General features: G+C 70.2%; 52 protein-coding genes and 1 riboswitch (1 of these 53 only partly in view). Of the genes, 21 read left to right on the top strand and 31 right to left on the bottom strand.

Features of this window, described 5'->3' with window-relative positions:
- Position 1 precedes the first annotated feature (1 nt).
- Complete coding sequence (locus Ssi02_RS19375) at positions 2–763, bottom strand: cytochrome d ubiquinol oxidase subunit II (protein ID WP_204027357.1); 762 nt, start codon at positions 761–763, stop codon at positions 2–4.
- A 20-nt stretch (positions 764–783) separates the two neighbouring features.
- A complete protein-coding gene (locus tag Ssi02_RS19380) occupies positions 784–1,995 on the bottom strand; it encodes a cytochrome ubiquinol oxidase subunit I (protein WP_204027358.1) in 1,212 nt (403 codons plus the stop codon).
- Between the two features lie 83 nt (positions 1,996–2,078).
- On the opposite strand from Ssi02_RS19380, the gene Ssi02_RS19385 reads away from it, so the two are divergent.
- The gene (locus Ssi02_RS19385) at positions 2,079–2,396 is read left to right on the top strand and encodes a PadR family transcriptional regulator (RefSeq protein WP_239129093.1); all 318 of its coding nucleotides are present in this window, start codon (positions 2,079–2,081) and stop codon (positions 2,394–2,396) included.
- 13 nt (positions 2,397–2,409) lie between these two features.
- Here the strand turns inward: Ssi02_RS19385 and Ssi02_RS19390 are convergent, their stop codons facing one another.
- Together Ssi02_RS19390 and Ssi02_RS19395 are read right to left on the bottom strand one after the other, a co-directional pair.
- Positions 2,410–3,123, bottom strand: coding sequence for a permease prefix domain 1-containing protein (locus tag Ssi02_RS19390; RefSeq protein WP_204027360.1), 714 nt, complete (start codon positions 3,121–3,123; stop codon positions 2,410–2,412).
- Between the two features lie 167 nt (positions 3,124–3,290).
- Positions 3,291–4,682, bottom strand: a complete 1,392-nt coding sequence (locus Ssi02_RS19395; RefSeq protein WP_204027362.1) for a pentapeptide repeat-containing protein — start codon at positions 4,680–4,682, stop codon at positions 3,291–3,293.
- A 299-nt stretch (positions 4,683–4,981) separates the two neighbouring features.
- Between Ssi02_RS19395 and Ssi02_RS19400 the strand changes: the two genes are divergently transcribed.
- The gene (locus Ssi02_RS19400) at positions 4,982–6,715 is read left to right on the top strand and encodes an ExeM/NucH family extracellular endonuclease (protein WP_204027364.1); all 1,734 of its coding nucleotides are present in this window, start codon (positions 4,982–4,984) and stop codon (positions 6,713–6,715) included.
- A gap of 339 nt (positions 6,716–7,054) precedes the next feature.
- Here Ssi02_RS19400 and Ssi02_RS19405 read toward each other — a convergent pair whose 3' ends face one another.
- The 3 genes from Ssi02_RS19405 to Ssi02_RS19415 are packed head-to-tail and all read right to left on the bottom strand — an operon-like array spanning position 7,055 to position 9,810.
- A complete protein-coding gene (locus Ssi02_RS19405; RefSeq protein WP_204027366.1) occupies positions 7,055–7,648 on the bottom strand; it encodes a GNAT family N-acetyltransferase in 594 nt (197 codons plus the stop codon).
- Entirely contained in the window at positions 7,645–9,114 is a 1,470-nt protein-coding gene (locus tag Ssi02_RS19410) for an APC family permease (protein WP_204027368.1), read from the bottom strand. Before Ssi02_RS19410 ends, Ssi02_RS19405 begins: the two co-directional genes overlap by 4 nt.
- Before the next feature lie 27 nt (positions 9,115–9,141).
- Complete coding sequence (locus tag Ssi02_RS19415) at positions 9,142–9,810, bottom strand: GOLPH3/VPS74 family protein (protein ID WP_307825718.1); 669 nt, start codon at positions 9,808–9,810, stop codon at positions 9,142–9,144.
- Between the two features lie 287 nt (positions 9,811–10,097).
- Between Ssi02_RS19415 and trxA the strand changes: the two genes are divergently transcribed.
- Positions 10,098–10,478: a thioredoxin gene (gene trxA / locus Ssi02_RS19420; RefSeq protein WP_239129096.1), complete on the top strand. Its 381-nt coding sequence runs from the start codon at positions 10,098–10,100 to the stop codon at positions 10,476–10,478.
- 556 nt (positions 10,479–11,034) lie between these two features.
- On the opposite strand, the gene Ssi02_RS19425 is transcribed toward trxA, so the two are convergent.
- The 3 genes from Ssi02_RS19425 to Ssi02_RS19435 all read right to left on the bottom strand — a co-directional run bounded on the left by Ssi02_RS19425 (position 11,035) and on the right by Ssi02_RS19435 (position 15,633).
- Positions 11,035–12,375: a class II 3-deoxy-7-phosphoheptulonate synthase gene (locus Ssi02_RS19425; protein ID WP_204027372.1), complete on the bottom strand. Its 1,341-nt coding sequence runs from the start codon at positions 12,373–12,375 to the stop codon at positions 11,035–11,037.
- A gap of 216 nt (positions 12,376–12,591) precedes the next feature.
- Positions 12,592–13,836 carry an FAD-dependent oxidoreductase gene (locus Ssi02_RS19430; RefSeq protein WP_204027374.1) on the bottom strand — a complete coding sequence of 415 codons (1,245 nt, stop codon included), beginning with the start codon at positions 13,834–13,836 and terminating at the stop codon, positions 12,592–12,594.
- A 777-nt stretch (positions 13,837–14,613) separates the two neighbouring features.
- A complete protein-coding gene (locus Ssi02_RS19435) occupies positions 14,614–15,633 on the bottom strand; it encodes a LacI family DNA-binding transcriptional regulator (protein ID WP_204027377.1) in 1,020 nt (339 codons plus the stop codon).
- An 835-nt stretch (positions 15,634–16,468) separates the two neighbouring features.
- On the opposite strand from Ssi02_RS19435, the gene Ssi02_RS19440 reads away from it, so the two are divergent.
- Positions 16,469–16,705 (top strand): hypothetical protein, encoded by a 237-nt coding sequence (locus Ssi02_RS19440; RefSeq protein WP_204027379.1) that lies wholly within the window; start codon positions 16,469–16,471, stop codon positions 16,703–16,705.
- 36 nt (positions 16,706–16,741) lie between these two features.
- Here Ssi02_RS19440 and Ssi02_RS19445 read toward each other — a convergent pair whose 3' ends face one another.
- Positions 16,742–17,413 (bottom strand): CHAP domain-containing protein, encoded by a 672-nt coding sequence (locus Ssi02_RS19445; protein ID WP_204027381.1) that lies wholly within the window; start codon positions 17,411–17,413, stop codon positions 16,742–16,744.
- Positions 17,414–17,426: 13 nt separating this feature from the next.
- Positions 17,427–17,616: riboswitch (cyclic di-AMP (ydaO/yuaA leader) on the bottom strand.
- Between the two features lie 496 nt (positions 17,617–18,112).
- Entirely contained in the window at positions 18,113–18,940 is an 828-nt protein-coding gene (locus Ssi02_RS19450) for an aldo/keto reductase (RefSeq protein WP_275410715.1), read from the bottom strand.
- A 273-nt stretch (positions 18,941–19,213) separates the two neighbouring features.
- On the opposite strand from Ssi02_RS19450, the gene Ssi02_RS19455 reads away from it, so the two are divergent.
- Positions 19,214–19,885, top strand: a complete 672-nt coding sequence (locus tag Ssi02_RS19455; protein WP_204027384.1) for an ACT domain-containing protein — start codon at positions 19,214–19,216, stop codon at positions 19,883–19,885.
- Between the two features lie 12 nt (positions 19,886–19,897).
- On the opposite strand, the gene Ssi02_RS19460 is transcribed toward Ssi02_RS19455, so the two are convergent.
- The 5 genes from Ssi02_RS19460 to zwf all read right to left on the bottom strand — a co-directional run bounded on the left by Ssi02_RS19460 (position 19,898) and on the right by zwf (position 26,521).
- The gene (locus tag Ssi02_RS19460; protein WP_204027386.1) at positions 19,898–21,190 is read right to left on the bottom strand and encodes an ABC transporter ATP-binding protein; all 1,293 of its coding nucleotides are present in this window, start codon (positions 21,188–21,190) and stop codon (positions 19,898–19,900) included.
- Between the two features lie 382 nt (positions 21,191–21,572).
- Positions 21,573–22,187: a bifunctional 4-hydroxy-2-oxoglutarate aldolase/2-dehydro-3-deoxy-phosphogluconate aldolase gene (gene eda / locus Ssi02_RS19465; RefSeq protein ID WP_204027388.1), complete on the bottom strand. Its 615-nt coding sequence runs from the start codon at positions 22,185–22,187 to the stop codon at positions 21,573–21,575.
- A 25-nt stretch (positions 22,188–22,212) separates the two neighbouring features.
- A complete protein-coding gene (glk, locus tag Ssi02_RS19470; protein ID WP_204027390.1) occupies positions 22,213–23,190 on the bottom strand; it encodes a glucokinase in 978 nt (325 codons plus the stop codon).
- Entirely contained in the window at positions 23,187–25,031 is a 1,845-nt protein-coding gene (edd, locus tag Ssi02_RS19475; protein ID WP_373870175.1) for a phosphogluconate dehydratase, read from the bottom strand. Before edd ends, glk begins: the two co-directional genes overlap by 4 nt.
- Positions 25,028–26,521 (bottom strand): glucose-6-phosphate dehydrogenase, encoded by a 1,494-nt coding sequence (gene zwf / locus Ssi02_RS19480; protein ID WP_204027392.1) that lies wholly within the window; start codon positions 26,519–26,521, stop codon positions 25,028–25,030. The genes edd and zwf overlap by 4 nt, the downstream gene beginning before the upstream one ends.
- Positions 26,522–26,698: 177 nt before the next feature.
- On the opposite strand from zwf, the gene Ssi02_RS19485 reads away from it, so the two are divergent.
- On the top strand, positions 26,699–27,883 hold the full coding sequence (locus tag Ssi02_RS19485; RefSeq protein ID WP_204027394.1) for an ROK family transcriptional regulator: 1,185 nt from the start codon (positions 26,699–26,701) through the stop codon (positions 27,881–27,883).
- A gap of 720 nt (positions 27,884–28,603) precedes the next feature.
- Here the strand turns inward: Ssi02_RS19485 and Ssi02_RS19490 are convergent.
- Positions 28,604–29,338 carry a DUF2470 domain-containing protein gene (locus Ssi02_RS19490; RefSeq protein WP_204027396.1) on the bottom strand — a complete coding sequence of 245 codons (735 nt, stop codon included), beginning with the start codon at positions 29,336–29,338 and terminating at the stop codon, positions 28,604–28,606.
- A gap of 79 nt (positions 29,339–29,417) precedes the next feature.
- Between Ssi02_RS19490 and rpsD the strand changes: the two genes are divergently transcribed.
- Positions 29,418–30,032, top strand: a complete 615-nt coding sequence (gene rpsD / locus Ssi02_RS19495) for a 30S ribosomal protein S4 (protein ID WP_204027498.1) — start codon at positions 29,418–29,420, stop codon at positions 30,030–30,032.
- A 66-nt stretch (positions 30,033–30,098) separates the two neighbouring features.
- Here the strand turns inward: rpsD and Ssi02_RS19500 are convergent, their stop codons facing one another.
- A complete protein-coding gene (locus tag Ssi02_RS19500; protein ID WP_204027398.1) occupies positions 30,099–30,347 on the bottom strand; it encodes a nitroreductase family deazaflavin-dependent oxidoreductase in 249 nt (82 codons plus the stop codon).
- A gap of 185 nt (positions 30,348–30,532) precedes the next feature.
- Positions 30,533–30,763, bottom strand: coding sequence for a hypothetical protein (locus tag Ssi02_RS19505; RefSeq protein WP_204027400.1), 231 nt, complete (start codon positions 30,761–30,763; stop codon positions 30,533–30,535).
- On the opposite strand from Ssi02_RS19505, the gene Ssi02_RS19510 reads away from it, so the two are divergent.
- Positions 30,747–30,992 (top strand): ArsR/SmtB family transcription factor, encoded by a 246-nt coding sequence (locus tag Ssi02_RS19510; RefSeq protein ID WP_204027402.1) that lies wholly within the window; start codon positions 30,747–30,749, stop codon positions 30,990–30,992. The genes Ssi02_RS19505 and Ssi02_RS19510 overlap by 17 nt on opposite strands.
- Entirely contained in the window at positions 30,989–31,417 is a 429-nt protein-coding gene (locus Ssi02_RS19515) for an SRPBCC family protein (protein ID WP_204027404.1), read from the top strand. Before Ssi02_RS19510 ends, Ssi02_RS19515 begins: the two co-directional genes overlap by 4 nt.
- 108 nt (positions 31,418–31,525) lie before the next feature.
- On the opposite strand, the gene Ssi02_RS19520 is transcribed toward Ssi02_RS19515, so the two are convergent.
- Positions 31,526–32,152 (bottom strand): TetR/AcrR family transcriptional regulator, encoded by a 627-nt coding sequence (locus Ssi02_RS19520; RefSeq protein WP_204027407.1) that lies wholly within the window; start codon positions 32,150–32,152, stop codon positions 31,526–31,528.
- Between the two features lie 64 nt (positions 32,153–32,216).
- Here Ssi02_RS19520 and Ssi02_RS19525 point away from each other — a divergent pair, with 64 nt between their 5' ends.
- Positions 32,217–32,993 carry an ABC transporter ATP-binding protein gene (locus Ssi02_RS19525; RefSeq protein WP_204027409.1) on the top strand — a complete coding sequence of 259 codons (777 nt, stop codon included), beginning with the start codon at positions 32,217–32,219 and terminating at the stop codon, positions 32,991–32,993.
- A gap of 70 nt (positions 32,994–33,063) precedes the next feature.
- Positions 33,064–33,828 (top strand): ABC transporter permease, encoded by a 765-nt coding sequence (locus Ssi02_RS19530; RefSeq protein ID WP_204027411.1) that lies wholly within the window; start codon positions 33,064–33,066, stop codon positions 33,826–33,828.
- A gap of 4 nt (positions 33,829–33,832) precedes the next feature.
- On the opposite strand, the gene Ssi02_RS19535 is transcribed toward Ssi02_RS19530, so the two are convergent.
- From Ssi02_RS19535 to Ssi02_RS19545, 3 genes are all read right to left on the bottom strand, one after another.
- Positions 33,833–34,063 (bottom strand): hypothetical protein, encoded by a 231-nt coding sequence (locus Ssi02_RS19535; RefSeq protein WP_204027413.1) that lies wholly within the window; start codon positions 34,061–34,063, stop codon positions 33,833–33,835.
- Positions 34,064–34,073: 10 nt separating this feature from the next.
- Positions 34,074–35,423, bottom strand: coding sequence for a S8 family peptidase (locus tag Ssi02_RS19540; protein ID WP_204027415.1), 1,350 nt, complete (start codon positions 35,421–35,423; stop codon positions 34,074–34,076).
- Positions 35,424–35,743: 320 nt separating this feature from the next.
- Positions 35,744–37,636, bottom strand: coding sequence for an LCP family protein (locus Ssi02_RS19545; protein WP_204027417.1), 1,893 nt, complete (start codon positions 37,634–37,636; stop codon positions 35,744–35,746).
- A 517-nt stretch (positions 37,637–38,153) separates the two neighbouring features.
- On the opposite strand from Ssi02_RS19545, the gene Ssi02_RS19550 reads away from it, so the two are divergent.
- From Ssi02_RS19550 to Ssi02_RS19560, 3 genes are all read left to right on the top strand, one after another.
- On the top strand, positions 38,154–39,023 hold the full coding sequence (locus tag Ssi02_RS19550) for a LysR family transcriptional regulator (RefSeq protein ID WP_204027419.1): 870 nt from the start codon (positions 38,154–38,156) through the stop codon (positions 39,021–39,023).
- A gap of 150 nt (positions 39,024–39,173) precedes the next feature.
- Positions 39,174–40,019 (top strand): dihydropteroate synthase, encoded by an 846-nt coding sequence (folP, locus tag Ssi02_RS19555; RefSeq protein ID WP_204027421.1) that lies wholly within the window; start codon positions 39,174–39,176, stop codon positions 40,017–40,019.
- A gap of 61 nt (positions 40,020–40,080) precedes the next feature.
- On the top strand, positions 40,081–40,875 hold the full coding sequence (locus tag Ssi02_RS19560; RefSeq protein WP_307825719.1) for an inositol monophosphatase family protein: 795 nt from the start codon (positions 40,081–40,083) through the stop codon (positions 40,873–40,875).
- A gap of 110 nt (positions 40,876–40,985) precedes the next feature.
- Here Ssi02_RS19560 and Ssi02_RS19565 read toward each other — a convergent pair whose 3' ends face one another.
- Together Ssi02_RS19565 and Ssi02_RS19570 are read right to left on the bottom strand one after the other, a co-directional pair.
- Positions 40,986–42,503, bottom strand: a complete 1,518-nt coding sequence (locus tag Ssi02_RS19565; protein ID WP_204027423.1) for a sensor histidine kinase — start codon at positions 42,501–42,503, stop codon at positions 40,986–40,988.
- A gap of 142 nt (positions 42,504–42,645) precedes the next feature.
- Positions 42,646–43,320, bottom strand: coding sequence for a response regulator transcription factor (locus Ssi02_RS19570; RefSeq protein WP_204027425.1), 675 nt, complete (start codon positions 43,318–43,320; stop codon positions 42,646–42,648).
- Positions 43,321–43,531: 211 nt separating this feature from the next.
- Between Ssi02_RS19570 and Ssi02_RS19575 the strand changes: the two genes are divergently transcribed.
- The 4 genes from Ssi02_RS19575 to Ssi02_RS19590 all read left to right on the top strand — a co-directional run bounded on the left by Ssi02_RS19575 (position 43,532) and on the right by Ssi02_RS19590 (position 47,257).
- Entirely contained in the window at positions 43,532–44,791 is a 1,260-nt protein-coding gene (locus tag Ssi02_RS19575; RefSeq protein ID WP_204027428.1) for a LolA family protein, read from the top strand.
- Positions 44,788–45,801 (top strand): ABC transporter ATP-binding protein, encoded by a 1,014-nt coding sequence (locus Ssi02_RS19580; protein ID WP_204027430.1) that lies wholly within the window; start codon positions 44,788–44,790, stop codon positions 45,799–45,801. The genes Ssi02_RS19575 and Ssi02_RS19580 overlap by 4 nt, the downstream gene beginning before the upstream one ends.
- On the top strand, positions 45,788–46,660 hold the full coding sequence (locus tag Ssi02_RS19585) for an ABC transporter permease (RefSeq protein ID WP_204027432.1): 873 nt from the start codon (positions 45,788–45,790) through the stop codon (positions 46,658–46,660). The genes Ssi02_RS19580 and Ssi02_RS19585 overlap by 14 nt, the downstream gene beginning before the upstream one ends.
- Positions 46,661–46,786: 126 nt before the next feature.
- Positions 46,787–47,257 carry a hypothetical protein gene (locus Ssi02_RS19590; protein ID WP_204027434.1) on the top strand — a complete coding sequence of 157 codons (471 nt, stop codon included), beginning with the start codon at positions 46,787–46,789 and terminating at the stop codon, positions 47,255–47,257.
- Here the strand turns inward: Ssi02_RS19590 and Ssi02_RS19595 are convergent.
- From Ssi02_RS19595 to aceA, 4 genes are all read right to left on the bottom strand, one after another.
- Positions 47,254–48,024, bottom strand: coding sequence for an ABC transporter ATP-binding protein (locus Ssi02_RS19595; RefSeq protein ID WP_204027436.1), 771 nt, complete (start codon positions 48,022–48,024; stop codon positions 47,254–47,256). The two genes, Ssi02_RS19590 and Ssi02_RS19595, sit on opposite strands and share 4 nt — an antisense overlap.
- A gap of 1 nt (position 48,025) precedes the next feature.
- The gene (locus Ssi02_RS19600; RefSeq protein WP_239129102.1) at positions 48,026–48,814 is read right to left on the bottom strand and encodes an ABC transporter permease; all 789 of its coding nucleotides are present in this window, start codon (positions 48,812–48,814) and stop codon (positions 48,026–48,028) included.
- On the bottom strand, positions 48,807–49,613 hold the full coding sequence (locus Ssi02_RS19605) for an ABC transporter permease (protein ID WP_239129116.1): 807 nt from the start codon (positions 49,611–49,613) through the stop codon (positions 48,807–48,809). Before Ssi02_RS19605 ends, Ssi02_RS19600 begins: the two co-directional genes overlap by 8 nt.
- A gap of 217 nt (positions 49,614–49,830) precedes the next feature.
- Positions 49,831–51,120, bottom strand: coding sequence for an isocitrate lyase (aceA, locus tag Ssi02_RS19610; RefSeq protein WP_204027441.1), 1,290 nt, complete (start codon positions 51,118–51,120; stop codon positions 49,831–49,833).
- Positions 51,121–51,389: 269 nt separating this feature from the next.
- Between aceA and Ssi02_RS19615 the strand changes: the two genes are divergently transcribed.
- The 3 genes from Ssi02_RS19615 (at position 51,390) to Ssi02_RS19625 (ending at position 55,027) form a co-directional block, all read left to right on the top strand.
- Positions 51,390–52,859 carry a helix-turn-helix transcriptional regulator gene (locus Ssi02_RS19615; RefSeq protein ID WP_239129118.1) on the top strand — a complete coding sequence of 490 codons (1,470 nt, stop codon included), beginning with the start codon at positions 51,390–51,392 and terminating at the stop codon, positions 52,857–52,859.
- A 61-nt stretch (positions 52,860–52,920) separates the two neighbouring features.
- On the top strand, positions 52,921–53,886 hold the full coding sequence (locus tag Ssi02_RS19620) for a glucosyl-3-phosphoglycerate synthase (protein ID WP_204027443.1): 966 nt from the start codon (positions 52,921–52,923) through the stop codon (positions 53,884–53,886).
- A gap of 7 nt (positions 53,887–53,893) precedes the next feature.
- Positions 53,894–55,027, top strand: a complete 1,134-nt coding sequence (locus tag Ssi02_RS19625) for a methyltransferase (protein ID WP_204027445.1) — start codon at positions 53,894–53,896, stop codon at positions 55,025–55,027.
- Positions 55,028–55,057: 30 nt separating this feature from the next.
- Here the strand turns inward: Ssi02_RS19625 and Ssi02_RS19630 are convergent, their stop codons facing one another.
- Positions 55,058–55,889, bottom strand: partial view of a LysR family transcriptional regulator gene (locus tag Ssi02_RS19630; RefSeq protein WP_204027447.1) — the 3' portion only. 47 nt of this gene lie beyond the right edge of the window; the window shows 832 of its 879 coding nt (coding positions 48–879); its start codon lies off the right edge, out of view; the stop codon is at positions 55,058–55,060.

The raw sequence follows: 55,889 nt of genomic DNA on the forward strand, positions 1-55,889 counted from the left end.
ATTAGAAGAACGACGGGTGGGGTGCACGCTCCGGGCGGAATGTGCGCCACACCCATACTTGCGCGCCGATCATCAGGGGCGTGAAGGGCACGACCATGAGACCGAGCACATTCAGTGTTTCATCCGGGGCGGCCAGTCCCACGATCGACGGGGCCATGAACGCCAGCGGCACCGCGATCGGCAGCGCGGCCAGTGCGCCCGTCGCCATGAGGGCGAGGCCGGTACGGCGGGAGCCGGTCATCTGGCCGGGCATCCGCCAGGACGCGAACGTCCAGCCGTGCAGGGCGAACAGCGCGGCCACGAGGGCGCCGAGCAGCAGGCCGCGCGGGTCGGCGAGGTCGTCGGGGAAGCCGCGGGCCATGCCGGCGATGGCGAGCCCCCAGGTGAACGATAGGCCGAGGGAGGCGACCGCGATGACCGTGTCCCAGAATCCCCGCCATCGCCGCCCGTCGAGGCGCCGCCTGAACCACAGGCCGGCGTCCCGCAGGATCCACGTGACCAGCAGCGACACGATCAGCGGGTAGAGGCCGGAGAGCGCCTTGCCCTCCAGTTGCGGGAACGCTCCGAACAGCACGCCGACCGCGGCGACGAGCCAGACCTCGTTGGCGAGCACGAAGGGCGCCATGCCGGCCACGATGCGGTCGCGCTCCTCCTGGGTGCGGCCGAGGATCGGCAGCAGCATGCCGAGGCCGAGGTCGAACCCCTCGAGGGCGAAGTAGCCGACAAGCAGGAACGCCAGGGCGCAGAACCAGATGATGTCCATGGTGTCTCCGGATGGGCGGGTCAGAGATTGCCGGCGTGGGCGCGGTGCGGCGGGAGCGGGCCGGCCGCGACCTCGTCGCCGGTGTCCGGGGGACGGCCGAGGCCCACCTCGCCGGGCTCACGCCGTATGGCCTTGAGGATCAGCAGGTAGTCGACGGCGGCCAGGAGGAGGAGCAGGCCGGGGAAGGCGACGAGCGAGGCGATGATCGTCCCGGACGACAGGCCCGGGGTGATTGCGTCGGCCGTGGTGAGCTTGCCGTAGACGGCCCAGGGCTGGCGGCCGATTTCGCGGGCCAGCCATCCGAGGATCGCGATGAGGAAGGGCACGGGCGCCATCAGCATGATCAGCGGGTGCGTCCACCGCAGGCGGTGGACCCGGGCGACGACGATCACCATGACGAGGATCAGGAGTGCGAGCATCTCGGCCAGCAAGATCATGAAGCCGAAGCCGACGGTGGCCGCCAGGTTGCCCTCGCCGTCGAACTTGCCCGGCTGGACGCCCATGACGAGGGGGATCTGCGCATATCCGCTGCCGATGGAGAGTAGCGCGCCGACGCCCGCCCAGGTCAGCCCGGTGCGCAGGGACCTCTTGAAGAGTTCCTCGTCGGCGGGACGCCGGAACAGGCGGTAGGCGCTGGCACCGGCCACCACGCACCCGCCGGTGAGCACGCCCGCTCCGATGACGTGGGGGAGCGCGGCCACGAACGTGGGGTTGGTGAGCAGCGCCGGGAAGTCGGTGAGGACCAGGCGGCCGTCGCGCAGTTCGGAGCCCACGGGGTTCTGCAGGTAGGAGTTGGCCACCATGATCCAGAAGGCCGAGAGGTAGGCCGTGAAGGCCACCATCCAGATGCAGGCCAGGTGGAGTCTGGGCGGCAGCTTGTGCCATCCGAAGATCCACAGTCCGAGGAAGGTGGATTCGAGGAAGAACGCGACCAGCGTCTCGATGGCGAGCGGTCCGCCGAACACGTCGCCCGCGAAGTGCGACAGGCCGCTCCAGTTCATGCCGAACTGAAACTCCATCACCAGGCCGGTCATGATGCCGAGGGCGTAGTTGATCACATAGATCTGGCCCCAGAAGCGCGTCATGCCCTCGTACACCGGTTTGCCGGTGACGAGGTGCTTGGTCTGCATGACCGCCACCATCGGGGCCATGCCCAGGGTCAGCACGACGAACAGGAAGTGCACGCTTCCCGTCATCGCGAACTGCAACCGGGCCAGGTCGAGCACTTCCATGGTCGTCAGCTCCTGCGGGGGTGGATGTTGTTGCGAGCCTACATGTAGCCTGTCTACATGAAGCACCCTAGCGAATCCCGGCCGTGAACGTGGACACGGAGGACGGGCGCCTGGACGAGGCACTCCTGGTGGTGCTGCGCGGCGGCCCCATGCACGGCCACGCGATCGTCGAGGCGCTTCGCGAGCGGAACGGCGGAGCCCTCGGAACGCCGATAGGGGCGGTCTACCCGGCGCTACGCAGGCTTGAGCGCGCCGGCGCCGTCGTCGGGGCGTGGGGGACGGCGGGCGGTCGCCGGCGGCGCTTCTACCGGCTGGCGAGCGGCGGGGCGGCGTCGGGCAGCCCCCGCAGGGCCGCGCCCGGCGGAGTGTGGGGCGGGGAGGCGTTCGGCCCCGCCTGCTGACGCGGCGGCCGGATCAGACGCGGACCGGCTCGCCGGCCTCGACCGGCGGATTGGCCAGCGCCCGGGTGGTGGTCAGGCACCGCGTCGCGCTGGACACCTGGCAGATGAAGAACACCAGGCTGACCCCGAAGGCGATCACCGTCGGCGTGAAGTCGATCAGCGTGCCGAGAGGCCTGCCCGACGCCGACAGCAGCACATAACACAGGGCCAGGAGCACGGGCAGCTTGGCCAGCACCACGACCCCCAGCGCCCTGGTCAGCCACGGCGAACTCCGCCTGCCGACGTGCCTGCGTGCCCCCCACCCGAGGACCACCAGCACGCCCGCGGCGCCGAGGGCGGTCAGGACCTGCATGCCGTCCACCGCGCCGGCGACCAGCCCGTACCACTCGGGCAGGGCCGAGGCACCCGCCGGCGGCCAGGGGAACAGCCACCACGTCAGGGTCCACAGCAGCACGGTCGGCGGCATCGTGAGGAAGAGCAGCGCCGCCGTCCTGCGTCCCTGCCCGGCCACCAGCTCCCGCTGGTAGGCCGGGGCGATCTCGCGGACCGGGCCGAACTCCTCGACCGCCCGCCGCTCCGCCTCCACGGGACTCAACCCGCGCGCCACATGGCCCTCGGCGGTGTCGTGCAGGCTGTCACGGGCCTCGGCGAGCATGTCGCGACGCACGGAACGGGGGCCGCGCAGCGCGCGGCCGAGCGTTGCCACATAGTCGTCGATGACGGTCACCGCGCGCCCTGGCCTCCCCATCCGGTCGATCAACGCATCCGCGGCCGGCGCCGGCCGCGGATCGTCTCCGTTGAACGATGTGCGGTCCCAAGGCTATGGGGGACGGGGGCACGGGGGTAATCGGGGATCTCCCTGACCCGGCGGTAGGGGACGGTCAGTGTGGATGGTCAGTCGTGGCCGTCCTGCTGCACGGCGGGTGAGGGCGCCCAGCTGTGCGGGGGCGTCGTCGTCGTCAGGTGGTGCGCCGTCACCCACAGCACGGCCCCGGCCGCCACCACCGCGAACAGCGCCAGCCAGGCGAACACCCGGCCCATGCGCATGCCGTACCCGCAGGCCAGCCAGTAGAGGGACAGCAGCCAGCGGCCGAGCGCCCGGCTCGTGTATCTGCGCATCTCCATCGCCGCGAACGCGAAGTCGGTGGCGGTGCGCCTGTCCTCCGTGGCGGCTCCGAGCTGTTTGTAGAGCGCCGCCAGGCGGGCGGGTGTGGCGGGCTCGCCCGGTTGCGGAGGCTGCGACCAGCCGCGCCAGGCCGCCTCGTCGGCCAGCGCCGCCCGCGTCGACCACCAGCGCAGCGGCGGCCACGCCAGGCCGACCCGCACCCCGCGCGGCGGCGCGGCGAAGTGGCAGCCGGTGAACCGCACGCCCTCGGGGTGCCGCAGGCCGTCGAACCGGCACGAAGACAGGTCGACATCCGACAGCGTCAGCCGCTCGGCCTGCACACCGCGCAGCGACGTCAGGCGCGACCCCCTGCCGGTGACCGTCGCCGGCCCGCGCAGCACCGCCGCCTCCAGGTCCGCCTCGGCCTCGGCGAGGCGCAGGCGGCTCGATCCGAGTACGGCGACGCGCCGCAGGTCGACCGAGCACCCGGTGGCGGCGAGCTCCAGGGTCTTGTCGGCGTGCGCGTCGGTCAGCGTGAGACTTCTGCCGACCGACGCGGGCGACAGGTAGGCGGCGGCGGCGAAGCGCACCGAGTCGAACCCGGCCGACCGCGCGAACTCCGACCGGCGGAACGAGACAGCGCGGCCGAACCTGCTGCCGCGGAAGCTGGCCTGCCCGCCGAACCAGGCGTCGTCGAAGGCGGCGAAGCCTTCGAATCTGGTGCTTTCGCACGACAGAGCCTGTTCAAACCTTGTCCGCCCGAACAAGGCGTCACTGCCGACGATGACGCCGTCGAACGAAGCGTGCCCTGTGACCTGCGCTTCGTGGAACGAAAGCTCACGTGTGAAATGGGCGTTACGGAAGGAGACATTCCGCTTAAATCGCGCGCCGAAGAAGGATGCGAGTTGATCGAAACGCGCATGGTCGAATGACACGTCCCCCGCGAACACCACGTCCAGGAAACGCGCGTCACCGGTGAACCTCGCACGGTCGAACCGGGCCCGGCCCAAGAGCGGGGTGCGGCCGTCGTGCGCGGCGGCGAGGAGGCGTTCGATCAGTTCGCCGCTGAGCGTGGTGCCGCGCGCGTCAAGCGCGTGGCCGGGGGCGAATCCGGCCAGCACATCGGCGAGTTCGTCCTGATCGAGGTGGGCGAGGCAGCGGCCGTGGGGCCGATGTGCCACGCCACTGCAGTGGGGCGTCACGGCACAGGTGGTCCAACCTGAGCTGAGCAGGGGGGAACGTGCGGGGGCCATATTCATCCCATACCCGGAAATCGATGTAATCGTTACGGAGATCGGGGGCCGTGCTCACATCTGTATCGGTTTGGTAGTGCCTGCGGTGGAGTGTAGCGAGATCTACAGCGATAGATTACAGAGTGTGCGGGCGGCTATTGATGATATGTGTCAATGCTTACGAATATCACTTCGTATCTGGGGATAATCTGGCAATTGCCGCATAATACGACCGTATGCTTCGCAACATGCGCGCTCCTTCCCGGGCGTTCAGCGCCCTCGCCGTCGCCGCGCTGGCGACCCTCGCCACCCTCCCTCACCCCGCCGCCGCCCTGTCCCCCGTGCCGTCCGACGCCTGCGCCACACCCGCCACGCACCAGATCGCCGACGTGCAGGGCACGGGCGACGTCAGCCCGCTCGCCGGTCAGACCGTCCGTGTCGAAGGCGTGGTGACCGGCGATTACCAGGAATCAGGCCAGTTACGTGGCTTTTTCCTGCAGGACCCCACACCCGACGACGACCCCGCCACCTCCGACGGCCTGTTCGCCTTCGCCGGGACCGGATTGCGGGACGTCGCTCCAGGTGACAAGGTGCTTGTCACCGGCCGCGTGATCGAATTCAACGGCTGGACCGAGTTGTCCCCCGTGACCGCCGTCGACGTGTGCGGCACCGGCGCCGTGACGGCTGCGCCGTACCGCCTGCCGAGGCCCTCGGGGGCGACCTTCGAGCCGCTGGAGAGCATGCTCGTGAGCTTCCGGGGGCCGCTGACCGTGTCCGAGCATTACAACCTCGGCCGCTTCGGCGAGGTCACCGTCTCCTCCGGCGGGCGCCTCTACCAGCCCACCGACAGGCCCGGCGTCGACCCCGACCTCAACGTGCGGCGCTCGCTGCTCGTCGACGACGGCTCGAACACCCAGAACCCGCCCGTCGTCCCCTACACCAGCCCGCGCGTGGTGCGCCTCGGCGACACCGCGCTCGGCGTGACCGGAGTGCTCGGCTACGGGTTCGGGCAGTATCGCCTGCACCCCACCAAACCCATCGAGTTCCTGCGCACTAACCCGCGCCTGCCCCGGCCGCTCCCCGTCGGCGGCAACGTCAAGGTCGCGAGCCTCAACACGCTCAACTGGTTCACCACACTCGGCAGCCGCGGCGCCACCACCGCCGCCGAGCGCGACCGGCAGCTCGCCAAGCTCGTCGCCACCCTCAAGGGCCTCAACGCCGACGTCGTCGGCCTCATGGAGGTCGAGAACAACGGGCAGACCGCCCTCGACGCCCTGGTGACCGCGCTCAACGCCGAGGTCGGCGCCGGCACCTACGCCGCGCTCACCCACCCCGCGCCCGGCACCGACGCCATCCAGGTGGGCGTCATCTACAAGCCGGCCCGCGTCACCCCCGCGGGCGCCGCCCGATCGTCCGCCGACCCCGTCTTCCGCCGCCCGCCCCTCATCCAGACCTTCACCCGCACCGGCGGCGGCACACCCTTCACCATGCTCGTCAACCACTTCAAGTCCAAGGGCTGCGACGGCGCCACCGGCCCCGACACCGACCAGGGCGACGGCCAGAGCTGCTTCAACGCCGAGCGGGTACGGCAGGCGCAGGCGACCCTTGGCCTCATCGGCGACCTGGACCTCGTCAACCCGGTCGTGCTCGGCGACCTGAACGCCTACGGCGAGGAGGACCCGCTCGACACCCTTGAGGCCGGCGGGCTCAGCAGCGTCACCAAACGCCACGTCCCCGCCCTGCTGCGGTACAGCTACGTCTTCAACGGCCTGTCGGGCGAACTCGACCACGCCTACGTGGGCCGCGACCTGCTCAAGCGGGTGACCGGCGCCACCATCTGGCACACCAACGCCGACGAGTCCCGCATCCTCGACTACAACACCGAGTACAACCCGCCGGCTCTGTACAAGCCCGACGCGTTCAAGGCCTCGGACCACGACCCGGTCCTCCTCGGGCTGAACCTCCCGGGCGGACGCCGGTAGACACCCCACCACCTCGCTCCGCCGTGCGACGGCGGAGCGAGGACACCGCGGGGCACGCCTTCGTGTTATGCCGACTCGGGCAATGTAGGAAGCCCCTCGCCGCCGGCGTGCGCACATCGCCAATCAGATGGACCGAGTCCGTAAGGCGTGCGGTGCCGTACCGCTGTAAGCCGTGAGATCGGGCCCGGCCGCATAGAGACTCCAAGGAAGCCGGGCCGTGCGTTTCGAACCGGCGCGGCGGGTTGCCGGGCCGTTGACGCGAGCAGGCCCCCTCCGAGGTCGGAGGGGGCCTGCCCGGCGGGCTTCCCGGGCCGGGTGGGCGGGGAGAACCCGGTCAGGTCAGGCGGCGGGTGGGCGCCACATGGGATACATGAGGGGCCCGTCCTCGGGGAGGACGATGGGGTCGCCGTGGTCGTGGTAGCCGAGGCGGAGGTAGAAGTCGCGGCTGCGCAGGCCGCTGGCCTCCAGGTAGGCGGGCACGCCCTCCGCGTCGATGACCGCGTGATGCTTGGCCATCAGAGCGGCGCCGATGTTCCGGCCCTGGAGCTCGGGCAGGACGGCGAGGAAGTTCAGGTAGTGATGGGGTTCGTGCGGGTGGCCGGCGGCGAGCGTCTCACCGATGGCGATGAGGCGCCTCGCGTGCGGGCCCGCGAAGGCCCTGATGCGGTTGTCGTAATCCGGCACATCCGGCATCGGCTTGATGTTCGGGAACCACACCGCCACCGCGGTCATGTCGGCCGTGGCGTAGACGTCACCGTGGATAAGCGCGTGCTCGACGAGGATCGCGAAATGGGGCGGCAGGAGCCGCTCGCGTTCCTCGGGATCGGGGACACACCACACGTTGACATCCCCCGGGTGGAACGCGGTCGCGATCACCGAGCCGAGGGTGTCGGCGACGCCCGGTGCGGCGTCAACGCGGATGATTTCGGTCACTTAATCCCCTTGACGGCGGCCTGCGCGCCCATGCCGATCGTCGCGTAGACGTCCGGCTTCCGCGCCCGCAGGACCGCGCCCCACGCCAGGCCGAACCCGATGGCGACCACGAAGATCGCGGGCAGGATCCACCGCAGCACCGAGTCCGGCGGGACGCCGAGCACGGTGTCGAAGTTGACCATGACCAGGGCGATGACGACAAGCAGCAGCACGAAGGCGAGCCCCGGAGCGATCTTGGTGCGCCAGACGTTCTCGTTGTTGGGGGTCTTGATGAAGTAGGCGATGACGGCGGCGGAGGTGGCGGCCAGCATCAACAGCACGCCGAGCCCGCCGAAGGAGCCGAAGACGAAGAAGAGCTGGAGGAACGGGTCGAGGTCGTAGATCGCGTAGATGATGATGACGATGACGCCGATGACGGTCTGCGTCAGCGACCCGACGATCGGGGCGCCGGTCGCCGACGTGTGACCGAACGCCGCGGGCAGCACCCGCTCACGGCCGAGAGCGAAGATGTAGCGGGAGATCGTGTTGTGGAACGCGATCAGCGCGGCCACGATGCTCGTGACGAACAGCACCGAGGCGATGGTCGCGATCGTCTCCCCGAGGTGCTCCTTGGGGGCGGCGAAGTAGAGGTTGGGTCCCAGCTCCTTGGCCGTCTGGATGATCTTGTCCGAGCCGATCGGCACGGTCATGGCCCACGCGGAGAACGCGTAGAGGATGGAGATCACCGCGAGCGAGATGTAGGTCGCCATCGGCACGGTGCGCCGGGGGTCCTTGGTTTCCTCGGCGAACACCACCGAGGATTCGAAGCCGGAGAAGGAGGCGACACACGTCGCGATCACCGCGCCGAGGCCGCCGACGAACAGCTCGCCCGGGTTGAACACGTTAAGGCTGAAGCCGACGCTCGCGGGGTTCAGCAGACCGACGAAGTCGAACACGAGCACGACCGCGATCTCGGTTATCAGCAGGAAGGCGAGGATCTTGCCGTTCACGTCGACCCGCATGAGCCCGAGCACGCCGGTGATGGCCCAGAAGACGAGGCCGATCACCCACCAGGGCGGGGAGGAGCCGAACCAGGCCTTGATCAGCGGCTCCGCCGCGAATCCGACCGCGCCGTAAAGGCCGATCTGCAAAGCGTTGTATGCGAGCAGTGCCACCCAGGCGGTCGCGACGCCCACCGGCCGCCCGAGGCCCTTGGCGGTATAGGCGTAGAACGCGCCGGCGTTGACGACGTGACGTGCCATCGTCACATAGCCGACGGCGAAGATCGCGAGGATGGCACCGATCAGTAGAAAGCCCAGCGGCACACCGACGACATCGGTCGCGGCGTAGGCGGTGCTGACGCTGCCGGCGACCACGGTCAGAGGCGCTGCCGCCGAGATGACGAAGAACACGACCGACGGGATGCCGAGACGGTCCTTGGCCAGAGCTGAGGAGACGGCGCTGGGTCTTTCTTGTTTGACGGACATGGGGTACTCCGTGGAAAAGGGGGTGGTTCAACGACGGCTGATGACGGCGTCGCCGACAGCAGCCTCGGTTTGTGCGACAAGCTCTCGCAGATGCACTGGGAGAGCGGCGGTTGCGTGGGCTAAGTAGTCCGGATCCTGGTCCCAGAGGACGACCCGGGCACCTCCTGCCGCACTAACCAGTCCGAGCAGGACGTTGTCCTGCTCGTTGAGGGGTTCGCGGCGCTCTACGGCGAGGTTGAGCCGCCCGATGGGCCACATGGCGGTGTTGGGGTCCACCGGAGTGGGGGGCGGCGCGGCCCGCAACCACGAGCGCCGGGCCGGCGGATGGAGTAGCCCGGCCTGGATCATGCGGCTGCCTACATCGGCCGGTGCTGATTGGCCGAGGAACTGCAGCCATGTGCGGAATGAGTGTGATGGTTCGGCGATGATGTGATCTAGCGCCTTTTGTGTGACGGGGTCTCCCGTCGGATGAGTGTTGACGAGGGCGAGCCTTACCTCACCGGCGGCGATACCTGCGGTTATGTGTCCGGCCAGCATGAGTTCCCCCAGAACGGCGCCGGCCAGTCCAAGGCCGGTCACCCGGGGGTGCAGTCGCATCCGACCGGTTCTGTCGTTGTGCAGTACGAAGTACAGGTCGTTAGCCAGCAAGGAACCCGAAAGATGATCTTTGGCCACGAGGGGTGATGCTATATCCACAAACTTCGGGTTTATCCCGATATGAATAACGTTCCAGTTTCAAATGGTTTTACCTGCGAGATTTGATAAAGGGGTATCCGGAAAGGGGTTATGGGCGGGCCGATATTGTCCTCTACCATGTTGGAATCCGATTCGGGCTCATCTTCGCTGTCTCGGGGGTTGTGGCGCCCGCGTGAGCGGGGCGGTACGGCGCGGCCGAGGAGAGCCCGGTGCAGGACGTGGAATGCTGAAGGTGGGGGGATGGTTGTCCCACCTGGACATCGAACGCCGAGACAGAGGAGTCACTGGTGGCGACTATCGAGATCACCGAGCAGAACTTCAACGAGGTCGCGGACCAGGGGATCGTGCTGCTGGACTTCTGGGCGGCCTGGTGCGGCCCGTGCCGCACGTTCGGTCCCATCTTCGAGAAGGCGTCTGAGGCGCACGGCGACATCGTGTTCGGCAAGATCGACACTGAAGCCCAGCCGGCCCTGTCCGAGGGATTCGAGATCCGCTCGATCCCGACGGTGATGGCGATCCGCGACGGCATCGTCGTCTTCCAGCAGGCCGGCGTGCTGCCCGCGCGCGCCCTTGAAGACCTGATCGGCCAGGTCCGGGCGCTCGACATGGACGCCATCCGCACGGAGATCGCCGCCGACATGAAGGAAGCCGGGGTTAAGGACAGCTGACCCTGCCCCGATCCGGGCCCCAATCCGGCGAGACCCGGCCGAGGTGCGGCCTTCGGCGTGAGGTGGCTGGCCAAAATACCGACCGAAATACGCTGAGTAGCGAAACGACGTCGACCAGTGTGTGGTGGCCTGGCCCTCTGAGCAGGGCTGGGCCGCTTTTCCTGGTTTCGGGCACATGACGGGTTTTCGGTCGGGCGGTACGGTTTGTCCTGAATTGCACGATTTCGGGCAGGCGGCCGGGTGTCAGGGGAGCCGGAGGGGCTCCCCAGTTCCGGACGGGCCATATAGATCATCGCAAAGTGCCCGTCTCCGGGTGTGCGCGGCACCGATTGAGCCGCACGGTACCCAGCGAATCGTGCTCTTCCCGGTGTGCCGCACGGGTACGGGCAAACTGCACAGCTTCCATATGAAGCGCGTAGTTCCGGGTGAATGGCCCGGCTCCGTGCAGGCCGTGGCAGTTCGCCGTGCTGTGCCGTACGCAGCGAGTCGTGCGGCTCGGCTCAAGACCTGAGCCGAGCCGCACAGAGCCACGCGTTCCCCTCAAACGGGGGGCGGCTCACGTGGAGCGGTAGAGCTCCGACACGCGGAAGGCGAGGTCGAGCGACTGGCTCCGGTTGAGCCTCGGGTCGCACGCCGTCTCGTAGCGCAGCGAGAGGTCGCCTTCGCCGATCGGCTGCCCGCCGCCGACGCATTCGGTGACGTCGTCGCCGGTGAACTCGATGTGGATGCCGCCGGGGTGGGTGCCGAGCGCCCGGTGCACCTCGAAGAACCCGGCCACCTCGTCCAGCACGTCGTCGAGGCGGCGGGTCTTGTGCCCGCTCGGCGCCTCGAAGGTGTTGCCGTGCATGGGGTCGCAGATCCAGGCGACCTGCGCGCCGCCGGCCGTGACCTTCTCGACGAGGTCGGGAAGCACGTCGCGGATCTTGCTCGCCCCCATGCGGGTGATGAAGGTCAGGCGGCCCGGCTCGTTGTCGGGGTTGAGCTTGCGCACCAGCGCCAGCGCGTCGTCGGCCGAGGTCGTCGGGCCCAGCTTCACGCCGATCGGGTTGCGGATCTTGCTGAAGAAATCGACGTGGGCGCCGTCGAGCTGGCGGGTGCGCTCGCCGATCCACACCATGTGAGCGGACACGTCGTACGGCAGGCCCGTGCGCGAGTCGATGCGGGTGAGCGCGCGGTCGTAGTCGAGGATCAGCGCCTCGTGCGAGGAGTAGAACTCCACACTGTGGAATTCGGAGGGGTTGGCACCGCAGGCGTGCATGAACGCCAGGGCCTGGTCGATCTCCCGGGCCAGCTGCTCGTAACGCCTGCCCGCGGGGGACTCGGCGACGAAGTCGCGGTTCCAGGTGTGCACCTGGCGGAGATCGGCGTAACCACCCTTGGTAAAGGCTCGGGCAAGGTTAAGCGTGACCGCCGCCGAGTGGTAGGCGCGCAGCAGCCGCTCGGGGTCCGGCCGCCTGGCCTCGGGCGTGAACTCGAAGCCGTTGACCATGTCGCCCCGGTAGGCGGGAAGCGCCACGCCGTCGCGGGTCTCGGTGGAGCTGGAACGGGGCTTGGCGAACTGCCCGGCCATCCGGCCGATCTTGACCACCGGCACGCTGCCCGCGTAGGTGAGCACGATGGCCATCTGGAGCAGGGTCTTGATCTTGTTGCGCACGGCGTCGGCGTCGGCGCCGGAGAACGTCTCCGCGCAGTCGCCGCCCTGAAGCACGAATGCCTCTCCTCGGACGACGGCCGCGAGTTCACTCTTGAGCTGGTCGCATTCGCCTGCGAACACCAGGGGAGGAGCCGCGGCGAGTTTGCCGACGACCCTCTTCAACTCGTCACGGTCAGGCCACTCGGGCTGCTGAGCGGCGGTGAGATCCCGCCAGGAATCAAGATTGATCGGTTCAGCGCTCACGACACATCAGGCTATTGCACTTATGGGCTTGCACCATGGTCAGTCCACTCTCTGAGAATCGGTGCGCCGGGAAACGAAGACATCGCCCCCAGAGTGGCACGGCCGAGCACCGCACCTCCCTCATGCTAACTCGCCCCCACATCGATCAACGTCGCCCGTCACCTGCCGTATTGCCGTACGGCGATGCCGATTTCGCGGTCCAAGGCCGTGATGCCGTCAGCCGTCGTCGCCCGCTGTGACGTCACGTGGCCGGACGACGGGCGCCAGCCGTACATGCTCCGGGCGTATGCCGAAGCCGATGAAGCGGGGGGCCAGCAGCCTGGCGACCGGCGTTGTGGTCACCAGGCGGGGGAGCGGCCGCCTTCCCTGCCCGCCCTTCAGAGCCGGGCGGATCAAGCGCCTCTGCGCCACCCGCTGGGCGAACTGCGTGACCCTTGTGGGGAACTCACGGCGCTTTTGCACCAGAGCGAGGGTGGAGTCGGGGATGTCGGCCCCCGACCTCAGCGAGCCCGCGAGCAGGTTGGCCGCCGCCACGGCGTCTTGAATGGCGAGATTGATACCGACCCCGAAGACCGGCGACATGGCGTGCGCGGCGTCGCCGATGAACAGCAGACCGGGCAGATGCCAGCGCTTCAGCCGGTTGAGCGCCACCACGAGCACACTCACATCCCCGAAATCCCGGATCTCGGACATGCGCTCGGCAACCATGGGCAGCAACCTGGCCACATTCGCCCGGAAATGCTCGATGCCCGAGGCTTTGAACCGCTCGAAACCCCCCTTTTCAATCAAGTAGGCGAGCTGCCAGTGGCTCTCACGCCGGATGCACGCCATGAAGTGCCCGGCAGCGGCCCGCAGGAACGACTCCTCCGGATCACCCTCACGCAGCGGCAGCCTGAACCAGACCACGTCCATCGGCGCACCGAACTCATGCGGGATCAACCCCACCGCACGCCGCACATCGGACCCACGGCCGTCGGCGCCGACCGTGAGTTTCGCCCTGATCTCGTGCTCCCGGCCGCCGGCATCGCGGTAACGCACCCCGCGCACCACTCCGCCCTCACGGATCACATCGGTCACCTCGGCCCGCATTATCAGGCGAAAGGACGGATAACGCTTGGCCGCCGTGGTGATCAGATCGAGGAACTCCCACTGGGGGACGAAGGCGATGTAGTGATATTTGCCCGGCAACCGCCGCAGGTCCGCGATCGGAATGCCACCCTCGTCGGTCTGGAAGCTCATCGAGTGGGTCTTGTGGTGGGGAAGCCGGTGGAACTCCTCGGCCAGGCCCAGCTCGTCGAGCACCTGGAGGGTGGAGGGGTGGATCGTGTCCCCCCGGAAATCCCGCAGAAAATCGGCATGCTTCTCCAGCAGCGTCACCTCGACCCCCGAACGGGCCAACAGGAGCGCCAAGACAGCACCGGCGGGCCCACCGCCCGCGATCACACAGGTCGTGTCGTCCATAATTCATCACCCGTTGAGATCATTCCACGCGAGCCGCCCCCGGGGCAACATGACACGCACGCCACCATCCCCTGCCCCGAGAACCGCACCTGACCAACCCATACCCACGTACGGCTCCCGCCGTGAAAACAGAGCCCCACCAAGACCAGGCCCACGTACGGCTCCCGCCCTGAAAACCCGGCCCCACCAAGACCAGGCCCACGTACGGCTCACGCCCTGAAAGCCCGGCTCCACCAAGGCGACGCACATCCCAGCAGGCAGGCGGGCGCCGGCGAAGCCCACCCCAGCGGGCAGGCGGCGCAGCTGCGCCCGCGGGCACCGGCCCTGGTTCCGCGCGGTGCGGGCTACACGGCGCACACGGAGCGAGCGGGAGCCGTGCTTGAGCGGCGCAGCCCCGGGCACGCGAACCTGGGGCGACTGACGACTGACGACTGACGACTGACGACTGACAACTGGCGACTGGCGGCGCATGCGGAGCGGGCGGGAGGCGTGCTTGAGCGGCGCAGCCCCGGGCACGCGAACCTGGGGCGGGCGGCTGGCGGCTGGCGGCGCACTCGGAGTGAGCGGGAGCCGGGCTTGAGCGGCGCAGCCCCGGGCACCCAAGGCGCGGGTGCATCTATGGGCCGTGTGGCGCCGTCTAGGTCGCGGAGCCACGAGATATGCGACGACGCCGAGGTCGCGGAGGGTATGGCACACACGGCGGCGCCCAAGGGGCATGACACGTGCGGCGCCGGCCCGGGTGGGGGGCGGCGCCGCGGAGTGGTGGTGTGGGGGCGGTCAGGTTGACGCGCGGGTCACGAGGTGGGGTGGGAGGATCACCACCGGTTGGGCCGGGGTCTCCCCGTTGATGCGGGCGATCAGCATGTGCGCCATGCGCCTGCCCATCGCGTCGGTGGGCTGGTGCACGGTGGTGAGCGGCGGGTCGGTGTGGGCGGCGGCGTGCGAGTCGTCGAAGCCCGCGACGGCTATGTCGCGGGGCACCTCCAGCCCACGCTCCCGCAGTGCGCGCATCGCGCCGATCGCCATCGTGTCCGACGCCGCGAACACCGCGTCGATCTCCGGGTCGAGCTCCATTAGCTCTCGCATGGCCATCATGCCGCTGCCCTCGCTGAAGTCGCCGTAGGCGACCGGCCCGGCGGCAGCGCCGCCGCCCACGGCGTCGTGGAAGCCGGCCAGCCGGTCGGCGCCCGCGCCCATGTCCTGGGCGCCCGCGATCGTGGCGATCCTGCGGCGGCCTCGCATGATGAGGTGCTCGACCGCCTGGCGCGCCCCGGCGCGGTTGTCGACGTCGACGTAACACACCGGGCTGAGCCCGACGGGTTTGCCGCCGACGACCGTCGGCACCCCCATGGCCTCCAGGTGGCCGGGCAGGGGGTCGGCCCCGTGTAGCGAGAGCAGCAGCACGCCGTCCACATGCTGGCAGGTTAAGTAGCGCGCGAGTCGCTGATGCTCCTCGGGCGACTGCGCCATCGCGAGGATCAGTTGGAGCCCGGTCTCCGAGAGCGCCGAGCCGATGCCGCGGATGATGCCGGCGAAGAACGGCTCATCGAAGATCCGCTGCCGACACTCCGAGACCACCAGGGCCACGGTGTCGGTGCGTCGCGTGACGAGGCTGCGGGCCGCCCGGTTGGGGACGTATCCGAGCTCGTCGATTGCTTGGAGTACGGCATGGCGCGCACGGTCGCTCACCTTCGGCGATCCGTTGACGACGCGCGACACTGTGCCGCGTCCGACTCCCGCTTTGGCGGCGACCGCCTCCAGGGTCGGACGGGCCGTCGCGCGGTGGATCCCAGTCATGAACCAGCCCCCTACAGGTGGTGGTCAGTGAACTTTCTCCTGCCATCGCGCGGGCCGCCGGTAAGGGACAGCCGGAGGAGTACATGGGTCCGGCCCAGACGCGTGTCCTATTGTTCCCGAGACTTTGCTGTTTCGCTGCCGAATGTGAGAGATAATCTCGTTTCTTTAGGGCAGCTGTTCGGCGCTTTCCTATTGGGGCGCGGCTCCATCGGGTGGGGGGCCATTGTCGTATCTTCCCGGCCGGGCCCATTTCGAAAAGGTCGCGCCCCGGTTTCACGGGGGTGGAGCCGCACACTGGGCAGTGCGGGGTCGTGCCTCACCGCACTTCACACCCTCTCGACATCCACCGTCTCGGGGAGGGACACCGTGGCCAGGGAATTTGGCGTGCCGGGATTTCCGAAATGCTTCCAGTGTGAGCCTTTTACACCCTTGTGGGTGATTGTGCATACGGAGGTCGTGCCGGTGCCGGCTCCTTTCCCGCTGAACACGCCGAGCACGGTCCCGGCGGAGGCAAGCCCACTTCAACAGGGTCGAGCAGGGTGAATGAGGCCGAACACAATCCACCATGGCTGCGCGGATGTGCGAGGGCCTGTCCCTGTATGCTCCCGCCAAGGCCCCGGTGGAAGAATTCGCCTGGGGAGACGCGTCCGCCGGAGACGAACACGGGCCCACCGGAGGGAAAGCATCCGGCATCCGCGAACCGCGTTCCTTTCAGTGGACCTTTCCCTGTCCGTGGGCGTTGGTTCTTCCCAGCCGTTCTCGACATCCCCGAGACAGGGTCTGAACGGCGAGGTCGCGTGTGATTTCACGAGCGATCTGGACAAGAGGAGATGCCGTGCGACACGCACGGCTCGGCCGTACGGCACTGCGGGTGAGTCGCCTGTGCCTCGGCACGCTTGACTTCGGGGTGCGCACCACCAGGCCCGGCAGTTTCCGGCCGATGGGCGAGGCACTGAACGAAGAGATCAATTTCTTTGACACCGCCGACGAATATGGCCGGCAAGCGCGCAGGTGGCCGTGGTGGGGTGGCCGCATCAAGTTTCACGGGCACGGCGAAGGGGCCGTGCACTGACTACCGCGCACGGCCCCTTCGCTGCTCTTGGTGCGTTTACACCTTCGCGTAAACGGGGTAGCCGTAACCGACGACGTCGGTCTTGTTACGGGTCCGGATCTCCACCGCGCCGTTGCCGGTGTTGCCCTCGACCGTGGTGATGGTGCTGCCGCCGTTGTCCTTCACGACGAAGCCCACGTGCTCGATGTCGCTGGTGCCGCCGCCGCCCCAGGCGAAGAAGACGACTGCGCCGGGCTGGGCCGCGGTGCCCCAGCGGGCGTTCTCCTGGAACCACTTGGCGTGAGCGACGGTGTAGGCGTCCCAGCCGAGGGTGGGACGAATGCCGAGCTGGTCGCCGACCCAGGAGACGAACATATTGCACCAGGGGGCGTTGGCGTAGACAGAGGCGGTTCCGCCGCCGTCGCGGGCGAGGGTCTCCCGGGCACGCTCGGTGCCCATGTACCACTGGTGGAACTTCGTGCCGCCGCCGCTGGCGTTCTCCTTGATGCCGACCTGAGCGGTGGCGAGGTCCAGGAGCTGCTTGGCGCTCACCTGGGGAAGGGACGCGGCCTTGATTTCCATCGGGCTCTGCGCGGGCTGCGGGGGCTGCGGGTTGATGTGGGTGTCGGCCATGGCGACACCGGAGACGCTTCCCGTGGCGATCGCGGCGCCGATCAGGCCGGCGGCGAGACGCTTGACGCACTTCGAGGTATGGGGGAACTTCAGCATGTGCGGGTGTACTCCCTCGCTTCCATGCCGCCTACCGGGTTAGCTGACGGGTTCGGGCGTGGAAGTGCCCTACAGCGTTGGCTACGGGGGGCGTAGCCATTGCTGATTCACCCCGGTTGGGGGATGGGCTTCGCCGTCCGGTTGACGAACGAGGCCCAGTGGGTCCCCGGCTCCGCATCTTGCGGATTCGGCGGCCGTGATCCCCGGCGGACGGATGTCCATCGTGATCACGGTCCGGGCAATGTATCGGCAACGGGTGCACGTGTGGGATCACGTGCTTCGTATGCCGCGAGTTCCATCAAGGTAATACACCGGACAACTGAACACAAACACCTCAAACCAGATATTTCTTGATCTATGGGACCTTGGTCCCGAAACCCCCTTATCTCACGGCGATAACGCGGCCTCACTCGCCAGGTAAAGGTTCACGGGCAGCCCATGGAACGGCCATGCGAACCCTCCGGATCGCCCCCTCCGGCGGGCCGCCCAGCGGGTGGCCGGAGAGGTGTCCCGTGCCCCCTGCCTGCGGACTCGCCGGCCGCGGCGAGACGCCCTCCCGGCAGCGGAACGCACGGCGAAACGGATCGGCGCGCATCGATGATCCGGCTACCGGAAAACCGAACACGCGGCCCGCCAAAACCCTCTAAGGACCCGCCCAGGCCGCTTCCGCCGTACGGCGAAGCCCGCGTGGCCGACGGGTCAATCCCCGTAGACGTCGGGATCGGGGCCGACGCGGCGGCCGTTGTCGAGTGTGCCGATCGCCGCCATGTCCTCGTCGTCGAGTTCAAAGGTAAAGATGTCGAGGTTCTCCGCGATCCTCGCCGGATTCGTGGATTTCGGAATGGCGATGTTCCCGAGACGCATGTGCCAATTGAGCACTACCTGGGCTGGTGTGCGCAGATGTTTCGCCGCCACGTTCCTCACCACCGGCTCCTGAAGCAGCCCGTGACCGCGCCCGAGCGGGCTCCACGCCTCGGTGGCGATGCCGTGCTCGGCGTGGAACCGGCGGAGCTCCCGCTGGGGGAGCCAGGGGTGGAGCTCGACCTGGTTGACCGCGGGCACGAGCCCGGAGTCCTCGATCACGCGGGTGAGGTGCGCCGTGGTGAAATTCGACACGCCGACGGCGCGTGCCCGGCCCTCTGCGTAGATCCGCGCCAGCGCCCGCCACGTGTCCGGGTAGGCGCCGCGGGCGGGCACGGGCCAGTGGATCAGGTAGAGGTCGACCTGATCCGTCCCGAGCCGCTCCAGGCTCCTGTCGAAGGCCGCCAGGGCCCGGTCGTAGCCGTGGTCGTCGTTCCACAGCTTGGTGGTGACGAACACCTCCTCACGCGGCAGCCCGGAGGCGCGCAGCGCCCGGCCCACGCCCTCCTCGTTGCCGTAGAGCGTCGCGGTGTCCAGGCTGCGGTAACCGGTGCCGAGGGCGGTCCGCACGGCGGTCTCCGCCTCGGTGTCCGACACGAGATAGAGGCCGAAGCCGAGCTGCGGCATATGCACGCCGTTGTTGAGGGTGATCTCAGTCGTGCTCATGGGCAGATCATGGCACTTCGACGACGGAAGCCGTGCTGTCGCCATACCGAAGGTGGTGAGAAGAATTTGCTGAAGTTTCATGCAAGCGAGTTGGAAATCCACGTCAAGGCCGGTGAGAGCCCGCGAACTCCGGCACACTGAAAATCAAGCCATATTGCCGACATAAACCTGGAACACCCTGGAAACACTGGTCGGCCATCGTGGCCGCACATGGTGAGGACGCACGCTGAAACACAGGCGCGCCTTGACATGTGGGGAAAGAGGTGATGTGTGATGTGGTTGAGGTTGAGGGTCTCACTCCCGGACCGGCCGGGAGCGCTAGGCCAGGTGGCCCGTGTACTCGGCGCACTGGGGGTGGACATCCTCCAGCTCACGGTGCTTGAACGTGAGACAGGCAGGGCGGTGGACGACATCACGGTCGCCTGGCCGGGCACGCCCTCGGGGGAGCAGATCGCCGACCGGCTCGCCGCGGTGCCCGGCGTGCGGGTGGAGGGGGCCTGGCCGACCCGTGAGGTGCCCGGTGCGGCGCCCGACTACGACCTGCTGCGCCACGTGGCCACCGACCCGGCCCGCGCGTGCCTCACCTTGGTGGACGCCGTGCCCGCCCTCGTCGGCGGCGACTGGGCGATCACCCTGTCCTGTCCCGACGGGGAGGTGGTGCACCGCAGCATGCACACTCCCGACCCGCTGACGCCGGTGGACCTCACGACCGCCCTCGGCGTGCCCCGCCCCTTGGTCTTCACCTGGCAGGGCCTGCCGATGATGGGCATCCCGCTGGGGGAGGAGGCCCTTCACCTGGTGGTGGCCCGCACCGAGGGTCCGCCGTTCCATCGGGCCGAGCTGGACCGGGCCGCCCGCGTCGTCGAGATCGTCGCCCTGGTGATGACCCTCGGCGCCAAGAGTGTGCTGGCCGGAAGCGTGCCCGCGCCGGCCGAGGGCGGGTGAGCGCCCCGGAGGTCAGCGCTGCGGCGGGTCGACGCGCGAACCGTCCAGCTTGAAGGCCATGATGCGGCTGATGTCCACCGCGATCTTGCCGGTGTCGCCCGCGCGCCAGGCCGGGCGGGCGCCCAGCCGTACGATGAGGTCGGCGCGCCGGTGGCTGCCCGAGCCGCCGCTGCTGCCGTTGGCGTGACCGGGGATGTCGTTCTCGGGCGGCCCCGAGATCAGCCGGCGCACCATGCTCTTGAAACGCCCCTGCGATCCGTTGCCGTTCGCCAGTTGCGCCGCCCGGCCGTGCGGGTCCGGGGGCTCGGGCACCGCGACGGAGGGGAGCCCGGCCTCCAGGTAGGCGAGCCACTCGTGCCCGTGATATTCGAGGGTGCGCACCCGCCCGGTGAAGGAGGGGCCGTCATAGCTCTCGGGCACGGGGGACAGGGCGTCGGGCCGGATGCCGATGATGATCTGACTGCCGGTGAACTGCGAGATGGCATAGGCCCGGGGGTCGCTCCACGGGATCGTGAGCTGGTGCGGGCCGAAGTCGAGCATGATGAACTGGTTCTGCGGCGTGCGCACCGTGCAGGCCACCAGGTTGAGCTGCTGGGAGCTGAGGAAGGCGGCGACGAAGGCGGTCGCGGGGTCGTTGTAGATCTGCCCCGGCGTGCCGACGTCCTGCAGCACGCCCCGGTTCATGATCGCGATCCGGTCGGCCAGGGTGAGGGCCTCGACCTGGTCGTGTGTGACATAGATGGTCGTGACGCCCAGAGCGCGCACGAGCGCGGAGATCTCCATGCGCAGCTCGGTGCGCATGCCCGCGTCCAGGTTGGAGAGCGGCTCGTCCATCAGGAAGAGGGACGGCTGGCGCACGATCGCCCGGCCCATCGCCACCCGCTGGCGCTGGCCGCCGGACAGGGTGCCGGGTTTGCGGTCCAGGGTCTCGACGATGTGCAGCGCCCTGGAGAGCTCGGTGACGCGGTCGCGGACCATGCCCGGGTCCGCCTTGGCGATCTCCAGCGGGAACGCGAGATTGCCGCGGACCGTCCGGTGGGGATAGAGCGCGCCGTTCTGGAAGACCATCGCGACGTCCCGGTCGCGGGGCGGGAGGTCGTTGGCGATCTGGCCGCCGAGCCACAGGTCGCCCGAGGTGATCTCCTCAAGCCCTGCGATCATGCGCAGCAGCGTCGACTTCCCGCATCCTGACGGGCCGAGTAGAACCAGTAGCTCCCCGTCATTGGCGCGCAGATTCATCCCGTCCACCGCGAGGACGCCCCCGGGGTAAACCTTGGACACATTGTCGACGACGACGGTACTCATGCTCGGCTCGTTCCCCCCGGGCCCTGCGGTGCCCGGATCCAGCAAATGTGCGTGTGTGATTGATGAGGTAGTACACCGCGTCAAGACCTGTCATGTCCATAGCCATCTCCATAGATGTAGTCATAAATCGTGCGTCACGGTGAACACACGTTGAGCCGATCAAGCGGCGGTCCAGGATTGTCCCAGCGCTTTTCCCGGACCGTGCCGGGACGGCGGCAGGACTAACGCCTGGGTGACCGCATGATGGCGCCCGGACGACCGCCGGACCGCGCCGGAACGAACGCCGGCCGGCGCTGAAACGAAGCCGGAAGGAATGCCGGGCCAAGCCGGCGTAACGGCCGGACCCACGCCGGTACGGCTTCCGCCGTACCGGCAGGGTTTGTCAGGCGAGCTTGGCGGCCTCCGCCGCGAGCCCCTCGATGCGGGCATAGTCGCCGGAGGCGATCGCGTCGGCGGGGGTCAGCCAGGTGCCGCCCACGCAGCCGACGTTGGGCAGCGCCAGATAGGCGGCCGCCGTCTCGGGCTTGACGCCGCCGGTGGGGCAGAAACGCACGTCGGGCAGCGGGCCGGCCAACGACTTCAGATAGGCCACGCCGCCCGCCGCCTCGGCGGGGAAGAACTTCATGTCGGTGATCCCGCGCTCGGCCAGCGCCATCGCCTCAGAGGCGGTGGCCGCCCCGGGCAGGAACGGCACGCCGCTCACGATCAGGGCGGTGGCCAGTTCGGGCGTGGTGCCGGGCGACACCAGGAAGCGTGCGCCCGCCGCGGTGGCCGCCGTGATGTCGGCGGAGGTGCGCACCGTGCCCGCGCCGATCATGGCGTAGGGCACTTCCTCGCTGATGCGCTTGATCGCCTCAAGAGCCGCCTCGGTCCGCAGAGTGACCTCGATGACCGGCAGACCTCCCGCCACGAGCGCGCGGGCCAAGGGCACGGCGGTGGCCGCGTCCTCGATCACGACCACGGGCACCACGGGGGACAGGTCCAGCAGGCTGCTCATCGAATCTCCTTAAGCATTGGCGGTGTCAAGTGTTCCATCCGCGTTCGCGCGAGCGCTGGGCAAGCCATACCGCGGCCCCGGTGAGCGCCGGCTGCGGGGCGACGATCACGTTCGTCCCGATCGCCGCCAGGTACCCGCCGAGGGTCGGTGTAGCCGAAAACCGTGCCCGAAACTCACTCTTTTCCACCATTTCCACGATTCGCGGGAGTACACCTCCTCCGATATACACCCCACCCCGGGCCCCCAGGGTGAGCGCCACGTTCGCCGCGAAGCTTCCCAGCAACCCGCAGAACACCTCGATCGCCTCGGAACATAGCGGATCGGTTGTCCGTGTCACTATCTCCGCCGCCTTCAACTCCGGCGCGTCCACCCCGTGCACCAAGGCCAGCCCCCGGTGCAACCGGGTCAGCCCCGGCCCCGACAGCAGGTGCTCGGCCACCACATGGGGCAGGCCGTCGGCGCGCAGCGCGCGCACCACCTCGTGCTCCCGGTCGTCGACCACCGGAACCGCCACGTGCCCGCCCTCCCCCGGAACAGGCACCCACCCCGTCGACGTCGGCACAAGGCCGGCCACGCCGAGCCCGGTACCCGGGCCCAGCACGGCCTTCACACCGTCCCCCGGAGGGGGACCTCCCAGCGAGACAAGATCGTTCTCGGTGAGGTATGGCAAGGACAGCGCGAGCGCCTCAAAGTCGTTGAGCAGCTCGACTTCGGGCAGGCCGAGATCGTAGACCGACCCCGACCATCCCGCGTTGGTGAGCTCGTACCTGTCCCCTTTGACCGGGCCCGCCACGGCCAGGCAGGCCGCTCCCGGCCGCACTCCGCCCCCATGCTCAGCGAGATAGGCGGCTACGGCTCCGGGAAGCCCGCTGTAATCGGCCCCGGTCAGTACGGCTGTCGCCTCCGGTCGTCCGCCGGCCGAGGTGACCAACCCGAATCGCGCGTTGGTCCCCCCGACGTCGGCCACGAGCCACGGCAGCGGCAGCGAGGAAGGAGCCCTCATCCGGCGAGCCCGCCGAACACCGAGGCCCCACGCTCGGCCGGTCCCACGCCCGGCCGGAACACTCCGAACAACTCACGACCCGTCCCCGACCACGCCTCGTCGCTCAGCGGCGCGCCCGAGGGCGTGCGGGCCGACAACTCGCCGGCCGGCACCAGCAGGTCGAGCGTGCCGGCCTTCGCGTCGAGTCTGATCGGGTCGCCGTCTCTGACCAGAGCCAGAGCGCCGCCCCGCGCGGCCTCGGGGGACAGGTGAATGGCCGAGGGCACCTTGCCCGAGGCCCCCGACATACGGCCGTCGGTGACGATCGCGACCCGCTGCCCCCGGTCGAGCAGCACCGCCAGCGGCGGCGTCAGCTTGTGCAACTCGGGCATGCCGTTCGCGCTCGGACCCTGGTAGCGGATGACCGCCACGAAGTCCTGCCCGTCGAGCTCGCCCGCCTCGAACGCGGCCAGCAGTTCCGTCTGGTCGTCGAACACCCGCGCCGGCGCCTCTACCACCAGGTGCTCCGGCTTGACCGCCGACACCTTGGTCACGGCCCGCCCGAGGTTGCCCGACAACATGTGGATGCCGCCGTCGGCGGAGAACGGCTGGGCCACGCCGCGCAGCACCTCGGTGTCGGCACTCGGCTCGACCCGCTCGCGCCACACCAGCTCGCCCTCCTTGAGCTCCGGCGCCGAACGGTAGTGCCCGAGCCCTTGGCCGGCGACCGTGAGCACGTCCTCGTGGAGCAGGCCCGCGTCCAGCAGCTCGCCGATGAGCACCTGCATGCCACCGGCCGCCTGGAAGTGGTTCACGTCGGCCTGCCCGTTGGGGTACATCCGCGTCAGCAGCGGCACCACCTCCGACAGGGCGGCGAAGTCGTCCCAGGTCAGCTCGATGCCCGCGGCGGCGGCGATCGCGATCAGGTGCAGCGTGTGGTTGGTCGACCCGCCCGTGGCGAGCAGCGCCACGACCGCGTTCACCATCGCCCGCTCGTCCACCAGCCGGCCGACCGGCGTGTAGGCGGCGCCGTGCGCGGTCAGCTCCGTGACGCGCCGGGCCGCCGCCGCGGTCAGCGCCGTGCGCAGCTCGCTGTGCGGGTTGACGAACGTCGCCCCCGGCAGGTGCAGGCCCATGACCTCCATCAGCACCTGGTTGGAGTTGGCTGTGCCGTAGAAGGTGCACGTGCCGGGCGAGTGGTAGGACTGCGCCTCCGCGTCGAGCATCTCCGCCCGGCCGATCCGGCCCTCGGCGAACAGCTGCCGCGAGCGCGCCTTCACCTTGTTGGGCAGGCCCGACGTCATCGGCCCCGCAGGCACGAACAGCGCCGGCAGGTGCCCGAAGCGCAGGGCGCCGATCAGCAGGCCCGGCACGATCTTGTCGCACACCCCGAGCAGCAGCGCCGCGTCGAACATGTCGTGCGACAGGGCGATGGCGGTCGACATCGCGATCACGTCACGGCTGTACAGGGACAGCTCCATCCCGGCGCGGCCCTGCGTGATCCCGTCGCACATCGCCGGCACGCCCCCGGCGACCTGGGCCACCGCTCCAGCCTCGCGGGCCGCGGCCTTCAGCGCCGCCGGATAGGTCTCGTACGGCTGATGCGCCGAGAGCATGTCGTTGTAGCTCGTGACGATGGCGATGCCCGGCTTCGCCGTACCCCGCAGGTCGAGCTTGTCGGCCGGGCCGCACGCGGCGAACCCGTGCGCGAGGTTGGCGCAGCCGAGGCCCGTGCGGGCGGGGCCGCGCGCGGCGGCGTCGTCGGCGTCCCTGGCGAGCCGGTCGAGGTAGGCGGCCCGCCTGGCCGCGCCGCGCTCCCGGACCCGGCCGGTGACCTCGGCGACCTTGCTGACCACGCTCACAGCGCTACCTCTTCCTCGAGTTCCTCGTGCCAGGTCCGCCCGCTGCGGCCGAGCAGTTCACGCGCGCCGGGCGGTCCGGCGACACCCGCCGGGTAAGGCTCGGGCGGGGTGCCCGTCGCCTCCCAGGTGGCGAGAATCGGGTCGATCCACCGCCAGGCGGCCTCCACCTCGTCGCGGCGCATGAACAACGTGGGGTTGCCCGCGAGCACGTCCATGAGCAGCCGCTCGTAGGCGTCGGGCACCCGCCCGCCGAACGCCTTGCCGAAGCTCAGCTCCAGCGGCACCGGACGCAGCGCCACCTCTCCCGCACCCGGCTCCTTGGCCATGATGTGCATCTGGATGCCCTCGCTGGGCTGGAGCCGCAGCACCAGCTTGTTGGGGGAGCCGCCGGGGAAGATGGAGTGCGGCACGTCCTTGAACTGCACCACGATCTCCGAGCAGCGCGTCGGCATACGCTTGCCCGTGCGCAGATAGAAGGGCACACCCGCCCAGCGCCAGTTCTTCACCTCGGCGCGGATCGCCGCGAAGGTCTCCACCTGGCGGCTGGCCCGCGTCGGCGGCGTGCTGCCGGGCTCGTCGAGGTAGCCCGGCACCCTCCTGTCGCCGGCGATGCCCTCGGTGTACTGCCCCCGCACGGTGAACCGGTCGGCCTCGGTGCCGGAGATGGGCCGCAGCGACTCCAGCACCTTGACCTTCTCGTCGCGGATCGCCTCACGGTCGTTGCGGGACGGCGGCTCCATCGCGACCAGGCACAGCAGCTGCAGGAGGTGGTTCTGCACCATGTCCCGCATCGCGCCCGCGTGGTCGTAGTAGCCGCGCCGCCCCGGGGTGCCCACGGTCTCGGCCACGGTGATCTGCACGTGGTCGATCCACAGGGAGTTCCAGATCGGCTCAAGGAAGGCGTTGGCGAACCGCAGCACCAGCAGGTTCTGCACCGTCTCCTTGCCGAGGTAGTGGTCGATGCGGAAGGTCTGCGACTCGGAGAAGATCTCGCCGACCTCGTCGTTGATGCGCCGGGCGCTTTCGAGGTTCCGGCCGAGCGGCTTCTCCAGCACCACCCGGGACGAGGGGGTGACGAGCCCGGCGAGGCGCAGCTCACGGCAGAACGGGCCGAAGGTCATCGGCGGGCTGGCGAGGTAGAACACCCGGTCGCGCTGCTCGTGCCCGGCGAGCAGCCCGCGGACCCTGGCCCACCCGCGGGCGTCGCCGCCGTCGCCGGACACGTCGATGGAAACGTGGTGGAGGCGGCCCAGGAAGCGGCCGAGGTCGCGCAGGTCGGCACCGCGCTCGGCCAGCTCCGCGTGGACTTTGCCGCGGAAGTCCGCGTCGGTGAGGCCGCTGCGGGACATCGCGATGATCCGGGTCTGCGGGGCGAGCAGGCCGTCGCGGTCGCAGTGCTGGAGCGCGGGGATCAGCTTGCGCATGGCGAGGTCGCCGGTGCCGCCGAAGATGACCAGGTCGGCGGGCCTGCGGGAAAGGGCCGCGCTCACCGGGAGCTCTGCTGGACGCGCGGGTTCGACACGGTGGTGCTCCGAACGATCTACCAAAGAAGGACAGATCGGACACTATCTCGGATGTTTGGTTCTGTTCAAGCTGAGTTTTGTAATTCTAGATGAATAAGTCATGACTTCTCATGACTGAAGGGGCTGTGATTGACTTAGGCCCTGATGTCTCGACGTACCGCCGCAGCGCTCGCCACCAGCGGAGAGGTGCTGCGCCTCATACGCACCGGGGAGGCCGTGACCAGGTCCGATCTCGGCCGCGTCACCGGACTTTCCCGTCCCGCCGTCTCACTCCGCGTCAGCGAGCTCATCGAGCACGGCCTGGTCGTGGAGGACAGCGAAGGCCCCTCCACCGGAGGCCGGCCGCCGACCCGCCTCGTGTTCAACAACGCGGGCGGCGTCATCCTGGTCGCCGCCCTCGGCGTGAGCCGGACCCAGATCGCCGTATGCGACCTGTCCGGCGCGCCCATCGCCCGCGCCGACCTCGCCATCGACGTGGAAGAGGGCCCCGACGTCGTCCTGCCCCTCGTCCTGGACACCTGGTCCGACCTGCTCGGCGACCGCCCCGTCGCCCACGTGCGCGGCGTCGGCATGGGCGTGCCGGCGACCGTCGAGTTCGCCGCCGGGCGCGCCGAGAGCACCCGCGTCATGGCGAGCTGGACCGGCGTCGTCATCCCGCCCATCGTCGCCGCGCGGTTCCCCGTGCCGGTCTTCGTCGACAACGACGTCAACGTCATCGCCATCGGCGAGCACCGCGCGGGCTACGCGGGCGAGGTGGAGGACCTGCTGTTCGTCAAGGTCTCCACCCGCATCGGCGCCGGCGTCATCGCCGGCGGGCACATCCTGCGCGGCGCCCTCGGCGCCGCCGGCGAGATCGGCCACATCCCCGTCCAGCGCGGCGGGGGAGTGCTCTGCCGGTGCGGCAACACCGACTGCGTCGACTCCGTCGCCAGCGGCACCGCCATCCTCCGCGACCTGCGCGACCGCGGCCGCCGCGTGTCCTCCCTCACCGACGTGACCGCCCTCGTCCGCAGCGGCGACGCCGAGACCATGACCGTCGTCCGCGACGCCGGCCGCAGCCTCGGCGAGGTCATCGCCTCCGCCGTCAACGTGCTCAACCCGGCCGTCGTCGTCCTCGGCGGCGACGTCGCCGAAGCCTTCCAGCCCCTCGTCTCCGGCGTCCGCGAAGTCGTCTACCGCCGCTCCACCGCCCTCGCCACCCGCAACCTCCGCATCGAACGCAGCCGCCTCGGCCCCGGCGCCGGCATCACCGGCTGCGCCCTGATGGTGATGGACCACATCCTCGCCCCGGACGTCGTGGACGCCCGCTTGGCGATCCACACCCTCTAGAGGAACGTGCCCGGCCCCCGGCGGTCTTGTGCGCGGCCCTCGGGGGGTTAAGGTACGGCACAGGCCTCCGGCAGCGCCGTGATCGCGGCCTGTCCGCGTTCAGGCCGGCCGCCGTCGCAGCCGGGGTCGCCGCCTCGACGAACAGACGGAAACCCTCTGCGCGCACCTGGGCAGGTGAGCCCTACGCCGACGGCATCGGACCGACAGGCCCCACCCCTGCGACGCCTGGCGGCGCGGAGGTCCCCTACCAGATCGACCGCCTCACCGACGCCCTGTTCTAGCCCTGTCCTGCTCCCCGCGCGCGTGGGGGCGAGGCCAGGGGCAGCCGGGCTACGGCCGGCAAAACCTTCTGCTCCCCGCGCGCGTGGGGGCAAGCCGCGTGAGCACCGGTTCGTCGTCCTCGATCAGTTGTCCTCCCCACGTGGGGATGGTCCCGAGGTGGTCGACGGCATCCGCGACGTGGCGAGTTGCTCCCCGCACGTATGAGAGTGTCCCCGCGATCTCGTTGGCGATACGCGGAGGGTCGGTGTCAGCTCCGCACCTGTGGGGGTGTTTCATCCCGACTTCTGGTAGCGAAGCATCGGTGTCCCGCAGGCGGTGAGCACTGGTCGGTCGGGGTGGGCGGCGAACCGCCGGTAAGGGGTGTGGTCGGCCATCCGAAGCGTGCTGTGAAGGTGGCGGAGCCTCGCTCGTGGGGCTCCGCCGTACGGGAAGGGGCTGTCAGCGGCAGAGGAGGCAGCGGAGGGCCTTTTCGAGGGCGCGGCAGCTGGTGGCGGGCTCGGGCCAGGGGAGGCGGATGAGGGTGGGGCGGTCGACGCCGACGCGCAGGGTGGCGCCGAAGCGGTCGAGCTCCCACAGCCAGGACTCGGGGGCGGGTTCGCCCATGAGGGAGGCGACGACGGTGCGGATCTGGGCGCGGTGGGCCGAGTTCACGTGGTGGATCATGCTTTCCGCGGCGTCCAAGAAGGGGTCGGGTTCGGCGTCGAGATAGTCGCACGCGTCCAGCACACCCGAGTCGCCGCCGGTGAGGTAGATCACCTGGCCGACGTCCACACGGAGCAGGCGGGGGGCGCCCGGGTCGCCCCGGCGTTCCAGCGCCTCGAACAATCCCTCGTCGGGGCAGCGTTCGGCCACGGCCACCGCGGCCGCGCGGGCGTCCTTGGCGGGCACCTCCTCCGCCCATCCCTGCACCTTGAGCAGTCCGCGCGGCTGTTCGACGGCGCCGAGGTCGCGGGTGGCGGTCAGGTCGACCGTCACCACGGTCTCGCCGGGGGCGGCGTGCAGCGGCTCGCCGGGGCGCACGAGGAGAACGGGCCGGCCCTTGGCGTCGACACCGCCGCGGGCGGGGCCGGCGGGCGCGTCCGAGCCCGCGACGGACACATGGCCTGGCACTGCCACGGCGGCCAGCGAACGGATCCTTTCGGGGATCGGAGGTGCGGTTAGCGGCTGCTGCATTCCCGGGTCTCCTAGAGTCGGCAATCTGTTAAGGTAAGGCTTGCCTTAGTAAGTACTACCTAACCATAGTGAGGTGAACGTGCGCTACACCGGGCCGAAAGTGCGTCTTTCACGACGCGCGGGCGTCCCCCTGACCAGGAAGGCCGTGCGCTATTTCGAAGCGCGGCCTTACCCGCCGGGCGAGCACGGACGCAAGACCAACCGGCGCAACGCGGGCGACTACAGCACGCGGCTGATGGAGAAGCAGAAGCTCCGGTGGTATTACGACGTGTCGGAGAAGCAGCTCCGCCGCTATTGGGACATCGCGCTCCGCAAGCCGGGCCGCTCCGGAGCCGAGCTGGTGGTGCTCCTGGAGACGCGCCTCGCCTCCATCGTCCTGCGCGCGGGACTCGCCCCGTCGATCTACGCGGCGCGGCAATATGTGAACCACGGCCACATCACGGTCGACGGCCGCAAGGTCGACATCCCGAGCTACCTCGTGAAGCCGGGTCAGACTATCGGCGTGCGCCCGCGGTCGCGCCAGATGCAGCCGTTCGTGGCCGCAGCCGAGGGCATCTACGCCGACGAGCGCACCGCGCCCTACCTCTCGGTGGACCACCAGGAGCTGCGGATCACCCTCCTCGCCCGCCCCGAGCGCACACAGATCGCCGTGCCGGTCGACGAGCAGCTCGTCGTCGAGCACTACTCACGCTGACCCACCGCTCCTCCCCGCGTCGAAGGCGGCCGCGCCCCGGCCGCCTTCGACGTTTCCTGGCGGTCATCACTCCCGGGGCTCCAGCCGGAACACGCGCGGTTCGCGGCCCGAGACGGCCGCATAGTGCTCGTACGGTGGCCACACGCCGAGCACCCGGTCGAAGGCGCGGCCGCGTTCGTCCCCGGTGAGCAGCCGGGCCGCGACCCGGAGGGGCCGGCCGCGCACGGCGATGACGGCGTCGGGGGCAGCGAGCAGGTTGGCGCTCCACGCGGACCGCCGCGGCCGGACCTCGTTCTCGCCATGTTCGGCCTCCACTGAGAGGCGACATGCTCAAGGCGAGGATCCTAGTGAAGCCGCCGTCCCGCTGACCGCTCCCACGGCCCGGCCATACCGAAGGAGTCTCGCCCTGGCCGCGGGGCGCTGCCTTACCCCGCCCGATCGTCTGCACGCGGACGATCGGGCGGGGGCGCAGACGAGGCGGCCGTACGGCACCGGGGCTCCTACGGCGCAGGCTCGCCGGCCTGCTGGAGAACCCTGGTGAAGGACATGGTCATCCAGGGGTGCCAGGGGGTGGTGTCGTCGGTTCGTTCCCATGTGGCGGACATGGTGGCGTGGTCGTCGGCGATCACGAGGGTGGCGCGTTCGGTTTCGCCGGCGAAGGTCCACACGCCGTCGTCGGTGACGCTCGCCCGCATGGTGACGAAGGCGCCCTGGTTGTCGAAGGAGCGCATCGCCCCCATCAGCAGGCCTGCGGTCTCTCAGCACCTGCGAATACTGGTCTCGGCCGACCTGCTCGACGTCCGCAGAGCGGGCAACCGCCGGTTCTACCGGTTGCGCCGCGAAGGGCTGGCCGAGGCGGTGCGGTTCGTCGAGGCGATGTGGTCGATGCCGCTCAACCGCCTCAAGCACGTCGCCGAAGAGGAGGAACGCATGCGGGAAGACGTGGAGGGGGCGCCGTGAGCACCGGTGGCACGATCGAGCAGGCGTTGTGGATCCGGGCCAGGCCGGAGACCGTATGGCGCCACTTCACCGATCCGGCACGGCTGGCGCGGTGGTGGGGCGAGGCCGAGGTGGATCCCCGCCCCGGGGGCGAACTGGTGGTGCGGATGCGGGAAGGGCCGCGTCCGATCATGCGCGGGAGGTTCGTGGAGCTGGTGCCGCACGAGCGGATCGTCTTCACCTTCGGCTGGGAGGCCACTCCCGGCGCGCCCGCCATCCCGCCCGGCACCTCCAGGGTGGAGATCACGCTCACCCCCGACGGTGACGGCGTGAGGCTGACCTTGCGGCACAGCGGTCTGCCGTTCTCCCTGGAAGGCGAGACCGGCGAAGGGTGGCGCCACATGCTCGGCCGCCTCGGGGACGAGGCCACGGAAAGGGCTGTGTGACTCACTGCCGACCTTAGGCGCATCCAGCAGGTCCACCGGCGAGCCGCCGCTCGGCGTCGCTGCTGCCGGCCGAGATCCCGGACGTGATCCCGCGACGTCGCCGGGAGGCTAGGCCGAGGGGGCGGCTTCGCCGTACTCCTCCAGGGTCGTGAAGAGCCGGTCGGCTTCGGCGCGCACGCGGGTGGCGACGGCGGGGAGGGGGAGGCCGTCGCGGAGGCGGGCCACGCCCCAGTCGGCGAGGGCGCGGGTGGCTCCGGTGAGGCCCGCGGCGAGGGCGCGGTCGCGGGTGAGGTCGGCGCCGCTCTCCTCGGCGAGGGCGGCGCGCAGGGCCCGCTCGCGCATGTCCATGATGGCGAGTATGCGTGCCCGCAGGGTGGGGCTGGCCTCCACGATGTCCTGAAAAATCAGTACACCCTCATGCAGGCCGTACCTCCAATCACCGGTGTCGAGGGCGTCGAGGAAGTCGCGGCGCACCGCCTCGACGGGACTCTCGCCGGGGGCACGCCCGCGCACCACGGCGGCGAGAAGGCCGACCACCTCGTCCTGCCGGTCGGCGAACAAATCCTCCTTGGTCGGAAAGTAGTTGAACACCGTGTTCACCGACACGTCGGCCGCCTGGGCGATCTCGGCGACGGTGACCGTGTCGAACCCGCGCTCCATGAACAACCCCATCGCCATGTCCGCGATGCGCTGCCGGGTTTCCCGCTTCTTCCGCTCACGCAAGCCCTCAGCCATGACCCGATTCTATGGTGCGGCTAAATTGTTGCAGTGACTTAAAAATTGTGGTTACCCTAAAATTATGATCGAGTCATCCGGCCTGAGCAAGACGTACGGCAAAGCCCCCGCGGCGGTGGAGGCGGTCCGCGGCCTGACCTTCACCGTCGCCCCCGGCCAGATCGTCGGCCTTCTCGGCCCCAACGGCGCGGGAAAGAGCACGACCATGCGCCTGCTGACCACGCTGCTGCGCCCCACCTCGGGCACCGCGACCGTCGCCGGCCGTGACCTCCTGGCCGACCCCGAGGGGGTGCGGCGCCGCATCGGCTACGTCGCCCAGGGCGGCTCCACCCCCTACGGTCAACCCCTTCTGGAGGAACTGGAGCTCCAGGCCATGCTGTACGGCATGAGCCGCCCCGAGGCCAGGCGCCGCGTGGCCGAGGTGCTGGACCTCTTCGAGGTGGCCGACCTGGCCGCCCGCAGCGGCGAGACGCTCTCCGGCGGGCAGCGCCGCCGCTTCGACCTGGCCCTCGGCCTCCTCCACCGGCCACCCGTGGTCTTCCTCGACGAACCCACCGCCGGCCTCGACCCGGGGGCCCGCGCGGAGGTGTGGGACCTCGTGCGCACCCTGCGCGGTGAGCACGGCGTCACCGTCGTGCTGTCCACGCACTACCTCGACGAGGCCGAGGCCCTCTGCGATCGCCTGCTGGTCATCGACCGGGGCAGGCTCGCCGGCGACGGCTCACCGGGCGACCTTCGCGAGCGCGTGCCGGGCGGCGCGGCGGACCTGGAGGAGGTCTTCCGATGGCTGACCGGCCGCCCGGCGAGCGAGGAGCAACCCGCGCCCAAGGCCCTGGTGTGACCGCGCCGGCGGCCCCTCCCTGCACATCCCCGGCCTACGGCCCTTATGTCCAAGCGAAGGACCTTCTCGCATGACCTCCGTGAACATCACTCTCGGCGCCCGCAACGGCGTGGTGCGCGACACCTGGGTGATCCTCCGCCACAACCTACGCAAGACGGCCCGGCAGAAGATCGCACTGCTCTTCGGCGCCGTGCAGCCGCTGCTCTTCCTGCTCCTGTTCGGCCCCCTGCTGTCCGGCCTCGGCTCGTGGCAGATGCTCGTCCCCGGCCTCCTTGTGCAGCTCGGCCTGCTCAGTGCGGGGCTGGCCGGTTTCGGCATCGTCTTCGACGCCCGCGCCGGAGTGCTCGACCGGCTGCGGGTCAGTCCCACCCCGCGGCTTGCCCTGCTGCTCGGCCAGGCTCTCGGCGGCACCGCCGTACTTCTGCTGCAGAGCGCCCTGCTCGTCGCGGTGGCCACGGCACTCGGGCTGCGCCCGCCGCCCCTCGGGCTCGTCCTGGCGGCCGTGCTGCTGGCCGTGACAGGCACCGGCCTGGCCGCGATCTCCAACGCGCTCGCGCTGGTGCTGGACGACGCCGTGTTCGCCCCCGTGATGACCACCGTCATGGTGCCTCTGACCCTGCTGTCAGGGGCGTTTCTGCCCATGTCGATGGCGCCGGGCTGGCTGAACGCCCTGTCGGCGGCGACGCCGTTCCGGCACACGGTGGAGGCGCTCCGCGACCTGCTGGCGGGCGACTATCTGACCCCCGCGGTCGGTCTGGGCACGGCGGTGTCGGTCGCCTTCAGCGTGTTGTGCGTGGCCCTGGCGGTGCGCATCTTCAACCGTCTGAACGCCTGACCGGTCAGGAAGGCGGACCGAACGGCTCGATCTTTGGGTCGGCGTAAGGTCCGCCCGCGCCCCAGCCGAGGCGGCGGGCGGACTCGTCGGACACGCGAAGGGCGTAAAGGCCCTTCGCGGAGTCGACCGCAATGAGCCCGAAGGCGAGGTCGACATCCTCATCGGCCAAGCCGAGGTGACGCATCCCGTCCGGGAGGGATAGCCCGGCCGGCAGGCGAACGGTGATGAGCACCATAGGGGCAACGTTACGCTGCCTGCCGCCGTCGCAAGGTCGTAAGCACTGCAGCCGGGTCGACGATCCCATAACCCAGATCGTGGTCGAAGTCCGCCCCGCGCGGGTGGTCGGCGGTGCGGCGGAGCAGTGTTCGCAGCTCAGCGGGGGACAGCCGGGAGGCCGGCCACTGGGTGCGGATCGCCGCGACCAGACCGGCCGCGACGGGGCAGGCGGCGGAGGTGCCCGAGTCCGGGCCCGGGTCGTAGACTCCGGAGCCCTTGAAGTGCGTGTATGCACATATGTCGGGCTTGCGGGCGGTCAGGCGGCCCGGCCCCTGCGACGAATACCCCACGCGCCTGGCCCGGGTGTCGACCCCGCCGATCGTGAGCACACGCGAATGGGAGTTCGCCCCCACGATGGGCCGGTTGGGGAAGGCGCACCTGCCGTCGGCGCACTCGTTGCCGCAGTTGCCCGCGGCGAACAGGATGTCGGCGCCCTCCTGCTCCAGGCTCGCCACGATCAGATTGAACGGATGAGCTGGATTGTCGGAGTAGTTTCCCGGATGGCCGACCGGGAAGTCCCACCGCGGGGAGAACGACCCCCAGCTGTTCGTGACCACGAGCGACCGCCGGTCCGCGGGCTGGGCCAGCAGCACCGTGCGCAGATGCGCGAACGCCGCCACCGCGTCCGACAGCACACCGCCGAGCACGGTGGTGCCCTGCGCCCGCGACAACAGCAGCGGGATGTCGATGAGGGACGCGCCCGGCGACGTGATGAGCGCGTCGAACGCGCACATCGTGCCGTGATCCACCTCGAACTCCCCGGCTCTGCCGTCCACCGTCGCCGGATTCCAGCTTCGCTGGACGTCCAGCGTGACGAGCCTGCCGAGCCGCTCGGCGACGTGGGCGGCGTTGACACCGCTGTCGAGTACGGCGAGAGCCACACCGGTGCCGTCGAGCCCGGCCCGCTGGAGTTCGTCGGCGCGCATCAGGCGGGCGACGTCGCGCCAGTCGCCGACCGCAGGATCGCCGCCGCAGGTGAGGCTCGCCTCGATCACCGGATCGGCGAAGACGCCGACGACGTCCCTGCGCACCATCGGCAGGAGGGACAGCCGGGCGGTCAGCTCGTCGTCGGCGATCTCGCCGCGCACCATGACCGAGGCGTGCTCACCGGCGAGGGAGTAGGTGATGGGCTGGCGCAGCGACAGCGGGTCCCCCTCGTGAGAGGGGACCGGCTGGGGGACGGCTACCGGGGTGAAGGAGTCGTCGAGCACGACGCCGGGCAGCCTGTCGGCCACATCGGCGGTCGTCGCGGTCAGCCGGGGGTCGGCGACTGCCGCGACCACGTCGTAGGAAGGGCGAAGCTGGATCATCACTCGCATGGGGCACCGCCGTGGTGATCGGAGGACCTGACCTCACCACGGTCCACCATCGGAATGGATCAGTCCAGCGGCCTAAATGCCGTCTGAACTGGTGATTTACCGCGAATGCCCCACAATCTTTACCATGCCCCCCGCTCCCGGCCACCTCCCCGAAGCCACCCGCATGTCCGGTTCCGGCCGGTCGCCCTCGACCCCGGCCGGCTCGCGGCAGGCACCCGTCCACAGGCCACAGCCGTGGGCAGGGCCGGCTCGGGGGACCCCGGAGGGACTCGGAGGCCCGGGGGGACGCAAGTCCACCCGGGGCCGATCGGTGGGGGAGGTTACACGCAGCCGTCGTTGATGTTCTTGGCGTTGGCGCCGTTGGTGGGGGTTCGGTGGGCGGTGGGCGTGCGGAGCGGGGTGGTCGCCGGGGCCGGGCGGGTGGCGGTGGCCGTGGTCGAGGCCGAGGGGGAGGTGCTCGGGGTGGCGGTGACGCCGGCGGCTAGGGCGCGGCGGTCGGGGCGCAACGAGTCGCGCAGGGCCTTGGCGGCCACCACGCGGATCTTGTGCCAGTCGGGGTTGCCGGTGTGGATGAGCGGCGGGACGAGCGCCACGCTGCTCAGCTTCGCGTCCTTGACCTTCATGCCCAGCGGGACGAGGTGTTCGAGCAGGTCACGCGGGATGTCGGTGCGGACCATCTGCTTGGTGGCCCCGGCGATGCGGTTGAAGTTCTGCAGCAGGACGGCGGGTGTGGCCTGCTGGGTGAGCGCCCCGATGACGCAGCGCTGGCGTTCCATGCGGGAGAAGTCGTCGCTGCCCACCCGGGACCTTCCGTACCAGAGCGCCTCCTCGCCGCTGAGCTTCCGGTAGCCGGCCTTGATCGTGCCGGCCGTGCCGTACAGGCCACCCCACTTCACGTCGTATTGCACCCGGATGTTGAGCCCGCCGATCGCGTCCACGAGTTTGGCGAAGCCGTACATGTTGACCAGGGCGTAGTAGTCGATCTTCAAGCCGAGCGTGTGGCCGATGGCGTCCTTGAGCATGCGGGGCCCCTGGCCCTTGCCCCCCACCAGGTGGGGGTTCATGTCGGCGTAGTACCAGACCTCGTTGAGCAGCCCCTGCCCGTCCTCTCCCGTGAAGCCGTTGGGGAACTTCGCGGCGAGCGGGTTGCCGGCGGGGAACCGTACATATTGCAGGTTGCGCGGGAGGCTGAACATCACCGTGTTGCCCGTCTTCACGTGCACGCTCGCCACCATCATGGTGTCGGTGCGCACGCCCGTCCGGTTGCCCGCGGCGTCGCCGCCGATCATCAGGAAGTTCACCCGGTCGCGCCCCTGCCAGGGGTCCTCGGCCTTGATCGGCCCGATGTGGGCGCCGTCGGGGTCGCTCGGGAAGATCGCGTTGATGGCCTCCCTGGCGGTCACGATGCTGCTCGCCGCCAGCGCGAAGGGCGCCATCACGACCACGCACAACATCCCGGCCGCGATGCCGGAGACGATCTGGCCGGTCTTGTTGAGCCGGCTCGGCCGGAGCGTGATGTAGGAGATGAGCACCAGCGCGAACCACGTGAGCGCCAGCACGCCGGCAGTCGCCGACACGGTGATCAGGGTGCTGTCGCGGGCCACCATGCCGGTGTCGTTGAACACCTGGAGCCCGAAGACGATGGCGGCGATCAGGATCGCGCCGAAGACGCCGAGGAGGACAAATCCCGTACGGCGGCGCCCCGCACGCAGGTGCGCCGCGCCCGGGAGGATCGCGGACAGGCCCGTCCAGCCGATGATCGACGCGGTGGTGAGCCGCTTGGCGAAGCGCGGCGGTCCGGCAGGCGCGGCCGCCGGCGCCCCCACGGGCGAGGCGGCGGACTGTCTCTCCGGGCCGGCCTTCACGGGGGCCCGGCCGGGCGCGTCGTCCCGATCGCGGCGGAAGGCGACCGTGTCCCCTTCGGCGGCCTGAGGCGTGGGCGCGGGCTTGGCGGGCGGCCTCTGCCTGCCGGGGGCCGGGCGAGGCCCTTGCGGGCCGCCGCGGTCTACGGGCTCCTCAGAGCCGCCGGGGCCGGTGTTTCCCGAGGGAGGGCCGGGGCGGCGCTCGGCGCCGGGCTTGCCGGAGGGGCCGGGTGCTCCTGGGGCTCCGGGAGTGCCGGGTGCGCGGCGCGGGCTGCCGGGGGTTGGTCGCCGCCGTGGCCGCCGCTTGCGGCCTTCACCTGACGGCTCTCCTGAGCTACCCCCATTGCCCATCGTCGCACCGCTCTTTCGTATGTCATGCCAATGTCATGGCCAAGTCGGCGATAACGTTGCCCTTTGGCCCCCGTTGTCTACGGAATTTTCCAGGATTCTACGCCCCATAGTTGGGCATCACAGACAGATGGCCAACTCGGAGTAAAGGCCCAGTGAAGCGGGTGGGGCGCCGTAGGCAAGCGAGCGTAAGTGTGACATCTGTGGCCCGTGTTCACTCGAACCTCTGCCAACACCATGCGTGGCCTGCGGGAAATCTGGGGTTTTCGTGGCTGGACGGCTCATGAGGGCGATGAGACGCTGGAGTGTCGTGCCCGTCGCGTGCGCAGATGTACGGCGCAAGCATCGGCTGTCCGGTCAAGGAGGGTCGAGAGTGAACAAGCCTCAGATTTGGGGCAGAAGCCCACTGTTTTCCCACTGGTCACGGATGTAGTCATGTTCGGTCACAGTCCGAAATCATCCAAGGTGATCTCCGCGATGTCCCAGACCGATCCGCTTCAGTTGTCCTAGCTTCGATGCCATGAATCTGCAGCAGCTCCGCTATGTGGTCGCGACGGCGGAACACCGCACCATGACCGACGCGGCACGGTCGCTGTATATCGCGCAACCCGCTCTCTCACGCGCGATCCGGGATTTGGAGCGGGAACTCGGCATGACCCTGTTCGCCCGCTCCGGCCGCGGGGTCGTCGTCACCCCCCAGGGCAGGCGGGTGGTCAAACTCGCCCGCGAGGCGCTCAACGCCATCCACGAGATCGAATCGCTCGCCACCCACGGCCACTCGCCCGAGGCCGAGCTGCGCATCGCCGCCACCCCGAGCCTCGAACCCGGCCTGTCCGCGCGGCTGCTGCCCGCCTACACCGCAGAACACCCCGGGGTGCGCGTCCACATCGTGCGCTGCGAGAGCCGCGACGGCGTCGTCAACGCCATCCGGGAACAACGCGCCGATCTCGGCCTGACCGACCTGCCGGTCCCCGCCGACCTCATCACGCGCCCCCTGGAGCGCCAGGAGGTCGTGCTCATCTCACCGCCCGGCCTCAAACTGCCCGACCCCGTCCCCATCGGCAGCCTGAGCGGCCTCCGCCTGGTCCTGCCCACGCCGGGCACGGCCCGCCGCCGCGAGTTCGACGCCCTGTTCCTCAAATACGGCGTGAGCCCGGCGGGCACCGTCGAAACCGACGAGCGCGGCGGCTGGCTCACCGCGGTCCGCAGCGGCGTCGCCTCCCTGCTCTGGTATCGCACGATGGCCGAACAGGCCGTCCGTGCCGGGCTCGTCGTCCGCGCCCTCGACCCCTGCATCCGCCGCGTCGTCGCCATCGTCCACGCCCGCCGCCGCTTACCGGCGATAGCCCAGGAGTTCCTGGCCGTCGCCGAGAAGGGCACCGCCGCCTGACACCGGTCGCCACACGCGATCCCAAGCCCCGGAGGGAGGCACCGTGGCCGCCTTCAACGGCGGCCCCGGTCACCGTACGAACTCCCCAGGACTTTAGCCTGCTTCGCGGAGTTCTCCAGATACAAGCGATCCCGCAGTAAGCTCAGGCCGATGTCTATCCTGTGCCTGCGCGGCCGCCGGTTCGGGCCCGGCGACTTCGCGATCATGGCGGTGGTCAACCGCACACCCGACTCCTTCTACGACCAGGGGCGCACCTACGGGTTCGACGCGGCCCTCGCCGCCGTGGACGCGGCCGTGGCGGGCGGGGCCGACATTGTCGACATCGGCGGCGTGAAGGCCGGTCCCGGCGACCACGTGGGCCCGGCCGAGGAGATCCGCCGCGTCGCCGGCCTCGTCGAGGCCGTGCGTGACCGCCACCCCGGCCTCGTGATCAGTGTCGACACCTACCGCGCGGAGGTCGGCGAGATCGTCGCCAAGGCGGGCGCGGACCTCTTGAACGACACCTGGGGCGGCGTCGACCCCCGCCTGGCCGAGGTCGCCGCGGAATACGGCACGGGCCTCGTCTGCGCCCACGCCGGCCGGGTGACCCCGCGCACCCGCCCCCACCGCATCGCCTACGACGACATCGTGTCCGACGTCGTCTCCCTCACCGTCGGCCTGGCCGAGCGCGCCGTCCGCGCCGGGGTGCCCCGCGAGTCCGTCCTGATCGACCCGGCGCACGACTTCGGCAAGAACACCTGGCACTCCCTCGCCGTCAGCCGCCGCCTCCACGAACTGACCGGCACCGGCTGGCCCGTCCTGGTGGCCGTCTCCAACAAGGACTTCGTCGGCGAGACCCTCGGCGGCCTCCCCGTCGGCGAACGCCACGCCGGCACCATGGCCACCCTGGCCGTCTCCGCCTGGCAGGGAGCCCGCGTGTTCCGCGTCCACGACGCCGCCTCCACCCGCGAGGCCCTCGACGCGGTAAGCCTGTTGAGGAAAAGCAGCGTGTCCTGATCGCGGACTGCCGGCCGGGCGGCCGCGGCCCTGGAACGGGAGCGCGCGTACGGTGGTGCGCATGCTGATCGACAAAGTCACGGAAATCCTGCGCGAAACCGCGCAGGCCGTGATCCTCCCCCGGTTCAGAGCACTGTCGGCCGGCGATGTGGAGGAAAAGTCCCCTGGCGAGGTCGTCACGATGGTCGACCGCCAAGCCGAGGCGGAGATCACGCGCAGGCTGCGCGAGCTGCTCGACGTGCCCGTCGTCGGCGAGGAGGCCGTCGCCGGCGATCCCCAACTCGTCGCCGCCCTTTCCGAGGCCCCCACCGCGTGGCTGGTCGACCCCTTGGACGGCACCGCCAACTTCATCGCGGGCACCCCCGACTACGCGGTCATGGCGGCACTCGTCAGGCACGGCTCCACCGTGGCCTCGTGGATCCTGCGCCCCGACGCCGGCCGCCTCTACGTCGCCGAACAGGGCGCGGGCACCTGGCGCGACGGCGTGCGCATACGGCGGGAGCCCGCCCCACGTGACCCGGCCGGCCTGCGCGGTGCCGTACTCACCAGGTTCCTGCCTCCCGCCGACCGGCTCCGCATGGCCGAGGCGGCCCCCCACTTCGCCGCCGTGGAACCGGGGGCGAGATGCGCGGGCGTCGACTACCCCCGCCTGGTCGACGGCGAACTGGACTTCGTCCGCTTCCAGCGCCTCCTCCCGTGGGACCACGCCCCGGGCACGCTCCTCCTCACCGAGGCCGGCGGCGTCGCCCGGCATCTCGACGGCGTGCCGTACAAGCCCGCAGACACCCGCTCCGGCCTCCTCGGCGCCGCCGACGCCCGCTGCTGGGAGACGGTCCGATCACTCATGGACCCCTGACCCCGCGGCTTGCCGGACCGCTCTCGGCGGCGCCGGCGCTGGCGGGCGCACCGGTCACGCGAGGTCGCGCACCTCGGTGAGGTACGACGGCCGAGCCCCAGGGGCTGTCCTCACACCAGCATCGGCAGCCGCACCACCGCGCGCAGCCCCGGGCGGGCGTCCTCCAGGTGGGCGCTTCCGCCGTGGGCGCGTACGGTTTCCCTGACGATGGCCAGGCCCAGGCCGGCGCCGCCGCTGTCGCGGCTGCGGGCGCTGTCGAGGCGGGTGAAGCGGTCGAAGACGCGTTCGCGGTCGGCTTCGGGCACGCCGGGGCCGTCGTCGGTGACGGTGACGACGATGTCGGAGCCGTCGGCGCGGGCGTGGAGTTCGACGCCGGTCGCGGCATGCCGTACGGCGTTGTCGACCAGGTTGGTGAGCACGCGGCCGAGGTCGAGCGCGTCGCCGGTGGTGGTGAGGCCGGGGGCGGTGGAGTGCACGGTGACGGCCACGCGGGCTTCGCCGTACCTCGCGGCGGTGCGGCACAGCAGGTCGGACAGGTCGACTGGGTCGCGCCGTGAGGGGGCGCCGCCGCGTTCCGAGAGGCGGGCCAGCGACAGGAGGTCCTCGGCGAGGCGGGACAGCCGCAGGGTGTCCTCCAGCACCCCTTCGGCCGTCTCCTGCCAGTCGGCGCCCTCGGGGTGGCCGAGGGCGACCTCAAGCTGGAGCCGGATGCTGGCGAGGGGGCTGCGGAGCTCGTGGGCGGCGTCGGAGACGAGGGCGCGCTGGCGGAGTTCGGCGGCTTCGAGCCGGGCGAGCATGTCGTTGAGGGTCGTGGCGAGGCTGTGCACCTCGTCCCTGGCCTCGGGCACGGGAAGCCGCCGCGACCGGGCGGTGCCGGTGATCTCGTCGGCGCCTCGGCGCAGCGCGGCGATGGGGCGCAGGGCGCGCCCGATGATCAGGTGGCTCGCGGCGGCGAACATGCCGAGCAGCAGCGGGGTGCCGATCAGCATGACGTTGGCGGTGGTGGTGATGCTGCCCTGCACCTCGGCCGAGGACTTGGCGGCGATGACCGTGCGGCCGCCCTCGGCGCGCAGCACGACCGCGCGAAGCGGCGCGGCGATGCCGTACGGCCTGCCGTCGATGTGCACGGGTTCGCCGATCCGCATGGCGCGTTCGCGGGCGGTGGCGTCGAGCAGCGGCACGAGGCGGTCGGTGCTCGCGGTCACGAAGTTGATGCGCTGGTCGGGCTCGACGACCTGCACCATCGTGCCGTCCTGCGAGATCAGCGGGTTGGTGAGGCGGCCCGCCTCGGCGTCGGCGACGACAGTGCGGGCCCGCTGCGCGACGGCGCTGTCGATGTCGTCCACGAGGGCTTCGGCGAGCACCAGGACGAGCAGCAGCGCCGAGGCGCCGAGGGCCGCCCCGAAGACGAGCGTGGCGGTCGCGGTGAGCCGGAACCGCAGGTCCTTGCGCCGCCACCACCGGACGGGCGCCAGGGGAACCCCGCCCCGGGTGGCGAGCCGGGAGACATCCGGGGGTCCGGCGGAGGCGCGCCGCCCAGGGCCGCTCACCCGGTCGGAGACCACCCGCCCGTCCCGGTTGTACGGCGCGCCGTTCGCGGCCGGCGGACCTGAACCGGGCGAAGCCATGCCGGGTGCCCCCACGCCAGAGGAACCCGTGTCAGGTGAACCCCGGCCAGGCGAATCCCCGCAGGTCGCCCCCAGGTCCCCGGCGGACTCGGCGGCCTCCGCCTGGCGGCCCTGGCGGCCGTGAGCAGGGGGACGGTGGTCGTCAGCCGCCATCGCCGGCCAGCCGGTAGCCCGCGCCGCGCACGGTCTGGACGGAGTTGCGGCCGAACGGGACGTCGATCTTGCGCCGCAGATATCCCACATAGACCTCGACCACGTTGGCATCGGTGTCGAAGGAGTCCCACACGTGCTCAAGCAGTTCGCTCTTGGACACCACCTCGTCGAGGTGCCGCAGCAGGAACTCCAGCAGCGCGAACTCGCGCGGCGTCAGCTCGATCGCGGTCTCCCCGCGGAACACCCGGCGTTTGGCCGGGTCGAGCGTCAGGTCCCCGGCGCGGAGGGAGACGGGCCTGCGATGGCGTCCGCGGCGCAGCAGGGCGCGCAGCCGGGCCACGAGGACGACGTAGGAGAACGGTTTGGTGAGGTAGTCGTCGGCCCCCAGGTCGAGCCCGTCGGCCATGTCGTATTCACCGTCCTTGGCGGACAACATGAGGATCGGCACCCAGTTGTCCTCCGCGCGCAGCGCCTTGCACACGTTGTAGCCCGACAGCCTGGGCAGCATGATGTCCAGCACGACGGCGTCGTAGTCGCCCTGCCGGGCGAGCTGAAGTCCGGACACACCGTCGTGGGCGAGATCGACGGCGAAACCCTCCGCCTGGAGGCCGCGCCGGAGCGCGGCGGCGAGGCGCGGCTCGTCGTCGACCACGAGCACCCGCATATGGGCTCCTTGACTGCTTGTCGGGGCATTTATCGGCCTGGGTGGGCTTCATCCCCATCTTGGCCTGCGGATTGCGTCCCGTAGCGAGAAGTCTGAGAGCGATCTCAGCTCCTCTCAGCATCGGCTCAGGGGACATGCCGCAGGCTACGAACGTCCCGACGGCACAACGCCGCCGATTCCACGCCGACACCCAATACCGTAGGGGAGTGATATGTCCTTCCAGCAACCCGCGCAGGACACCCCCAGCCGATTGCGGCGCCTCGCCATGAAGTGGGGCGCACCCGTGACGGCGGTGCTGGTGGTCGCCGCCGTGCTCGGCGCGCCGTCCGTCATCGCCGCCGTGCGCGGCGAGCCTTCCCTGCCGGCGCGCACCGCCGAACAGCTGGTCACCGACGCCCTGCGCTCCCTGGAACAGGGGAGAACCCCACCGCTGTCGGGCACGATCGTCAAAACCGCCTCCCTCGGTGTTCCCGGTGTGTCGCAGCTCCTCGGGAACACGCCGCCGCGGCACGGCGCCGCCGACATACGTTCTCCCCTTTCACTGCTGGTGGGCGCACATCAGGTCAAACTCTGGTACGACGGAGCCACGCGGGTCAGAGCCGCCCTTCCCGGCCCGATGAGCGAGACCGACGTGATCGTCAACGACGGCGTGATGTGGATCTGGGAGAGCGAGTCCAACACCGCCAACAAGATCAAGCTCCCGGCGGGCGCGGCGGCGGCCACCACCGGCGTCGCCGCGGCGACCGTGGCCAAGGGCGCGGCGCACGCCGTACCCCCCTTGGTGCTCGGGCGGCCCACGCCGGGGGACGCCGCCAAGGCGCTGCTGTCGATGCTCGCCGCAAGCACCGAGATATCGGTCGCCGACGACGAGACGGTCGCCGGACGGCCCGCCTATCACCTGATTCTCGCGCCGAAGGACCCCGACTCGCTGATCGCGGAGGTCCGGCTCGCGCTCGACGGGGAGAAACTCTTCCCCCTGCGGCTCCAGGTGGTGGCCGACGGCTCGGACGAGCCGGTGATCGACATCGGCTACACCGAGATCACGTTCTCACCGCCCGCGGAGGAGAACTTCACCTTCACCCCGCCCCACGGGGCCACGGTGAACGAGACGAGCTTCGCCGACCTGATGGGGCAGAGCCGCGCCACGACCGAGGAGTGGTCGGGCGATCCCGTCGCGGGCACCACGTCCTTCGCCGGCAGCGGCTGGACCGCGGTGTCGGTCACCCGGCTCGACAAGGATGACCTCGCCGAACTGGCCGCGCCCCCGAAGGTCCCGGCCCGGCAGGAGGAGGGGGGCGCGGCGGAGTTCGTGCGGACGGTGCTCGACTCGGCCACGCCTGTGCAGGGGCCGTGGGGCAGTGGCCGGATGGTCAAGAGCAAGCTCGTCACCGTGCTGCTGACCGACGACGGCCGCCTGCTGATCGGCGCCGTGACACCGCAGACGCTGATCGAGGCGGCGGGGCGCGGGTGAGCGTGAACGCGGGTGTGACCGAGGCCGAGGGGACCTCCGCGGGGGCGTCCCCTCCCTTGGGCCGAGGCGGCGCGATCGTCACGACCTCCCTGACCAAACGGTTCCCCGGCGGCCAGGTCGCCGTCGACCACCTCGACCTGGCGGTGCCGCGCGGCTCGGTGTTCGGCTTCCTCGGCCCCAACGGCTCGGGCAAGACCACCACGATCCGCATGCTGCTCGGGCTGGTCACCCCCACCGAGGGCACCTGCGAGGTGCTGGGGGAGCCCGTGCCGCGCCGCCTGGCCGCCGTGCTGCCCCGGGTGGGCGCACTGGTGGACGGCCCGGCCTTCCACCCCCACCTGTCGGGCACGGCCAACCTGCTGCGCCTTTCCGCCGCCGACGCCGCTGTGGACAGGCGTACGGCACGGGCCCGCGTGGCCGAGGCCCTCGCCAGGGTCGGCCTGTCGGCCGCGGCGCGCAAACGCTACGGGGCCTACTCGGTCGGCATGCGCCAGCGGCTGGCCCTCGCCGCCGCGCTGCGCGGGCCGCGCGAGCTGCTGATCCTGGACGAGCCGACCAACGGCCTCGACCCGCAGGGCACCCGCGAGGTGCGCTCCCTGATCAGGCAGGTCGCCGCGGCCGGCACCACGGTGTTCGTGTCGTCGCACCTGCTGGCCGAGGTCGAGCAGATTTGCACGCACGCCGCGGTGATGAGCGGGGGCCGCCTGGTCGCGCAGGGCACCGTGGCCGAGTTGCGCGCGGCGCTCGGCGGGCGCGCGGCGGTCACGCGGGTCACGGTGGAGACGCCGCACGCCGGGCGGGCCGCGACGCTGCTGACCGGCCTCGGGCTCGCCGGGGTGCGGGCCGGGGACGGCGAGGTGAGCGCGGCCTTGGGCGACCGCGCGCCGGAGGACGTGTGCCGGGCGCTGGTCGAGGCGGGCGTCGCCGTACGCGGGTTCGCGGTGGTGCGGCCGAGCCTGGAGGATGTGTACGTGGATCTGACCGGGGAGGGCTTCGATGTCGGCGCTTGAGGGGGCCGCCGCCCTGCCGGTCCCGCCCGCGCCGCCTGCCGCGGCGCGGGCGTTCGCCCGGCTGCTCGGCTCGGAGCTGCTCCTGATCTTCCGGCGGCCCCGCAATCTGGTGATCCTGGCCGCCCTCGCCCTCCTTCCCGTCGCGATCGCGGTCGTGGTGCGTTATTCGTCCGGGGGCATAGGCGCGGAGGTGACGCTCTTCACGCGGGTCACGGGCAACGGCCTGTTCCTCGCGTTCGGCGCCATGGCCGTGATGACGCCGTTCCTGCTGCCGATCGCCGTCACGGTGGTGGCCGGCGACGCGGTGGCGGGGGAGGCGGCGAGCGGCACCCTGCGTTATCTGCTGGCCGTGCCGGCGGGCCGCACCCGGCTCCTCGCGGCGAAATATCTGGGCGCGGTGCTCTATGCCCTGGCCGCGGTGCTGCTGATCATGCTCTCGGCGCTGGCCGCCGGGTGGGCGCTGTTCCCTTCTGGGCCGGTGGCGCTGCTTTCGGGCACCACGATTTCCCTGGCGGACTCCCTGCTGCGGCTGCTGATCGTCGCAGGCTACGCCACCGCGGGCATGGCCGCCCTCGCGGCCGTCGCCCTGGCGGTGTCCACGCTGGCCGACAGCCCGATCGGCGTCGTCGCGGGCGTCGTCGTGGGCGTGGTCGTGTTCCAGCTCCTCGGCGCCCTTCCGGACCTCGCGCCGCTCAGGCCGTATCTCATCACCTCGTGGTGGACGGCCTTCGACGAGGTGCTGCGATCGCCGATGGGAGTGGCCAGGCTCGTCGACGGGCTGCTGGTCTACGCCGCCTACACACTGGTGGCGCTGAGTACGGCATGGGCACGCTTCACCGGCCGCGACATCACGGGGTGAGCCCGGTGCCGCCGGGCTCGGCGGGCACCCCTACGGATCAGCGGAAGAAGCTGTTTTTAAGGTGTTTTGTCGCTAAGGTCATTCGCGATTCGCCGCGAGGCACCCTCCGAAGCTGAGGTGCGAACAATGCGACACTTCATTGGATTTCTCATCGGACTGGTCGTGACGGCAGCCCTCCTCGTCGGTGGGGGCTGGTCTGTCAGCGAGATCGCGAACGCGGTGCCCGCAACAGGACCAACCGACAGCGACAGACTCTGGACGGGGCTCGGCGTCATGGCGGCGGTCGGCCTCGTCCTCGGCATCGTGGCCATCGGCCCCATCTCGCCGCTCGCGTCCTTCGTGCCCTCCATCGTGCTGCTGTCGTGGACGGTGGTCTTCGCCCTCGACACCCCAAGGGCCCTCTCGATCATCCCCCGCGACTCCTCCCTGCACGAGGTGCTGCTGACCGCCGGCGTCGGGAACCTCGCCCTGCTGCGCACCGGCCTGTTCGGCCTGCTCGGCGTGCTGCTGTTCGTGCCCGTCCTCCTCCCCTCCCGGTGGGCGCCCCGCCATGCGGACGGGGAGGACGACGACGAGTCCGAGAGCGGCTACTACTAGCCGCCGCCCGTGTAGAGGCGGGCGACCACGTCCTCGATCGAACTCTCCTCCGGCGCCGTCGCCCGCAGGTCGCCGAGGGTGCCGTCGAACGACAGCCGGCCGTGGTCGATCACCATCACCCGGCTGCAGAGCCGCTCCACATCCCCGAGGTCGTGGGTCGTGAGCAGTACCGTCGTGCCGCGCTCGGCGTTCAGCTCGCGCAGGAAGGCGCGCAGCGCGGCCTTGCTGACCACGTCGAGCCCGATGGTGGGCTCGTCCAGCACCAGCACCGACGGCGCGTGCAGCAGCGCGGCGGCGAGATCTCCCCGCATGCGCTGGCCGAGGCTGAGCTGCCTGACCGGGATGTGGAGGAACGAACCCAGGTCCAGCAGCTCCTCCAGCTCGGCGAGCCGCCGCCGGAAATCCCCCTGATCTACGTTGTAAAGGTGCCTGACCAGCTCAAAGCTATCGCGCAGCGGCAGATCCCACCAGAGCGTCGTCCGCTGCCCGAACACCACGCCGATCCGCCGGGCCAGCGCCGTACGCCGCCGGGAGGGATCGAGACCCGCCACCCGCACCCGGCCCGTCGTCGGGGTGAGGATGCCCGTCAGCATCTTGATCGTCGTCGACTTGCCGGCGCCGTTCGGCCCCAGATAGCCCACGAACTCCCCGGGCGCCACGGAGAAAGTGAGATCGCGGACCGCGTGCACCACATGCCGCTCCCGCCGCAGCACCCCGGCCTTGCGCCGGTGCGTGAACGACCGGCCGGCCCTCTCCACCTCGATCACGTCAACTCCCCGTCGAACGGTAACGGCGGATGCCCGCCCGCCAGGCCGCCGCCGCGACCAGCCCCAGCAGCAGCGCCGCCAGCGGCGAGGCGAACCTGAGCCAGTGCGGCAGGCCGAGCGGGTCGTCCCGGTCCAGCACGAACAGCGCGGGCTGCCAGTTGACGAAGGCCAGTGGCAGCACGAAGGTCACCCCGCGCACCAGCTCGCCCCCGTAGATGCTGAGCGGATATTGCGTGAGCTGGTTGCCGCCGTAGGTGAACGCGTTGGCCACCTCCGGCGCGTCGGTCAGCAGGAACTGCAACGCCGCGCCCAGCGTGAACACCGACACGAAGATCGCGAACCCGCAGACGATCATCACCGGCACCATCCACGCCCGGCTCGCCGTCAGATCGAGCTGGGGTACGGCGAGAGCCAGCACCACGGCCGCCTGAAGCACGCGGCCGAACCGCTGCACGCTGAAGCGGTCCACCGCCACCTGCACGAACGGGCTCACCGGGCGGATCAGGACGGTGTCGAACGAGCCGCTCCGGATGTGCCCGCTGAGCCGGTCGACATTGCCGAACAGCAGATCGGCGAGGCCGAAGGACAAGCCGGCTGTGCCGTACAAGAGCATGACCTCCGGCAGGGAGAAGCCGCCGAGGCGCTCCACGTGGGCGAAGATCACCCAGATGGCCGCGATGTCCAGGGCGTTCACGACGAAGGACGCGACCGTCATCATCGCCGCCGACAGCGGGTATTGGTAGGACGCCCGCATCCAGGTCCAGGCGAGCAGCACATAAGTCCTAACCACCCTGGATCACCACCTTGCGCCGGGCCCCCGCCGTGGCCAGCGCGCCGAGCGCGAGCAGCGCGGCGGCCCACGCCCCCTGGAAGGCCAGGGCCTCCCACAGGCCGCGGGTGCCCAGGTAGACGTCGACCGGCACCTGCACCATCGCGGCCCACGGCGTGGCCTGCGCTACCGCGCCGAGCCAGCCGGGGAAGATCGTCAGCGGGAGGATCATGCCGCTGAAGAAGCTCATCAGCACGCCCGAGAGCGCCTGCACGCCCCTGTCGTCGTCGATCCAGCAGGCCGAGAGCGCGATCAGGTAACGCCAGCCGAAGCTGGTGAGCAGGCCGAGGGCGAAACTGGCGCCGAACTCCGGCCACCGCCACACCGTCTGCGGAGCCGTCAGGCCGAACAGCGCCGCGCCGATCAGCGTGGGCGGCACACTGCGCACGAGGAGCAGGTAGAAGGCCCGGCCGAGGTCGTCGGCGAGTGACCAGAGCTGGAGCGAGGCCGGGCGCATCAGGTCGATCGCCACATCCCCGCTGCGGACCCGGCGGGCGAGGTCGAGGGAGCCGCCGAACATCTGCATGGGCCCGATGGCGGCCTGGGAGAGGAAGCAGAAGGTGACGGCGTCCACCACGTCGTAGCCGCCGAGGCCGGGGCGGGCCTCCCACAGGGCGATCAGGACGTAGGCGCGAAGGATGCCGAAGACGGTGTTGGTGAAGGCCCCGGCGAGTGCGGCGGCGCGGTAGGTCGAATGTTTGCGGAATCCGTAGAGGGCGATGCGTAAATAGAGCTGGAAGACGGTCTCCCGGGGGGGCACGCGGGCACGGCGGAGCCGTGCGGACGGACGGTGAGAACGTCTCAACCTACGGCGCGCCGCCACCGGGGGCAATCGGATATCCCGGGCACGTGGACAGCCCGCGTTCCAGAGGACTGCGCTTCCCTGGAACGCGGGCTGCTTCACCTGGTCGCCGGGATCCGCCGGGGTAACCATCCCGTGCCCATGAGATCTGTTCAGGCGGATCCCGGTGTTCGGGTTAGTGAGCCTCGAACTGCTCCTCCTCGGTCGACCCCGACAGGGCCGTCGTGGAGGAGTCCGGCGCGATGGCCGTGCTGACCAGGTCGAAGTATCCGGTGCCGACCTCCCGCTGGTGGCGGGTGGCGGTGTATCCGCGGGACTCGGCGGCGAACTCGCGCTCCTGCAGGTCGACGTAGGCCGTCATGCCGGACTCGGCGTAGCCGGCGGCCAGGTCGAACATCGAGTAGTTCAGCGAGTGGAAGCCGGCCAGCGTGATGAACTGGAACTTGTACCCCATGTGACCCAGTTCCCTCTGGAACTTCGCGATCGTGGAGTCGTCCAGGTGCTTCTTCCAGTTGAACGACGGGGAGCAGTTGTAGGAGAGCATCTGGTCGGGGTAGCGCGCCTTGATCGCCTCGGCGAACTCGCGGGCCACGTCCAGGTCGGGCGTGGAGGTCTCCATCCAGAGCAGGTCGGAGTAGGGCGCGTATGCCAGACCGCGGGCGATGCAGGCGTCGACGCCGTTGCGCACCCGGTAGAAGCCCTCGGCGCTGCGCTCACCGGTGGTGAACTGCTGGTCGCGGGGGTCCACGTCGCTGGTCAGCAGGGTCGCGGCCTGTGCGTCGGTCCGCGCGATGACCAGAGAGGGGACCCCGGCGACGTCGGCCGCCAGGCGTGCGGCGTTCAGGGTCTTGATGTGCTGGCCGGTGGGGATCAGCACCTTGCCGCCGAGGTGGCCGCACTTCTTCTCGGAGGCGAGCTGGTCCTCCCAGTGCACGCCCGCCGCACCGGCGGCGATCATGCCCTTCATCAGTTCGTAGGCGTTGAGCACTCCGCCGAAGCCCGCCTCGGCGTCGGCCACGATGGGCGCCAGCCAGTGGGGAGCGTCGGCCACACCCTCCGACCAGGTGATCTGGTCGGCGCGGAGCAGCGCGTTGTTGATCCGGCGCACGACGGCGGGCACCGAGTTGGCGGGGTAGAGGCTCTGGTCGGGATATGTCTGCCCGCCCAGGTTGGCGTCCGCGGCGACCTGCCACCCGGACAGGTAGATGGCCCTCAACCCCGCCTTGACCTGCTGCACGGCCTGGTTGCCCGTCAGGGCCCCAAGGGCGTGCACATAGTCCTCGGAGTGGAGGAGGTGCCACAACCTCTCCGCGCCAAGCCTGGCCAGTGTGTGCTCTTCCTGAACCGTGCCCCGCAGCCGCACGACGTCCTCGGCGGTGTAGGTGCGTTCAATGTTCCGCCAGCGAGGGTCGTTCTCCCACTCGCGCCGCAGTTCTTCCGCAGCTCCCTTGAGGCGGTCGACCATGGTTTTCACTCCTTCGTCCCCTGGGTGCCTTGCCTTGAGTGTGGGCCGCGCCAGACCGGGCAAACAAGGATGAAGTTGCAGAAAAATCGTCAGTTCTTCTCTCAAACGACAAGACTTACCGGTATTCGGCTAAGAAGAAAGTTCAAGTTTTCCAAATGGACTAGACCAATGACAACGTGTGTCCGAGAGTGGGAGCGAGCCCCTTGACGGGGGCGCCACAGTATGTATTGGTTCGTAAGAACGCCGGAAATTTCGCTTAGGATCCTCGTATGACGTCATTGCTGGGCGAAGAACCGCTGTCTTTGACTCAGGAACTCGATCTGATCGCGTTCGGACAGCGGCTACGCCACCTGCGCAAGCAACGTGGACTCACCCTCGCCGACCTCGGCGGGCGGGTCGGACGCGCGCCCAGCCAGCTCTCCCTGCTGGAGAACGGCAAGCGCGAGCCCAAGCTCTCTCTGCTCAAGTCACTCGCGGCGGCGCTCAACGTGCCCGTGGAAGAACTGCTGCGACGACACCCGCCGAACCGGCGCGCCCAACTGGAGATCGCCCTGGAGGAGGCTCAGCGCGACCCCGTCTACGCCGCACTCGGCCTGCCCAAGCTCAAGGTCTCCGCGCGAGTGCCCAACGACGTGCTCGAACACATTCTCGCCCTCTACGGCGAGCTGCGGTCACGTCAGGCCCGCGGCACCGCCACGCCCGAGGAGGCAAGGGCCGCCAACGCCGAGCTCCGCCGCAGGCAGCGCGAGCTCGGCAACTACTTCGCCGACATCGAGAAAGCCGCCGCAGAAGCCCTGTCGCAGGTCGGCTACCGCACCGGAGCCCTGTCCCAGAGCACCGTGCAGGCGCTGGTCACCCATTTCGGCTTCACCGTACACACCGTGCAGGATCTGCCGCGGTCGGTGCGCTCGATCACCGACCTGCGCAACCGGCGGCTCTACGTCAAACACGAGCAGCTCGGCATGCACACACCGCGCACGATTTTGCTCCAGACCCTCGGCCACTTCGCCCTGGGTCACCACAAACCCCGCGACTTCGCCGACTTCCTGCGCCAGCGCACCGAGGCCAACTACTTCGCCGCCGCCGTGCTCGTGCCCGAGACGGCCGCCGTGCCCTACCTCAGGGAGGCGAAGCAGGACCGGGCGCTATCGGTCGAGGACCTGCGGGACGTGTTCGCCGTGTCCTACGAGATGGCCGCCCACAGGTTCACCAACCTCGCCACCCACCACCTCGGCCTCGTCTGCCACTTCGTGCGCAACGACGCCGGGGGCACCATCTACAAGGCCTACGAGAACGACGGCATCGTCTTCCCCGCCGACGAGCAGGGAGCCATCGAAGGGCAGCGCATGTGCCTGAAATGGTCGGGCCGGCAGGTGTTCCAGTCGCCGGACCGGTTCTCGGTCTACTACCAATACTCCGACTCGCCCACCGGGACCTACTTCTGCGTGGCCCACGTGGATCCGTCCCGCGAGCGCGACTTCGCGATCACCCTGGGCGTGCCATACCGCGAGTCCCGCTGGTTCCGGGGCCGGGAGACCACCCACCGCACCAAGTCGGCCTGCCCGACGGGCGACTGCTGCCGCCGTCCCCCCGTCGAGCTCGCTCAACGCTGGGAGGGTTTCGCCTGGCCCTCCGCACGCGCCAACTCGCATGTGCTCGCCGCCCTGCCGCCCGGGTCCTTCCCCGGAGTCGACGAGGCCGACGTCTACGCCTTCCTGGAGCGCCACGCCGCACGCTGATCACACTTGTGTGCGGCATAAGGTGAGGTGGTCGTAGTCGTTGTGGTTGGGGAGGTAATGCGTGCTGCCTGAGGTCGAGGTCTGGCTCCGCAGGCGCACGACAACGTCGTCCGACTGGCCCCTGCCCTCCCTCTTGGCAGCCAAGGGCACCACCACCGTCAGCGTCGTCCTCCCCGCACGCAACGAGGCGGCCACCGTCGGCGAGATCGTCACCGCCATTCGCCGCGACCTCATGGAAGCCGTCCCCCTCGTCGACGAACTCGTCGTCATCGACTCCCGTTCGACCGACGACACCGCGTCGCGCGCCGCCAGCGCCGGCGCCGCCGTACACGCCCAGGACGAGATCCTCCCCGCCCTCAAACCCCTCGACGGCAAGGGGGAGGCCCTGTGGAAGTCGCTCGCCGTCACAAGCGGCGACCTGCTGGTCTTCGTCGACGCCGACCTGCGCAGCTTCACCACCACCTTCGTCACCGGCCTGCTCGGCCCCCTGCTCACCGACCCCGGCGTCGCCTACGTCAAGGGGTGCTACGACCGGCCCCTCCACGGACAGCGCGCCGGGGGCGGCAGGGTCACCGAGCTCGTCGCACGGCCCCTCCTCAACCTCCACTGGCCGCGGCTGGCCGGCTTCGTGCAGCCGCTCGCCGGTGAATACGCCGGGCGGCGCACCGCGCTCGAACGTGTCCCGTTCGTCACCGGCTACGGCGTCGAACTCGGGCTGCTCGTCGACCTGCTCGAACTCGCCGGCCTCGACGCCCTCGCCCAGGTCGACCTCGGCCGCCGCGTGCACTCCCACCAGTCCACCGAGGCGCTCGGCGGCATGTCGGCCCAGATCCTGCACACCGCCTGGGCCCGCCTCGAACGGCAGAGCAAGATCGTGTCGCTGGATCCGCCGTCGCCCCGCCTCTCGCAGTTCCGCCGCACGCCCGGCGGCCACGCCCCCACCACCCGCGACGTCTCCGTGCCCGAACGGCCCCCGATGCTCACCGTCGACGGATACGCGGGCAACTCCGGCCGGACGCTACGGTGATCACACCATGGACCGCATGACGACGCCTCAGGGCGGCTTCGACCTCGCCCGCCACCCCGACGACCCGCGCGACGCGCTGCGCGCCTGGGACGCCGCCGACGAATACCTGCTGCGGCACCTCCACGACTCCGGAGGCCCCGGCGGGAACGTCGTCATCGTCGGCGACAGGTGGGGCGCTCTGACCGTCGCGCTGGCGGACCTGCGCCCTGCCCAGATCGCCGGCTCCCACCTCACCCAGCTGGCCACCCGGGCCAACCTCGACCGCAACGGGCGCACCGGGGCGACACTGCTGTCCAGCCGCGACACCCCGCCCGATCGCATCGACACGCTGCTGATCCGCGTCCCGAAGAGCCTCGCCTACCTGGAGGACCGGCTGCACCGCCTCGCCCACCTCCTGCACCCGGGCAGCGTCGTCGCGGGGACGGGCAAGACCACCGAGATCCACACCTCGACCCTCGCCCTGTTCGACCGCGTCATCGGTCCCACCCGCACCTCGCTCGCCGAGCGGAAGGCCCGGCTGATCTTCAGTACGGTGGACCCCGGCCGTGCGCCGGGCCCCAGCCCGTGGCCGAAAAGCTACGCCCTGCCGTCCGGAATCGGCCCCGTCTCCGGCCGCACCGTCGTCAACCACGCCGGCGTCTTCTGCGCCGAGCGCCTAGACGTCGGCACCAGATTCCTGCTGCAAAACCTCCCCCGGACGCGGGGGGCGGCGCACATCGTCGACCTCGGCTGCGGCAACGGCGTCGTCGGCCTCGCCGCCGCGCTCCTCAACCCCGACGCGCACGTCGTCTGCGTCGACGAGTCCCACCAGGCCGTGGCCTCCGCCGAGGCCACATTCGACCTCAACGGCGTGAAAGCCGAGTTCCACGTGGCCGACGCCCTCACCGGCACAGCGCCCGGCACCGTCGACCTCGTCCTCAACAACCCGCCGTTCCACAGCCACCGCGCCGTCACCGACGAGGTCGCGTGGCGCATGTTCACCGGCGCGCGCACCGCCCTGCGCCCCGGCGGCGAACTCCGCGTCGTCGGCAACCGCCACCTGGGCTACCACGTGAAACTGCGCCGGCTGTTCGGCAACTGCGAGCTCGTGGCGAGCAACCCCAAGTTCGTGGTGCTGAGCGCGGTCAAGCGCCGACGGTGAAGCGGCGGCGGTTCGTGGTGCTGAGCGCGGTCAAGCGGTGGCCGTGAAGCGGCGGTGGGCGTCAGTGAACATACGGACGTAGGCGGCGACCAGCGGGGAGTTGTCCGAGCGCCGCCACGCCAGCACCAGGGCACTGGGGGCGGCGTCGAGAATCGGCCGGAACACCACCCCGTCCACCGCATAGCGCGGCACGACCTTCGCCGGCAGCATCGCCACCGCCCCGTTCCACAACACCGCGTGCAGGCACTCGTCGACCGACCGCACCTGCGGCCCGTCCCCCTCACCCGCCGGCTGCCAGAAGGCCCGCCACAACGCGTCCGACTCGGCGGGCGGCCGCACCCAGACGCACCCGGCCAGCTCCGCCAGCCGTACCCCGTCGTCCGCCCGCGCCAGCGCGTGCCCGGCGGGCAGCGCCACCACGCACGGCTCCTCAGCGACCTTCCGCACGACCAGCCCCGTGGCGCCGAACGGCCCGCGGGTGATCGCCAGATCCACCGCCCCTGACGCCAGGCCGATCGTCGGGTCGGTGAACTCGCCCTGGCGCAGCTGCACCATCGCATGCGGGTGAGCCTGCCGGAACCTAGGCGCCACCCGCGCCGAGAGCACCTCCTCGCCCGGCCCCAGCACCCCGATCACCAGCCGCTGCACCCCCGCCGCCGCCAGCACCCGCTCACGCGCCACGTCCATCCGGCTCAGCACGTCGCGCGCCTCACGCAGCAGCACCTCGCCCGGCGCCGTCAGCACCATCCCCGAGGGCGTGCGCTCGAACAACGTGCAGCCGAGCTCGGCCTCAAGCTCACGGATGCGCTGGCTCAACGGTGGCTGCGACATGTGCAACCTGCGGGCGGCCCGCCCGACGTTG

This window comes from Sinosporangium siamense (assembly GCF_016863435.1).
GTDB lineage: Bacteria > Actinomycetota > Actinomycetes > Streptosporangiales > Streptosporangiaceae > Sinosporangium > Sinosporangium siamense.

What these genes read in the sequence shown, in the direction of transcription:
- Ssi02_RS19375 (WP_204027357.1), bottom strand. Translation starts at nt 763, where the DNA reads ATGGACATCATCTGGTTCTGCGCCCTGGCGTTCCTGCTTGTCGGCTAC.
- Ssi02_RS19380 (WP_204027358.1), bottom strand. Translation starts at nt 1,995, where the DNA reads ATGGAAGTGCTCGACCTGGCCCGGTTGCAGTTCGCGATGACGGGAAGC.
- Ssi02_RS19400 (WP_204027364.1), top strand. Translation starts at nt 4,982, where the DNA reads ATGCGCGCTCCTTCCCGGGCGTTCAGCGCCCTCGCCGTCGCCGCGCTG.
- Ssi02_RS19410 (WP_204027368.1), bottom strand. Translation starts at nt 9,114, where the DNA reads ATGTCCGTCAAACAAGAAAGACCCAGCGCCGTCTCCTCAGCTCTGGCC.
- Ssi02_RS19430 (WP_204027374.1), bottom strand. Translation starts at nt 13,836, where the DNA reads ATGGACGACACGACCTGTGTGATCGCGGGCGGTGGGCCCGCCGGTGCT.
- Ssi02_RS19435 (WP_204027377.1), bottom strand. Translation starts at nt 15,633, where the DNA reads ATGACTGGGATCCACCGCGCGACGGCCCGTCCGACCCTGGAGGCGGTC.
- Ssi02_RS19445 (WP_204027381.1), bottom strand. Translation starts at nt 17,413, where the DNA reads ATGCTGAAGTTCCCCCATACCTCGAAGTGCGTCAAGCGTCTCGCCGCC.
- Ssi02_RS19450 (WP_275410715.1), bottom strand. Translation starts at nt 18,940, where the DNA reads ATGAGCACGACTGAGATCACCCTCAACAACGGCGTGCATATGCCGCAG.
- Ssi02_RS19455 (WP_204027384.1), top strand. Translation starts at nt 19,214, where the DNA reads ATGTGGTTGAGGTTGAGGGTCTCACTCCCGGACCGGCCGGGAGCGCTA.
- Ssi02_RS19460 (WP_204027386.1), bottom strand. Translation starts at nt 21,190, where the DNA reads ATGAGTACCGTCGTCGTCGACAATGTGTCCAAGGTTTACCCCGGGGGC.
- eda (WP_204027388.1), bottom strand. Translation starts at nt 22,187, where the DNA reads ATGAGCAGCCTGCTGGACCTGTCCCCCGTGGTGCCCGTGGTCGTGATC.
- glk (WP_204027390.1), bottom strand. Translation starts at nt 23,190, where the DNA reads ATGAGGGCTCCTTCCTCGCTGCCGCTGCCGTGGCTCGTGGCCGACGTC.
- Ssi02_RS19485 (WP_204027394.1), top strand. Translation starts at nt 26,699, where the DNA reads ATGTCTCGACGTACCGCCGCAGCGCTCGCCACCAGCGGAGAGGTGCTG.
- Ssi02_RS19490 (WP_204027396.1), bottom strand. Translation starts at nt 29,338, where the DNA reads ATGCAGCAGCCGCTAACCGCACCTCCGATCCCCGAAAGGATCCGTTCG.
- Ssi02_RS19505 (WP_204027400.1), bottom strand. Translation starts at nt 30,763, where the DNA reads ATGCGCTCCTTCGACAACCAGGGCGCCTTCGTCACCATGCGGGCGAGC.
- Ssi02_RS19520 (WP_204027407.1), bottom strand. Translation starts at nt 32,152, where the DNA reads ATGGCTGAGGGCTTGCGTGAGCGGAAGAAGCGGGAAACCCGGCAGCGC.
- Ssi02_RS19525 (WP_204027409.1), top strand. Translation starts at nt 32,217, where the DNA reads ATGATCGAGTCATCCGGCCTGAGCAAGACGTACGGCAAAGCCCCCGCG.
- Ssi02_RS19530 (WP_204027411.1), top strand. Translation starts at nt 33,064, where the DNA reads ATGACCTCCGTGAACATCACTCTCGGCGCCCGCAACGGCGTGGTGCGC.
- Ssi02_RS19535 (WP_204027413.1), bottom strand. Translation starts at nt 34,063, where the DNA reads ATGGTGCTCATCACCGTTCGCCTGCCGGCCGGGCTATCCCTCCCGGAC.
- Ssi02_RS19540 (WP_204027415.1), bottom strand. Translation starts at nt 35,423, where the DNA reads ATGCGAGTGATGATCCAGCTTCGCCCTTCCTACGACGTGGTCGCGGCA.
- Ssi02_RS19545 (WP_204027417.1), bottom strand. Translation starts at nt 37,636, where the DNA reads ATGGGCAATGGGGGTAGCTCAGGAGAGCCGTCAGGTGAAGGCCGCAAG.
- Ssi02_RS19550 (WP_204027419.1), top strand. Translation starts at nt 38,154, where the DNA reads ATGAATCTGCAGCAGCTCCGCTATGTGGTCGCGACGGCGGAACACCGC.
- folP (WP_204027421.1), top strand. Translation starts at nt 39,174, where the DNA reads ATGTCTATCCTGTGCCTGCGCGGCCGCCGGTTCGGGCCCGGCGACTTC.
- Ssi02_RS19560 (WP_307825719.1), top strand. Translation starts at nt 40,081, where the DNA reads ATGCTGATCGACAAAGTCACGGAAATCCTGCGCGAAACCGCGCAGGCC.
- Ssi02_RS19565 (WP_204027423.1), bottom strand. Translation starts at nt 42,503, where the DNA reads ATGGCTTCGCCCGGTTCAGGTCCGCCGGCCGCGAACGGCGCGCCGTAC.
- Ssi02_RS19570 (WP_204027425.1), bottom strand. Translation starts at nt 43,320, where the DNA reads ATGCGGGTGCTCGTGGTCGACGACGAGCCGCGCCTCGCCGCCGCGCTC.
- Ssi02_RS19575 (WP_204027428.1), top strand. Translation starts at nt 43,532, where the DNA reads ATGTCCTTCCAGCAACCCGCGCAGGACACCCCCAGCCGATTGCGGCGC.
- Ssi02_RS19585 (WP_204027432.1), top strand. Translation starts at nt 45,788, where the DNA reads ATGTCGGCGCTTGAGGGGGCCGCCGCCCTGCCGGTCCCGCCCGCGCCG.
- Ssi02_RS19590 (WP_204027434.1), top strand. Translation starts at nt 46,787, where the DNA reads ATGCGACACTTCATTGGATTTCTCATCGGACTGGTCGTGACGGCAGCC.
- aceA (WP_204027441.1), bottom strand. Translation starts at nt 51,120, where the DNA reads ATGGTCGACCGCCTCAAGGGAGCTGCGGAAGAACTGCGGCGCGAGTGG.
- Ssi02_RS19615 (WP_239129118.1), top strand. Translation starts at nt 51,390, where the DNA reads ATGACGTCATTGCTGGGCGAAGAACCGCTGTCTTTGACTCAGGAACTC.
- Ssi02_RS19625 (WP_204027445.1), top strand. Translation starts at nt 53,894, where the DNA reads ATGGACCGCATGACGACGCCTCAGGGCGGCTTCGACCTCGCCCGCCAC.